At 72.8% G+C, this 56085-nt stretch carries 52 protein-coding genes (2 of these 52 running past the window's edge); 35 read left to right on the forward strand and 17 right to left on the reverse strand.

Annotation, left to right across the window (positions count from 1 at the left end):
- The 12 genes from kdpA to ACZ7G1_RS13250 all read left to right on the forward strand — a co-directional run.
- Positions 1–245, forward strand: partial view of a potassium-transporting ATPase subunit KdpA gene (gene kdpA, locus ACZ7G1_RS13195; RefSeq protein ID WP_470871437.1) — the 3' end only. Its footprint begins 1420 nt before the window's first position; only the last 245 of its 1665 coding nucleotides appear in the window; the start codon falls outside the window, past its left edge; its stop codon occupies positions 243–245.
- Entirely contained in the window at positions 242–2347 is a 2106-nt protein-coding gene (gene kdpB / locus ACZ7G1_RS13200) for a potassium-transporting ATPase subunit KdpB (RefSeq protein ID WP_470871435.1), read from the forward strand. Before kdpA ends, kdpB begins: the two co-directional genes overlap by 4 nt.
- Positions 2348–2353: 6 nt before the next feature.
- Complete coding sequence (locus ACZ7G1_RS13205; RefSeq protein WP_470871433.1) at positions 2354–3022, forward strand: potassium-transporting ATPase subunit C; 669 nt, start codon at positions 2354–2356, stop codon at positions 3020–3022.
- 16 nt (positions 3023–3038) lie between these two features.
- Positions 3039–3680 carry a LysE family translocator gene (locus ACZ7G1_RS13210; protein ID WP_470871431.1) on the forward strand — a complete coding sequence of 214 codons (642 nt, stop codon included), beginning with the start codon at positions 3039–3041 and terminating at the stop codon, positions 3678–3680.
- Between the two features lie 157 nt (positions 3681–3837).
- Complete coding sequence (locus ACZ7G1_RS13215; protein ID WP_470871429.1) at positions 3838–5895, forward strand: MMPL family transporter; 2058 nt, start codon at positions 3838–3840, stop codon at positions 5893–5895.
- A 74-nt stretch (positions 5896–5969) separates the two neighbouring features.
- Positions 5970–7142, forward strand: a complete 1173-nt coding sequence (locus tag ACZ7G1_RS13220; RefSeq protein WP_470871427.1) for a sensor histidine kinase — start codon at positions 5970–5972, stop codon at positions 7140–7142.
- 34 nt (positions 7143–7176) lie between these two features.
- Positions 7177–7854, forward strand: a complete 678-nt coding sequence (locus ACZ7G1_RS13225) for a response regulator (protein WP_470871425.1) — start codon at positions 7177–7179, stop codon at positions 7852–7854.
- 51 nt (positions 7855–7905) lie between these two features.
- Positions 7906–8265, forward strand: a complete 360-nt coding sequence (locus ACZ7G1_RS13230; RefSeq protein WP_470871424.1) for a zinc ribbon domain-containing protein YjdM — start codon at positions 7906–7908, stop codon at positions 8263–8265.
- A gap of 2 nt (positions 8266–8267) precedes the next feature.
- Positions 8268–8627 carry an ArsR/SmtB family transcription factor gene (locus ACZ7G1_RS13235; protein ID WP_470871422.1) on the forward strand — a complete coding sequence of 120 codons (360 nt, stop codon included), beginning with the start codon at positions 8268–8270 and terminating at the stop codon, positions 8625–8627.
- A 253-nt stretch (positions 8628–8880) separates the two neighbouring features.
- Positions 8881–10248, forward strand: coding sequence for a tetratricopeptide repeat protein (locus ACZ7G1_RS13240; RefSeq protein WP_470871420.1), 1368 nt, complete (start codon positions 8881–8883; stop codon positions 10246–10248).
- 66 nt (positions 10249–10314) lie between these two features.
- Entirely contained in the window at positions 10315–10986 is a 672-nt protein-coding gene (locus ACZ7G1_RS13245) for a helix-turn-helix transcriptional regulator (protein WP_470871418.1), read from the forward strand.
- 32 nt (positions 10987–11018) lie between these two features.
- On the forward strand, positions 11019–11498 hold the full coding sequence (locus tag ACZ7G1_RS13250; protein ID WP_470871417.1) for a DUF3291 domain-containing protein: 480 nt from the start codon (positions 11019–11021) through the stop codon (positions 11496–11498).
- Positions 11499–11510: 12 nt separating this feature from the next.
- Here ACZ7G1_RS13250 and ACZ7G1_RS13255 read toward each other — a convergent pair whose 3' ends face one another.
- From ACZ7G1_RS13255 to ACZ7G1_RS13265, 3 genes are all read right to left on the reverse strand, one after another.
- Positions 11511–12158 (reverse strand): CoA transferase subunit B, encoded by a 648-nt coding sequence (locus ACZ7G1_RS13255; protein ID WP_470871415.1) that lies wholly within the window; start codon positions 12156–12158, stop codon positions 11511–11513.
- 1 nt (position 12159) lies between these two features.
- Positions 12160–12939, reverse strand: a complete 780-nt coding sequence (locus tag ACZ7G1_RS13260) for a CoA transferase subunit A (RefSeq protein ID WP_470871413.1) — start codon at positions 12937–12939, stop codon at positions 12160–12162.
- Positions 12940–13120: 181 nt separating this feature from the next.
- Positions 13121–14614, reverse strand: coding sequence for an extracellular catalytic domain type 1 short-chain-length polyhydroxyalkanoate depolymerase (locus tag ACZ7G1_RS13265; protein WP_470871411.1), 1494 nt, complete (start codon positions 14612–14614; stop codon positions 13121–13123).
- A 313-nt stretch (positions 14615–14927) separates the two neighbouring features.
- On the opposite strand from ACZ7G1_RS13265, the gene ACZ7G1_RS13270 reads away from it, so the two are divergent.
- The 4 genes from ACZ7G1_RS13270 to ACZ7G1_RS13285 all read left to right on the forward strand — a co-directional run bounded on the left by ACZ7G1_RS13270 (position 14928) and on the right by ACZ7G1_RS13285 (position 20477).
- On the forward strand, positions 14928–15722 hold the full coding sequence (locus tag ACZ7G1_RS13270; protein WP_470871409.1) for a 3-hydroxybutyrate dehydrogenase: 795 nt from the start codon (positions 14928–14930) through the stop codon (positions 15720–15722).
- An 82-nt stretch (positions 15723–15804) separates the two neighbouring features.
- Complete coding sequence (locus tag ACZ7G1_RS13275) at positions 15805–17178, forward strand: MFS transporter (RefSeq protein WP_470871408.1); 1374 nt, start codon at positions 15805–15807, stop codon at positions 17176–17178.
- Positions 17179–17310: 132 nt separating this feature from the next.
- A complete protein-coding gene (locus ACZ7G1_RS13280) occupies positions 17311–19239 on the forward strand; it encodes a helix-turn-helix domain-containing protein (RefSeq protein ID WP_470871407.1) in 1929 nt (642 codons plus the stop codon).
- Positions 19240–19376: 137 nt separating this feature from the next.
- Positions 19377–20477, forward strand: coding sequence for a LacI family DNA-binding transcriptional regulator (locus ACZ7G1_RS13285; protein WP_470871406.1), 1101 nt, complete (start codon positions 19377–19379; stop codon positions 20475–20477).
- Between the two features lie 38 nt (positions 20478–20515).
- Here ACZ7G1_RS13285 and ACZ7G1_RS13290 read toward each other — a convergent pair whose 3' ends face one another.
- Positions 20516–21256 (reverse strand): class I SAM-dependent DNA methyltransferase, encoded by a 741-nt coding sequence (locus tag ACZ7G1_RS13290; RefSeq protein ID WP_470871405.1) that lies wholly within the window; start codon positions 21254–21256, stop codon positions 20516–20518.
- 189 nt (positions 21257–21445) lie between these two features.
- Here ACZ7G1_RS13290 and ACZ7G1_RS13295 point away from each other — a divergent pair, with 189 nt between their 5' ends.
- Positions 21446–23857 carry a polysaccharide lyase 8 family protein gene (locus ACZ7G1_RS13295; RefSeq protein ID WP_470871404.1) on the forward strand — a complete coding sequence of 804 codons (2412 nt, stop codon included), beginning with the start codon at positions 21446–21448 and terminating at the stop codon, positions 23855–23857.
- 19 nt (positions 23858–23876) lie between these two features.
- Here ACZ7G1_RS13295 and ACZ7G1_RS13300 read toward each other — a convergent pair whose 3' ends face one another.
- Positions 23877–24272, reverse strand: coding sequence for a hypothetical protein (locus tag ACZ7G1_RS13300; RefSeq protein ID WP_470871403.1), 396 nt, complete (start codon positions 24270–24272; stop codon positions 23877–23879).
- 273 nt (positions 24273–24545) lie between these two features.
- On the opposite strand from ACZ7G1_RS13300, the gene ACZ7G1_RS13305 reads away from it, so the two are divergent.
- Together ACZ7G1_RS13305 and ACZ7G1_RS13310 are read left to right on the forward strand one after the other, a co-directional pair.
- Entirely contained in the window at positions 24546–25340 is a 795-nt protein-coding gene (locus tag ACZ7G1_RS13305; RefSeq protein WP_470871402.1) for a polysaccharide deacetylase family protein, read from the forward strand.
- 145 nt (positions 25341–25485) lie between these two features.
- The gene (locus ACZ7G1_RS13310) at positions 25486–26901 is read left to right on the forward strand and encodes an amidase (protein ID WP_470871401.1); all 1416 of its coding nucleotides are present in this window, start codon (positions 25486–25488) and stop codon (positions 26899–26901) included.
- A 69-nt stretch (positions 26902–26970) separates the two neighbouring features.
- Here ACZ7G1_RS13310 and ACZ7G1_RS13315 read toward each other — a convergent pair whose 3' ends face one another.
- The 4 genes from ACZ7G1_RS13315 to ACZ7G1_RS13330 are packed head-to-tail and all read right to left on the reverse strand — an operon-like array spanning position 26971 to position 32423.
- Positions 26971–28245 (reverse strand): MFS transporter, encoded by a 1275-nt coding sequence (locus ACZ7G1_RS13315; RefSeq protein ID WP_470871400.1) that lies wholly within the window; start codon positions 28243–28245, stop codon positions 26971–26973.
- Position 28246: 1 nt separating this feature from the next.
- Entirely contained in the window at positions 28247–29977 is a 1731-nt protein-coding gene (locus tag ACZ7G1_RS13320; RefSeq protein ID WP_470871399.1) for a condensation domain-containing protein, read from the reverse strand.
- Positions 29974–31278 (reverse strand): DUF6271 family protein, encoded by a 1305-nt coding sequence (locus ACZ7G1_RS13325; RefSeq protein WP_470871398.1) that lies wholly within the window; start codon positions 31276–31278, stop codon positions 29974–29976. Before ACZ7G1_RS13325 ends, ACZ7G1_RS13320 begins: the two co-directional genes overlap by 4 nt.
- Positions 31260–32423: a phytanoyl-CoA dioxygenase family protein gene (locus ACZ7G1_RS13330; protein ID WP_470871396.1), complete on the reverse strand. Its 1164-nt coding sequence runs from the start codon at positions 32421–32423 to the stop codon at positions 31260–31262. Before ACZ7G1_RS13330 ends, ACZ7G1_RS13325 begins: the two co-directional genes overlap by 19 nt.
- Positions 32424–32764: 341 nt before the next feature.
- On the opposite strand from ACZ7G1_RS13330, the gene ACZ7G1_RS13335 reads away from it, so the two are divergent.
- From ACZ7G1_RS13335 to ACZ7G1_RS13350, 4 genes are all read left to right on the forward strand, one after another.
- Positions 32765–33625, forward strand: coding sequence for a class-II aminoacyl-tRNA synthetase family protein (locus ACZ7G1_RS13335; protein ID WP_470871395.1), 861 nt, complete (start codon positions 32765–32767; stop codon positions 33623–33625).
- Positions 33626–33708: 83 nt separating this feature from the next.
- Positions 33709–33954 carry an acyl carrier protein gene (locus tag ACZ7G1_RS13340; RefSeq protein WP_470871394.1) on the forward strand — a complete coding sequence of 82 codons (246 nt, stop codon included), beginning with the start codon at positions 33709–33711 and terminating at the stop codon, positions 33952–33954.
- Between the two features lie 10 nt (positions 33955–33964).
- Complete coding sequence (locus tag ACZ7G1_RS13345) at positions 33965–34624, forward strand: 4'-phosphopantetheinyl transferase family protein (protein WP_470871393.1); 660 nt, start codon at positions 33965–33967, stop codon at positions 34622–34624.
- 132 nt (positions 34625–34756) lie between these two features.
- Positions 34757–36406 (forward strand): glycosyl hydrolase family 8, encoded by a 1650-nt coding sequence (locus ACZ7G1_RS13350; RefSeq protein WP_470871392.1) that lies wholly within the window; start codon positions 34757–34759, stop codon positions 36404–36406.
- 14 nt (positions 36407–36420) lie between these two features.
- Here ACZ7G1_RS13350 and ACZ7G1_RS13355 read toward each other — a convergent pair whose 3' ends face one another.
- Positions 36421–38040, reverse strand: a complete 1620-nt coding sequence (locus ACZ7G1_RS13355) for an FAD-dependent monooxygenase (protein ID WP_470871390.1) — start codon at positions 38038–38040, stop codon at positions 36421–36423.
- Positions 38041–38162: 122 nt separating this feature from the next.
- Here ACZ7G1_RS13355 and ACZ7G1_RS13360 point away from each other — a divergent pair, with 122 nt between their 5' ends.
- From ACZ7G1_RS13360 to ACZ7G1_RS13375, 4 genes are all read left to right on the forward strand, one after another.
- The gene (locus ACZ7G1_RS13360; RefSeq protein WP_470871388.1) at positions 38163–38546 is read left to right on the forward strand and encodes a hypothetical protein; all 384 of its coding nucleotides are present in this window, start codon (positions 38163–38165) and stop codon (positions 38544–38546) included.
- Positions 38547–38663: 117 nt separating this feature from the next.
- The gene (locus ACZ7G1_RS13365; protein ID WP_470871386.1) at positions 38664–39155 is read left to right on the forward strand and encodes an SAM-dependent methyltransferase; all 492 of its coding nucleotides are present in this window, start codon (positions 38664–38666) and stop codon (positions 39153–39155) included.
- 61 nt (positions 39156–39216) lie between these two features.
- Complete coding sequence (locus ACZ7G1_RS13370; RefSeq protein WP_470871384.1) at positions 39217–39975, forward strand: response regulator transcription factor; 759 nt, start codon at positions 39217–39219, stop codon at positions 39973–39975.
- Positions 39972–41405, forward strand: a complete 1434-nt coding sequence (locus ACZ7G1_RS13375) for a sensor histidine kinase (RefSeq protein ID WP_470871383.1) — start codon at positions 39972–39974, stop codon at positions 41403–41405. The genes ACZ7G1_RS13370 and ACZ7G1_RS13375 overlap by 4 nt, the downstream gene beginning before the upstream one ends.
- Here the strand turns inward: ACZ7G1_RS13375 and ACZ7G1_RS13380 are convergent.
- The 6 genes from ACZ7G1_RS13380 to ACZ7G1_RS13405 all read right to left on the reverse strand — a co-directional run bounded on the left by ACZ7G1_RS13380 (position 41368) and on the right by ACZ7G1_RS13405 (position 46340).
- Entirely contained in the window at positions 41368–41886 is a 519-nt protein-coding gene (locus ACZ7G1_RS13380; protein ID WP_470871381.1) for an SgcJ/EcaC family oxidoreductase, read from the reverse strand. The genes ACZ7G1_RS13375 and ACZ7G1_RS13380 overlap by 38 nt on opposite strands.
- A gap of 129 nt (positions 41887–42015) precedes the next feature.
- The gene (locus ACZ7G1_RS13385) at positions 42016–42753 is read right to left on the reverse strand and encodes a nucleotidyltransferase domain-containing protein (protein WP_470871380.1); all 738 of its coding nucleotides are present in this window, start codon (positions 42751–42753) and stop codon (positions 42016–42018) included.
- An 87-nt stretch (positions 42754–42840) separates the two neighbouring features.
- Complete coding sequence (locus ACZ7G1_RS13390; RefSeq protein WP_470871378.1) at positions 42841–44178, reverse strand: carboxyl transferase domain-containing protein; 1338 nt, start codon at positions 44176–44178, stop codon at positions 42841–42843.
- Positions 44179–44348: 170 nt separating this feature from the next.
- A complete protein-coding gene (locus tag ACZ7G1_RS13395; RefSeq protein ID WP_470871376.1) occupies positions 44349–44795 on the reverse strand; it encodes a DUF6114 domain-containing protein in 447 nt (148 codons plus the stop codon).
- A gap of 2 nt (positions 44796–44797) precedes the next feature.
- Positions 44798–45469 (reverse strand): DUF6230 family protein, encoded by a 672-nt coding sequence (locus ACZ7G1_RS13400; RefSeq protein ID WP_470871374.1) that lies wholly within the window; start codon positions 45467–45469, stop codon positions 44798–44800.
- A gap of 196 nt (positions 45470–45665) precedes the next feature.
- Positions 45666–46340: a TetR/AcrR family transcriptional regulator gene (locus ACZ7G1_RS13405; RefSeq protein WP_470871372.1), complete on the reverse strand. Its 675-nt coding sequence runs from the start codon at positions 46338–46340 to the stop codon at positions 45666–45668.
- 473 nt (positions 46341–46813) lie between these two features.
- On the opposite strand from ACZ7G1_RS13405, the gene ACZ7G1_RS13410 reads away from it, so the two are divergent.
- Positions 46814–47482 carry a Tat pathway signal sequence domain protein gene (locus tag ACZ7G1_RS13410; RefSeq protein ID WP_470871370.1) on the forward strand — a complete coding sequence of 223 codons (669 nt, stop codon included), beginning with the start codon at positions 46814–46816 and terminating at the stop codon, positions 47480–47482.
- A 78-nt stretch (positions 47483–47560) separates the two neighbouring features.
- Here the strand turns inward: ACZ7G1_RS13410 and ACZ7G1_RS13415 are convergent, their stop codons facing one another.
- The gene (locus tag ACZ7G1_RS13415; protein ID WP_470871368.1) at positions 47561–48019 is read right to left on the reverse strand and encodes a Crp/Fnr family transcriptional regulator; all 459 of its coding nucleotides are present in this window, start codon (positions 48017–48019) and stop codon (positions 47561–47563) included.
- A 185-nt stretch (positions 48020–48204) separates the two neighbouring features.
- On the opposite strand from ACZ7G1_RS13415, the gene ACZ7G1_RS13420 reads away from it, so the two are divergent.
- From ACZ7G1_RS13420 to ACZ7G1_RS13450, 7 genes are all read left to right on the forward strand, one after another.
- On the forward strand, positions 48205–48900 hold the full coding sequence (locus tag ACZ7G1_RS13420; protein ID WP_470871366.1) for an alpha/beta hydrolase: 696 nt from the start codon (positions 48205–48207) through the stop codon (positions 48898–48900).
- Positions 48901–49067: 167 nt separating this feature from the next.
- Complete coding sequence (locus ACZ7G1_RS13425; RefSeq protein ID WP_470871365.1) at positions 49068–49823, forward strand: amino acid ABC transporter ATP-binding protein; 756 nt, start codon at positions 49068–49070, stop codon at positions 49821–49823.
- 43 nt (positions 49824–49866) lie between these two features.
- On the forward strand, positions 49867–50715 hold the full coding sequence (locus ACZ7G1_RS13430; RefSeq protein ID WP_470871363.1) for a glutamate ABC transporter substrate-binding protein: 849 nt from the start codon (positions 49867–49869) through the stop codon (positions 50713–50715).
- 10 nt (positions 50716–50725) lie between these two features.
- The gene (locus tag ACZ7G1_RS13435) at positions 50726–51391 is read left to right on the forward strand and encodes an amino acid ABC transporter permease (protein ID WP_470871361.1); all 666 of its coding nucleotides are present in this window, start codon (positions 50726–50728) and stop codon (positions 51389–51391) included.
- Complete coding sequence (locus ACZ7G1_RS13440) at positions 51388–52290, forward strand: amino acid ABC transporter permease (protein WP_470871359.1); 903 nt, start codon at positions 51388–51390, stop codon at positions 52288–52290. The genes ACZ7G1_RS13435 and ACZ7G1_RS13440 overlap by 4 nt, the downstream gene beginning before the upstream one ends.
- 94 nt (positions 52291–52384) lie before the next feature.
- Positions 52385–53974 (forward strand): molybdopterin-dependent oxidoreductase, encoded by a 1590-nt coding sequence (locus tag ACZ7G1_RS13445; RefSeq protein WP_470871357.1) that lies wholly within the window; start codon positions 52385–52387, stop codon positions 53972–53974.
- 51 nt (positions 53975–54025) lie between these two features.
- On the forward strand, positions 54026–56085 hold the 5' portion of the coding sequence (locus ACZ7G1_RS13450) for an ATP-binding protein (RefSeq protein ID WP_470871355.1). The gene runs 85 nt beyond the window's last position; only the first 2060 of its 2145 coding nucleotides appear in the window; it begins with the start codon at positions 54026–54028; the stop codon falls past the right edge of the window.

The following is a 56085-nucleotide window of genomic DNA, read 5'->3' on the forward strand; positions in this document are numbered from 1 at the left end:
CGCAGTGGTTCAACTCGACGATCGGCATCGCGATGCTGCTCGGCCGGTTCCTGCCCATGGTGTTCGTGCTCGCGCTGGCGGGTTCGCTGGCCGAGCAGACGCCGGTGCCGGAGACGGCGGGCACGCTGCGCACCGAGAAACCGCTGTTCACCGGCCTTCTCGTCGGCACGATCATGATCGTCGCCGGTCTCACCTACTTCCCGGCCCTCGCGCTGGGACCGCTCGCCGAAGGGCTCGCAGCATGAGCACCATGACTCCCACCCGGGCGCCCCACCCGAACGTACCCACGGGGCACCGGCCCGAGGCCGGGCGGGTCGGCGGCGGCCTGTTCGACCCGAAGCAGCTGATCGCCTCCTTCCCGGACGCGATCCGCAAACTCGACCCGCGCGTGATGGTCAAATCCCCGGTCATGTTCGTCGTCCTCGTCGGCTCGGTGGTCACCACCGTCCTGGCGGTCAAGAACCCCGGCGACTGGTTCGGCTGGGCGATCACCGCCTGGCTGTGGCTGACCACGGTCTTCGCCAACCTGGCGGAGGCCGTCGCCGAAGGCCGGGGCAAGGCCCAGGCCGACACCCTGCGCAAGGCCAAGACCGACACCGTCGCCCGCCGTCTCATCGGCAAGAACGAGGAGCGGGTTCCCGGAACCGAGCTGAAGATCGGTGACCTGGTGGTGTGCGAGGCCGGTGACGTGATCCCCGGCGACGGCGACGTCGTCGAGGGCGTCGCCTCGGTCGACGAGTCCGCGATCACCGGCGAGTCCGCTCCCGTGATCCGCGAGTCCGGCGGCGACCGGTGCGCCGTCACCGGCGGCACGAAGGTGCTGTCCGACCGGGTGGTCATCAAGATCACGACGAGGCCGGGCGAGACCTTCATCGACCGGATGATCAACCTGGTCGAGGGCGCCGCACGGCAGAAGACCCCCAACGAGATCGCGCTCAACATCCTCCTGGCCTCGCTGACGATCGTCTTCCTGCTCGCGGTCGTCACCCTGAAGCCCTTCGCGATCTACGCGGGCGCTGACAAGCAGACCTCCCTCATCGTCCTGACCGCGCTCCTCGTCTGCCTCATCCCGACGACGATCGGCGCGCTGCTCTCCGCGATCGGCATCGCGGGCATGGACCGGCTGGTCCAGCGCAACGTCCTCGCCATGTCCGGCCGGGCCGTCGAGGCCGCCGGAGACGTGTCCACACTGCTGCTCGACAAGACGGGCACGATCACCCTCGGCAACCGTCAGGCCGCCGAGTTCGTCCCGGTCAAGGGCACCACGGCGGCCGAGCTCGCCGACGCCGCCCAGCTCTCCTCGCTCGCCGACGAGACCCCCGAGGGCCGCTCCGTCGTGGTCCTCGCCAAGGAGAAGTACGGCCTGCGCGAACGCCACCAGGGCGAACTGGCGCACGCCAGCTGGATCGAGTTCACCGCCCAGACCCGCATGTCCGGCGTGGACGTGGACGGCAGGCAGACCCGCAAGGGCGCGGCCGGCTCGGTCATCAGCTGGGTACGGGAGCAGGGCGGCGCGATCGCCGAGGACGCCGACGCCCTGGCGAACACGATCTCGGCGGCCGGCGGTACGCCCCTGCTGGTGGCCGTCAAGGACGGGAAGGGCGCCCGGGTCCTGGGCGTCATCCACCTGAAGGACGTCGTCAAGGAGGGGATGCGGGAACGGTTCGACGAGCTCCGCCGCATGGGCATCAAGACCGTCATGATCACCGGCGACAACCCGCTGACCGCCAAGGCGATCGCCGAGGAGGCGGGAGTCGACGACTTCCTGGCCGAGGCCACGCCCGAGGACAAGATGGCCCTCATCAAGCGCGAACAGGCGGGCGGCAAGCTCGTCGCGATGACCGGCGACGGCACCAACGACGCCCCCGCGCTCGCGCAGGCCGACGTCGGCGTGGCGATGAACACCGGCACGTCGGCCGCGAAGGAGGCCGGCAACATGGTCGACCTCGACTCCAACCCCACCAAGCTCATCGAGATCGTCGAGATCGGCAAGCAACTCCTCATCACCCGAGGCGCGTTGACCACCTTCTCGATCGCCAACGACGTCGCCAAGTACTTCGCGATCATCCCCGCGATGTTCGCCGTGGCCTACCCGTCCCTCGACAAGCTCAACATCATGGGCCTGGCCTCGCCGGAGTCCGCGATCCTGTCGGCCGTCATCTTCAACGCGCTGATCATCATCGCCCTGGTCCCGCTCGCCCTCAAGGGCGTCCGCTACCGGCCGAGCAGCGCCGACTCGATGCTGCGCCGCAACCTCGGGATCTACGGACTCGGCGGCCTGATCGCCCCGTTCATCGGCATCAAGATCATCGACCTGCTCCTCTCCCTCATCCCCGGAATCGGCTGACGGATCATGAACAACTCTGTGGGAAACACGGGCCGCGTGGTCGCGGCCGGCCTGCGCGCCCTCCTCGTCCTGACCGTCCTGTGCGGCGTCCTCTACCCGCTCGCCGTCACCGGCATCGCCCAAGTGGCCTTCCCCGGCAAGGCGAACGGCTCCGAGGTGAAGGCGGACGGCAAGGTCGTCGGCTCGGCGCTCATCGGCCAGACCTACACCCTCCCCCTGAAGGACGGCGAGGAGACGGCCTCGCCCGACCTCAGGTGGTTCCAGCCGCGCCCGTCCAACGGCCTGGGCACCAACAGCGTCAACACCCGGTACAAGCTGATCCTCTCCGGCGCGACCAACCGCTCCGGCGACAACAAGGACCTCATCCAGTGGGTCCAGGACGCCAAGGCCGCCGTCATCAAGGACAACTCGGTCGGCGGCCACACCGTCAAGCCGTCAGACGTCCCCGCCGACGCCGTCACCTCCTCCGGCTCGGGCCTCGACCCCCACATCTCCCCGGAGTACGCCAGGCTCCAGATCCACCGGGTCGCCGAGAGGAACCACCTCACCGTCGAACAGGTCACCAGGCTGGTCGACCAGCACACCGACGGCCGCGTCCTCGGCTTCATCGGCGAGCCCCGCGTGAACGTCCTCGCACTCAACATCGCGCTCAAGGAACTGGCCGAAGGCCGATGACGTAGGCTGGCGGTCCATGGCAACGAGCACTTCGCTGTGGTCCTTCGCCCTCGTCGTAGGGCTTCTCACCCTCACCCCCGGGCTCGACACCGCGCTGATCCTGCGCACCTCGGCCCTCGGCCGGCGCAGGAGGGCCTGGGGCGTCGTCCTCGGCATCCAGACCGGCACCCTGCTGTGGGGCGCGCTCACCTCGCTCGGGGTGACCGCGCTCCTGACGGCCTCCCAGCTCGCCTACACCACCCTGCGCTGGGCGGGCGCCGCGTATCTGGTGTGGATGGGGGCCCGGATGCTGCGGGACACGTTCCGGGGCGTGCCCGCCGCCGAGGCGGGGGACGACGCCGCGCTGCTCGCCGCCGAGGACTCGGCCAAGGGCGGCTGGCGGCAGGGCACGCTCACCAATCTGCTCAACCCGAAGGTGGGCGCCTTCTACGTCGCCGTGCTGCCCCAGTTCATCCCCGAGGGCGCCGACCACCTGGCCATGGGGCTGCTGCTCGCCTCGGTGCACGTGGTCCTGGGTCTGGCCTGGTCGGCGGTGCTCATCGGCTTCGCGCGCGTGATGCACGGCTGGCTCCGCAAGCCGCGGGCCCGCCGGGTGCTCGACCGGGTCACCGGGACCGTCATCGCCGCCTTCGGTGTCCGGCTCGCGCTCGGCGACTGATGCGGGCGGAGGACTCTCCGTACTCCCCAGGGAGTAATCGGGGCCGGGTGCCGCCTGCGGGAGTAGTGCCCGGCTCGGTCTTCAGCGCGACGAATCCCCCTCCGTACGACGGGAGTCTGGGATCGAACCGATGGAGACCGATGGAGGGAGGCCCGCGATGGGGGGCCGTAGGAGACTGGTCGGCTGGGGGGTACTGGCGCTGTGGGTGATCGTGATCGCCCTGGCCGCGCCACTCGCCGGGAAGCTCGGCGACGTGCAGCGGGACCGGGCCGTCGACTATCTGCCGGCGAGCGCCGACTCGACGCAGGTCGCGAAGATCACCGAACGGTTGCCGGGCGGGGACTCGACGGACCTCGTCCTCGTCTACCACCGTGAGGGCGGGCTGACCGCGGCCGACCGGGAGACCGCGGCCCGGGAAGTGGCGAAGGTCGCCGCCGAACACCCGCTGACCTCGACCCCGAGGCCGGTGCCCGCCGAGGACGGCAGCACGCTCCTGTACGCCGTGTCGAGCAACGAGCCGGGCACGGACGAGAAGGCCAGGGACGCGTTCGTCCACGACGTCCGGGAGACCGTGAGCGGCGAGGTCGGCGGACCGGGGGCGCTCGCCACCGACGCGAGCGAGGTGTACCAGTCCCTCGACGGCCCGCTCCTCTACACGACCGTGGCCGTCGTCGCGATCCTCCTCATCGTCATCTACCGCAGCCCGTTCCTGTGGCTCGTCCCCCTGGCCGTCGCCGGCGTCGCCGACTACCTCTCCATGGCCGTGACGTACGCGCTCCACCAGGGCTTCGACATCAGCGTCTCCGGCCAGAGCACCGGCGTCATGACGATCCTGGTGTTCGGCGCGGGCACCGACTACGCGCTGCTGCTCGTCTCGCGCTACCGCGAGGAACTGCGCCGTGTCCCGCGCCCGTACGACGCCATGGCCGCCGCGCTGCGCGGCTGCGGCCCCGCCGTCCTCGCGTCCTCGGGGACCGTCGCCCTCGGCATGATGTGCCTGCTCACCGCCGACATGAACAGCAGCCGGGGCATGGGGCCGACGGCCGCCGTCGGGGTGCTGTGCGCGCTGGTCGCGATGACGACGCTGCTGCCCGCGCTGCTCGTCGTCCTCGGCCGGCGGGTGTTCTGGCCGCTGATCCCGGCGTACGGAAGCGAGGCCAGGGCCCCGCGCCGCTCGCTCTTCGCCGCCATGGGTTCCTCTGCGGGCCGGCGACCGCTCGCCGTCCTCCTCGCGGGCGCCGCCGCGCTGGCCGCGCTCGCCCTCGGCACGCTCAACCTGCCCGGGGCCCTCAAGCAGGAGGACTCCTTCAGCTCCACCCCGGAGGCGGTGGCCGCCATGAAGACCCTCGCGGCCGCGTACCCGGAGCTGGGCACCCAGCCGATCACCGTGGTCGCCCCGACGGCCGGCGCCCCCGGGGCCCTGGAGGTCCTGCGCGCGAACGACGGGGTCGCCAAGGCCGAGCGGGGCCGCAGCGGCGACGGCTGGACGGAGATCTCCGTGGTCGCCGCACATCCGCCGCAGTCCGCGGCCGAGACCGCGACCATCGAGGAACTGCGGTCCGCGCTCGGCGAGGGCGTGTACGTCGGCGGACCGAGCGCCGAACAGCTCGACATGGCCGACACGAGCGCCAGGGACCGGAACATCGTCGTGCCGCTCGTCCTGGTCGTCGTGACGATCGTGCTGATCGTGCTCCTGCGCAGCCTCGTCGCACCGCTCGTCCTCGTCGCCGCGGTCGTCGCCGTGTGGGGCGCGGCCCTCGGCATCGGCGGATTCGTCTTCGAGTCCCTCTTCGGCTTCGAGGGCACCGACCCCGGCCTCGGCCTGCTGTCCTTCGTCTTCCTCGTCGCCCTCGGGGTCGACTACGGGATCTTCCTGATGCACCGGATGCGCGAGGAGTGCCTGAAGGGGACGGAGCCGGGGGCCGCCGCGCTCACCGCGCTGCGCACCACCGGCGGGGTGATCGCCTCGGCGGGCCTCGTCCTCGCCGCCACCTTCGCGGTCCTCGTCAACATGCCCATGGTGCAACTGGCCGAGCTGGGCTTCGTGATCGCGGTCGGCGTGCTGCTCGACACCTTCCTGGTCCGCACGTACCTCGTCACCAGCGCGAGCGTGCTGCTCGGCCGGAAGGTGTGGTGGCCAGGACCGCTGGCCACGAGGCCCGCGACGGGCCCCGGTGCGGAGCCCGCCCCCGAACGGACGCCCGTAGGGGTCTGAGACGGCTCCGATCAGGGACGAGTGGGGGCTTCCGGGACTACCGGGAGCCCCCTCCCACGGGAAGGATGGACACCATGGACTTCGCAGCGGCCCTGACCCGCGACCCGCAGGCCGCGCCTCACCCGGTGCGGTCCGACGCGATGGCCGCGGTGGGCTGGGCGCTCGTCGCGGCCTTCCTCGCGCTGACCGTCGACGACGGCCGAAGGCCCGACGCCGTGGGCTGGGCACTACTGCTCGCCGCGCACGTCCCGCTGGCCTGGCGGCGCAAGGCACCCCTGCCGGTCCTGTGCGCGGTGGTCGCCTGTGTGGCGCCCTACCACGCGCTCGACTACATGCACCTGGCGCCGATACCGGCCTCGATGACCGCGCTGTACACGGTCGCGTCCACCGGCCGGCCCCAGCGCACGCTGATCGTGGGCCTCTCGGTCACCTCCATCACGCTCAGCATCCAGATCCTCGTCAACCCGCACGAGGTCGTGGAGCTGCTGAGGGTCTCCGGCTGGGTGATCGCCATGCTCGTCTTCGGCACCAGCATCCGGCTCTACCGCAAGCTCGTGGCGGGCATGCTGGAGCGGGCCGAGCGCGAGGGCGAGCGGAAGGCCACCGAGGAGCGGCTGCGCATCGCCAGAGACCTCCACGACCTCCTCGCGCACTCGATCACCCTCATCGGCGTCCAGACCTCGGTCGCCGCGCACATCCTCGTCGCCGACCCCGACCGGCTCGACCGCCAGGCCCTCGTCCGCGCCCTCGAAGGGATATCCGAGACCTGCCGGGACGCCAGGGCCGAGGTGCGCACCACTCTGGACGTCCTCAGAGCCGCCCCCGAAGGCCCGCTGCCCGACCTGGCGTCCCTGCCCGATCTCGTCAGACCCTCGGGCGCGGACCTGACCGTACGGACCGGCGCGGCGAAGGTCCCGGCGGCGGTCGGCGCGGCGGCGTACCGCATCGTGCAGGAGTCGCTGACCAACGCCGTGCGGCACGGAGGCCCGGACACGCGCGTGCGGGTCGACGTCGGTCTCGCGGACGAGACGCTGACGGTACGGGTCACCAACAGCGGTGCCGCCGGCGGGGCCGCTGTGGGTGTCGTCCCCGGCGCCGACGGGCCGCGCCCCGCCGGGTACGGGATCGTGGGGATGCGCGAGCGGGCCAGGAGCGTGGGCGGCACACTGAGCGCGGGCCCGCGCGACGGCGGGGGATTCGAGGTCACCGCGGCGCTGCCGCTCGTGGCGGGGGAGGTGCCGGCATGATCCGGGTGCTGTTCGTGGTGGGGAAGGTGCCGGCGTGATCCGGGTGCTGCTGGCGGACGACCAGATGCTCGTGCGGGCGTCGTTCGCGATGCTCGTCGACTCGGCGCCCGACATGGAGGTCGTCGGTCAGGCCGCCAACGGCAAGGAGGCGGTGGAGCTGGCCCGCTCCGCCCGGGCGGACCTGGTGGTGATGGACATACGGATGCCCGAGCTCGACGGGATCGGCGCCACGCGTCTCATCGCCGCCGACGAGGACCTGGCCGGGGTGAAGGTCCTCGTCCTCACCACCTACGACACCGACGAACACATCGTCGAGGCCCTGCGGGCCGGCGCCTCGGGCTTCGTCGTCAAGGACATCCGCCCGGCCGAACTCCTCGCCGCGATCCGCACCGTCGCGGCAGGGGAGGCCCTTCTCTCCCCAGGGCCGACCTCCCGGCTGATCGCCCGCGCCCTCGCCATCCCCGACGCGCCCACGGCAGGCGGCCCGGAAGGCCTGTCGGACCGGGAGCGCCAGGTCCTGGCGCTCGTGGCCCGCGGCCTCAACAACACGGAGATCGCCGAGGCCCTCGGCCTCTCACCCCTGACGGCCAAGACCCACGTCAGCCGCATCATGGGCAAGCTCGCGGTCCGCGACCGCGCCCAACTGGTCATCGTCGCCTACGAGTCGGGCCTGGTGACCCCGGGCGCGGCACCCGGGCAGGCGCCCGGCTAGACGAACAGTTGCCAATTTTCGCAATTGACGGATTCGATTTATAGTCGGCTGGTGAACGAGAACCTGCCTCCCTGCCCCCAGTGCTCCGGCGCCTACACCTACGAGATGGGCGCGCTGCTCGTCTGCCCCGAATGCGGCCACGAGTGGTCCCCGGCGGCCGGGACGGCCGACGGTGACGGGGGCGGCGGCGAGAAGGTGATCAAGGACTCGGTGGGCAACGTGCTCGCGGACGGCGACACGGTGACCGTCGTCAAGACGCTCAAGGTCAAGGGCAGCCCCGCCGGCATCAAGGCCGGCACCAAGGTCCGCAACATCCGGCTCGTGGACGGCGTCGACGGCCACGACATCGACTGCAAGGTCGACGGCTTCGGACCCATGCAGCTCAAGTCCAGCGTGGTCAAGAAGGCCTGACGGTGAGCCGGCCGCTCTACCAACTGAAGGCGGAGTTCTTCAAGACGCTCGGGCACCCCGTCCGCATCCGCGTCCTGGAGCTGCTGAGCGAGCGCGAGCACGCCGTCTCGGAGATGCTCGCCGAGGTCGGCGTCGAGGCCGCCCACCTCTCCCAGCAGCTCGCCGTGCTCCGCAGGGCGAACCTGGTCGTCGCGCGACGGGAGGGCTCCGGCGTCCACTACTCGCTGACCTCCCCCCAGGTCGCCGAGCTGCTCGCCGTGGCGAGGTCGATCCTCTCGGGCGTCCTCGCCGGTCAGGCGGAACTGCTCGCCGACCTCCGCGCCACCACGCCGGGGGCGGCGCCGGAGCCGCCGAGCCCCTGACGGTCACCGGGTTCGCCCCGGCACCGCGACATCCGGCTCTACCGGTACACCGAGCATTCGCCGGACGGCGCCCGCACCGTCCGGTCCGTGCTCGCACCGCGCCCGGTCCGTGCGCCGGGTGCGCCCCGGTGTGCCCTCGCGTCACCTGTTCGGGGACTGGGCGCGACGGGACTGAACTGGCTACATGGGGCTGGCGTTCCGTGTGCGGGACGCTGTTCGTGTTCTCCCGAGGCGTCGCGTGAGGTGATCTGGGATGGCGACCGACCGGTACGGCCACGTCCTGCACGAGGGGACGGAAGAAGGGGCGGCGCACCTGGACCGGGCGGTGGAGGCGCTGCTGTTCTTCCGGCCGGAGGTGGCCGGCGCCGTCGGCGACCTGCTCGCGGCCGACCCCGCCTCGCCCGTGGGGCAGGCCTTCGCGGCCTACCTGGGCGTGCTCGGCACCGAGCCCGCCGACGCCGTGGGAGCGCGCGACCGGTTCGCCGAGTACGCCAAGGACCTGGACCGTGCGGCGCTCCCGCCGCGCGAGCGCCTCCACACGGCCGCCGCCGAGAGCCTCCTCGCCGGTGACCTGAAGCGGGCGAGCGGCATCCTGGAGCGGCTCACCCTGACGTACCCCAGGGACGCGCTCGCCCTCTTCGTGGGGCACCAGCTCGACTTCCTCACCGGTGACGCCGTCCGCCTGCGCGACCGCGTCGGCGGCGCGCTGTCCGCCTGGGAAGCGGACGACCCCCACCGGGGGCCGCTGCTCGGCATGTACGCCTTCGGTCTTGAGGAGTCGGGTCATTACGACCGCGCCGAGGAGGTCGGCAGGGCCGCCGTGGAACGCAACCCGCGTGACGTGTGGGCCGTCCACGCCGTCGTCCACACCCACGAAATGCGCGGCCGGTACACCGACGGCATCGCCTACCTGGACGCGCGGACCCCCGACTGGTCGGACGGCAACTTCCTCGCCGTCCACAACTGGTGGCACTACGCCCTCTTCGCCCTGGAGGCGGGCGACACCGACACCGCGCTGCGCGTCTACGACACGACCCTCCACCACGAGGCGTCCGCCGGCCTCGCCATGGAACTCCTCGACGCGGCCGCCCTGTTGTGGCGGATCCAGCTGAACGGCGCCGACCAGGCCGCACGCTGGGAGGCGCTCGCCGACGCGTGGGCCGACCGGGCCGACCCGCCGTTCTACGCCTTCAACGACGTGCACGCCGTCATGTCCTACGTCGGAGCCGGCCGCCCGGCCGAGGCCGAGCGGCTCATCGCCGACCGGCGGCGATGGCTGGAGCGGGCGGACGCCGGCACGCTGACCAACGACGCCATGACCGCGGAGATCGGCCTCCCCGTCTGCCGGGCCCTGGTCGCGCACGCGCACGGCGACCACGGGGCCGCCGTGGACCTCCTGTGGCCGCTGCGCCGCCGCCTCCACGAGTTCGGCGGCAGCCACGCCCAGCGCGACGCCGTCCAGCGAACCCTGCTCGAATCCTCCCTGCGGGCCGGCCGGCACGACCAGGCCCGCGCCCTGATCAGCGAACGGACCGGACTGCGCCCGGACAGCCCGTACAACCGGCTCAGCCAGGCCCGCCTGGCCACGGCGGTCGGTGCGGGGCGGCCGGGCGGCAGCTGAGACCCGCCCGCGAGCAGGCACCGGGACGCTTCTATCTCCCATCCGCGTTGTTTCTAGACTGGGCGTGTGGAGGACATCGACGCGATCGCGGTGCTGCAGGATCCGGTACGCCGCCGCCTGTACGAGTACGTGGCGGCCCAAGGCCGGGAGGTCGGGCGCAACGAGGCCGCCGAGGCGGCCGGGGTGGCGCGGACGCTCGCCGCGCACCATCTGGAGAAGCTGACCGAGGCCGGTCTCCTGGAGAGCGGCAGCCGGCGGCTGACCGGCCGCTCGGGACCGGGCGCCGGGCGCCCCGCCAAGGTGTACACGCGGGCGCCGGGGGAGCGGTCGGTGTCGCTGCCCGCCCGTGACTACCGGACGGCCGCCGAACTCCTCGCCGAGGCCGCGGAGGAAGCGGGCCTCGACGCCGGTCTCTTCGCGGCCGCACGCCGCCGGGGCGAGGCGCTCCGGGGAGCGGCGCCGGCCTGCGCCGACCTGGACGAGGTCGTGGAGCTGCTGGCCGGGCGCGGCTACGAGCCGCGCGTCGAGGAGAACGAGAGCGCGGCCGGTCCGGTGGTCCGGATGCGCAACTGCCCCTTCCACACCGTCGCCGAACGCTTCCCGCCCCTCGTCTGTGGCATGAACCTCGCGCTGCTCGAAGGCCTGATCGGCGGGGAGGGGCCGCTCCGTGCGCGCATGGACGCCCGGCCGGGGGAGTGCTGTGTGGTGGTCGAGCCTTCTAAAAGCAACGATGATTGACATAGAAAAGCGCGGCGTGCTGGGATGAGGCCATGACCGCATCCGAGCACGCCGCCCACCTCGCCCAGCTGAACGTCGCCACACTCCGCTACCCGCTCGACGACCCCCGCGTGGCGCCCTTCGTCGAGATGCTCGACCCGGTCAACGCCGCCGCCGACAGTGCCCCCGGCTTCGTCTGGCGGCTCGTGGAGGACGGCGCCGCCGACGCGACCGCGCTCCGCCCCGCCGGCGAGAACGTGATCGTCAACCTGTCGGTGTGGGAGACGCAGGAGGCGCTGTGGGACTTCGCCTACCGCAGCGGGCACCTGGAGGTGATGCGGCGCCGCCGCGACTGGTTCGCCCGGCACGTCGAGGCGCACCTGGTGCTGTGGTGGGTCCCGGCCGGCCACCTCCCCACCGTCGACGAGGCCCTGGAACGGCTCGCGGAACTGCGGGCCGACGGACCATCCCCGCGCGCCTTCACCTTCGCCTCCTCCTACGGCCCGGCCGAGGCGGCGCCGCGGAGCGTGTAGGCCCGGCGGCCCTCAGGCTCCGATGTGGGCCGGGACCCTCAGCTCGGCGCCCGTGGCGGCGAGGACCTGGTCGAGGGTGACGCCCGGGGCGAGTTCGGCGAGGACGAAGCCGTCCTCGGTGACGTCGACGACGGCGAGGTCGGTGATGACCCGGTCGACGACGGACCGGCCGGTGAGCGGCAGGGCGCAGACGTCCACGAGCTTGGGGGTGCCGTCCTTCGCGGTGTGCTCCATGAGGACGATGACCCGGCCGGCGCCGTGGACGAGGTCCATCGCCCCGCCCATGCCCTTGACCATCTTGCCGGGGATCATCCAGTTGGCGAGGTCGCCCGAGGACGAGACCTGCATGGCCCCGAGGACGGCGGCGTCGATGTGGCCGCCGCGGATCATGCCGAAGGACAGGGCGGAGTCGAAGAACGAGGCGCCGGGCAGGGTGGTGACGGTCTCCTTGCCGGCGTTCACGAGGTCGGCGTCGAGTTCGTCCTCGGTGGGGTACGGGCCGACGCCCAGGATGCCGTTCTCGGACTGGAGGACCACCTCGATGCCGGCCGGCAGGTGGTTCGGGATCAGCGTCGGGAGGCCGATGCCGAGGTTGACGTAACTGCCGTCGGTGAGTTCACGGGCGGCGCGGGCCGCCATCTCGTCGCGGGTCAGGGCCATCTCAGGCACCGCCTTCCGGTCGAACGGTCCGGCGCTCGATGCGCCGCTCGGCCGCGGGGTCGCCGGGGGACACCCGGACCACGCGCTGGACGAAGATGCCGGGCAGATGGACCTCGTCGGGGTCGAGTTCGCCCGGCTCGACGAGGTGGTCGACCTCGGCGATGGTGATCCGGCCGGCCATGGCGGCGAGCGGGTTGAAGTTGCGGGCCGACGAGCGGAAGACGAGGTTGCCGTGCCGGTCGCCGATGGTCGCGCGGACCAGGGCGAAGTCGGTGGTGATGCCGTGTTCGAGCAGATACGGACGTCCGCCGAACTCCCTGGTCTCCTTGGCCGGTGAGGCGACGGCCACCGCGCCGCCCCCGGGGGCGTAACGCCAGGGCAGTCCGCCCTCGCCGACCTGGGTCCCGGTGCCCGCCGGGGTGTAGAAGGCGGGGATGCCGGTGCCGCCGGCCCGCAGGCGCTCGGCCAGGGTTCCCTGCGGTACGAGTTCCACTTCGAGCTCGCCGTTCAGGTACTGGCGGGCGAACTCCTTGTTCTCGCCCACGTACGAGCTCGTCATGCGGGAGATCCGGCCGGCGGCGAGCAGCAGCCCGAGGCCCCAGTCGTCGACGCCGCAGTTGTTGGAGACGATGTCGAGGCCGTTCACCTCGCGCTGCCACAGGGCGTCGATGAGCGTGCCGGGTATGCCGCAAAGCCCGAAGCCGCCCACCGCGAGGGAGGCGCCGTCGGGGATGTCGGCCACCGCCTCCGCCGCGCTCGCGACCGTCTTGTCCAGACCCATGAGGTCCCTTTCCCTTCGGGCAGCCGGTCGACCGCGCAGGTCAGAGCCGGTGCCGGTCCAACCGACTGGCTGCGAGCCTAGGCAGCGGGCAGAAGGGGCGACCATGTCTGTCATCCACATATCAACCCCGGTGGAGGTGGTGGTGACCACCTCCACCGGGGTCATCGGTGGACGGGCGTGATCAGGCCGAACAGCCGCTGTCCGCGAGGACGTAGTAGCCCGGCGCGGTCTGCTTGAGGGTGTGGGTGGTGAACGTGTTCCACAGCCCCATCGGCTGCTGCGAGCCGGTGGCGTAGGTGTATCCGCCGCTCTGGTAGGCCCGGCCCGCGACCGTGTGGTCGTAGTTGCTCGCCGTGTGGCACGTGGGCGTGTACCCGGTGGTGGTCGCGGTCACGGGCGACGAGGCCGCGCCCGCCGCCCCGGCCGCGTCGACGGCCGTCACCGTGTAGCCGTACGCCGTGCCGGTGGCCAGCCCGGTGTCCGTGTACGTCGTCGAGGTCGTCGTGCCCACCTTCGTACCGCCGCGGCGGATCTCGTACGAGGCCGCGCCGGGCACCGCGCTCCAGCCGAGGGACGCGGTGGTGTCGGTGGTGCCGGTGACCTTCAGGCCGGTGGGCGCGGGCAGCGAGCCGGGGCCGGGCTCCTGGCCGCCGCCGTCGAGGCCCCAGAAGCGGGCGGTGTGATAGCTGGAGCAGAGGGTGTCGAGGTAGTAGGTGCCGGTGGTGCCGCACTGGTCGGCGCCGCTGCCGGGGTCGACGGCGAGGCCGTGGGCCATGCCGGGGAGCGAGTAGACCTGGACGGCGGGCTTGCCGGTGGCGTCGTCGTAGACGCTGAGCGTGGTGCCGCCGCTCAGGCTCTCGGTGCGGGAGGGTGTCTGGCCGATGCCCCAGACGTCGGTCCACTGGTCGCGGAGCTCGGTGGCGTTGGCGGGCCGCACGGTGGTGTCGCCGGTGCCCTGCCAGATCGCCACCCGCGGCCAGGAGGCGGTGCCCGCGGGGGCGGCCGAGCGCACCAGGGCGCCCCACTGGGCGGGGGTCTTGTCCGGCGGGCTGTACATGCAGGTGTAGGCGGTGGACACGCTGTTCGCGCAGGAGGCGGGCAGCCCGGAGTCGACGGCGCCGCCCGCGAAGACGTCGGGGTAGGCGGCGAGCATGTTCGCCGTCATGCCGCCGCCGGCCGAAAGGCCGGTGATGTAGACGCGCCGCGCGTCGCCGCCGTAGCGCGCGAGGGCGCTGTCGACCATCTGCTTGATCGACAGGGCCTCGCCCTGCCCGCGCGCGATGTCGCCGGGCTCGAACCAGTTGAAGCAGGAGTTGCTGTTGTTCGCGCTGCTCGTCTGCGGGAAGACCAGCGCGAAGCCGTACGCGTCGGCGAACTTCGGCCAGCCGGAGTGGGCGTAGTAGTCGCTCGCGCTCTGCGTGCAGCCGTGCAGGGCGACCACGAGCGGGGCGCCGGCGGGCAGCGCGTCCGGCGCGTACGCGTACATGGACAGGTTGCCGGGGTTGGTACCGAAGCCCGTGACCTGGGTCAGGCCGGCGGCGGAGGCCTGCGGGCCGGCGGCGACGAGCCCCGCCGTGAGGGCCAGGGCGCCGGCGGCGGCGCCGGCCCAGCGGCGGACGGACCCGGCGAGACGGCGAGCCCGCCTGGCGCGGAAGGAAACGTGCGGCTCTGTCATGACCACTGCCTTCTGATGGGGGGAGAGCGCGTCCGGAGGTGACGAGGGGCGGAGCCCGGACGGCGCGGTGTGGCGTGAATCATCAAGGCGCGCCCATGCCCCCTGACATGGGCCGGACAGCCAGGCTTGCCGGAATCCCTGTGTGAGAGCCATCTATGGCCCGGCCGAGGACCCCGTGGCTATGGAGAGACTGCACGGGCAAGCCTTCTCCCAGCCAATCCCAACCTATGGCGACTGCCCCCACTGATCGAGGGCCTTTTATGGTGGCCACTCACATGGGACGGGGTCGAGGTGCTCCCTAATGTTTCCGGCCATGACGAACACATTTCCCGCCCCGGCGCCCCTGCCGCCGCCCACCGCCGCGGTCGACCTGAGCGGGCGCACGGCTCTGGTGACCGGCGGCGGAAGCGGCATCGGCCGGGCCTGTGTGCTCGCCCTGGCCAGGGCGGGGGCCCGCGTGTACGTGGTCGACCGCGACGCCGCCGCGGCCAAGGCCGTCGCCGAGATCGCCGGCGCGGAAGCGCTGGTCGCCGACCTCGCCGACCGGGGGGCCGTGGACCTCCTCCCGGCCGACGTCGACATCCTCGTCAACAACGCCGGCCTCCAGCACGTGGCCCCGCTCACCGAGTTCCCCCCGGAGCGCTTCGAGCTCATCCAGAAGGTCATGGTCACCGCGCCCTTCCTGCTGATGCGCCGCGTCCTGCCCCACATGTACGCCCGCGGCTGGGGCCGTGTCGTGAACGTCTCCAGCGTCCACGGACTCCGCGCCAGCGCCTACAAGTCCGCCTACGTCGCCGCCAAGCACGCCCTCGAAGGCCTCAGCAAGGTCGCCGCCATCGAAGGCGCCCCGCACGGCGTGACCAGCAACTGCGTCAACCCCGGCTACGTCCGCACCCCGCTCGTCGAAGGCCAGGTGCGCGACCAGGCCGCCGCCCACGGCATCAGTGAAGGCGACGTCCTCACCGACGTCCTCCTCGCCCGCTCCCCCGTCAAGCGCCTCCTCGAAGCCGAGGAGGTCGCCGCCGCCGTCCTGTGGCTCTGCGGACCGCACTCCGGCTACCTCACGGGCGTCTCCCTGCCCCTGGACGGCGGCTGGACCGCGGGCTGACCGGCCGCTCCCCCGTCACGCACCACCCCCGCACCACCCGCACCACCTCGTCCCGTCCCCCTTGCGAAAACCCGGTGAACCCATGTCTGACACCACCACGCCGAGAGGCGGCATCGGCCGCATCGTCGGTGCGAGCCTGATCGGCACGACCATCGAGTGGTACGACTTCTTCCTCTACGGCTCGGCCGCCGCCCTGGTGTTCAACACGCTGTTCTTCCCCACCGCCGACCCGCTCGTCGGCACGCTGATCGCGTTCATCACGTACGCGATCGGGTTCGCCGCCCGCCCCCTCGGCGGCATCGTCTTCGGCCACTTCGGTGACAAGATCGGCCGCAAGAAGCTCCTGGTCATCAGCCTGCTCATGATGGGCGGCGCGACCTTCGCCATGGGGCTGCTCCCCACCTACGACACCATCGGCGTCGGCGCGCCGATCCTGCTGACCGTGCTGCGCCTCGTCCAGGGCTTCGCGCTCGGCGGCGAGTGGGGCGGGGCCGTGCTCATCGTCTCGGAGCACGGCGGCGACAAGCACCGCGGATTCTGGGCGTCCTGGCCCCAGGCCGGCGCCCCCGGCGGCAACCTCCTCGCCACCGGCGTCCTCGCCCTGCTCGCCGCGGTCCAGTCGGAGGAGGCCTTCCAGTCCTGGGGCTGGCGCGTCCCCTTCCTGCTCTCCGGCGTCCTCGTCGCCATCGGTCTCTGGATCCGCGTCTCCGTCTCCGAGTCCCCGGTGTTCCTCGCCGCCCAGGCCAAGGCCGAAGCCGAGGCCGTCCCGGGCGTCAAGGAGAAGGCCCCCGTCGTCGAGGTCTTCCGCCGCAGCTGGCGCGAAGTCCTCTCGGCCATCGGCACCCGCTTCGGCGAGAACATCTCGTACTACGTCCTGACGTCCTTCCTCCTCGTGTACGTCACCGTCCACCTCGGCCTCGCCAAGAGCACCGCGCTCAACGCCGTCCTCATCGGCTCCGCCGTCCACTTCGTCACCATCCCGCTCTGGGGCGCCCTCTCCGACCGCGTCGGCCGCCGCCCCGTCACCCTCATCGGCTCCGTCGGCATGGCGCTCTGGGCCTTCGCCTTCTTCGGCCTCGTCGACTCCAAGTCCTTCACCGTCATCACCCTCGCCGTCACCGCCGGCCTCCTCCTGCACGGCGCCATGTACGGCCCCCAAGCCGCCTTCATCTCCGAGATGTTCGACACGAAGGTCCGCTACTCGGGCGCCTCCATGGGCTCCCAGCTCGCCTCGATCGTCGCCGGCGCCCTCGCCCCGATCATCGCCATCGAACTCCTCAAGGAGTACGGCTCCTCCACGCCCGTCAGCCTCTACCTGTGCGCCGCCGCCGTCATCACCACGATCACGGTGGCCGTCACCCGGGAGACCCGGGGCCGCGACCTCGCTCGCAACCGCGAGGAGCGCGCCGAGGACGCCGCGGCGGCCCCGGCCCGCGCGGAGGAGCGGGTCGGCTAGCCGAAACCCGCCCGGCCCGGCACGGCTGGGCCCTTGAACCGCCCGGTCCGTCGCCATCGTGGGGGTGCGCGACGGACCGGGTCCCGCATGGCACCGCACCCCACCCCGTACACGGCCCGTCGAGGAGGCCCCATGGCACCGGCACCCGGTGAGACCCCGCCGCGGCCGGCCGCGACGGCCGCCCGCAACCTCCTCGATCTGCTCGCCGCGGGCGCGCCCGCCGAGCGGCTGGCCGGGCAGCCGGCGCGTTCGCGGGCCGACGGGGCCGGTGGGGCGGAGGCGGTGTGGATCGAGGAGACGACCGAGGTCGCGCTGACCGTGCGGCGGGTGCTCGATCAGTACCGGCGCCGGGAGGCGGAGCTGGTCGCGCTGTTCGACACGGCGGGGGACCTGGCAGGGCTGAGGGACCTCGACGCGGTGCTGAGGGCCATCGTCCGGCGGGCGAGGACGCTGCTCGGGACCGACATCGCGTATCTGACGCTGAACGACCCGGTGGCGCGGGACACGTTCATGCGGGTGACCGACGGATCGGTGTCGGCGGCGTTCCAGCAGCTGCGGCTCGGGATGGGGGAGGGGCTCGGCGGGCTCGTCGCGCAGACGGCCCGGCCCTACGCGAGTACCGACTACCGCACCGACCGGCGTTTCCGGCACACCGGCGCGATCGACGACGGGGTGGCCGAGGAGGGGCTCGGGGGGATCCTCGGGGTTCCGTTGAGGGTGGGGCAGGAGATCATCGGGGTGCTGTTCGCGGCGGACCGGGGGCCGCGCGAGTTCACGCCCGAGGCGATCGCGCTGCTCGGCTCGCTGGCCGATCACGCGGCCGTGGCGATCGACGGCGCACGGCTCATGGAGGAGACCCGGTCCACCCTCAGCCGCCTCGAGGCGGCGAACGCGACCGCTCACGCGCACAGCGAGGCCCTGCACCGGGCCTCGGACGCGCACGACCGGCTGACCAAGCTGGTGCTGCGCGGGGCGGGGATCGATGACGTGGCCGCCGAGATCGGGGCGCTGCTCGGGGGCGGGGTGGCCGTGCACGACACCGACGGCAGCGAGCTGGCGAGGGCCGGTACCGGGCCCGTCGCGCCCTCGGCCGCGAGCCTGGCGGCCTCGCAGACCGACGGCCGCGCCGTGCACGCGGATTGCGTGTGGACCTGTGCCGTCCTGGCCGGGACCGAGGCCCTGGGCAGCATCGTGCTGACCGGCCGGGACGATCTGTCGGAGGCCGACCGGAGGCTGTTCGAGCGCGCGGCGCTGGTGACGGCGCTGCTCCTGCTGATGCGACGGTCGGTGGCCGAGACCGAGGACCGGGTGCGGGGGGAGCTGCTCGACGATCTGCTGGTGGACCCGGCGGGGTCGGCGCGGTGGGACGGCGTGAGCCTGACGCTGCGGGCCCGGCGGCTGGGCGTCGACCTCGCCCGGCCGCACTCCGTCGCCGTGCTGGACTGCGAGCCGGCCCTGCGGTCCCGGCTCTCGGACGAGACCGCCCGGAAGGCCCGCGGGCTCGGCGGTCTCGCGGGGACGCGGCACGGCCGTGTCGTGCTGCTCGCGCCGGGCGACCGCCCGGGGGCCCTCGCCCGTACGCTCGCCGCCGAACTCGCCCGTACGCTCGGCACCCCCGTCACCGTGGGCGCCGCCGGGCCCGGACACGGGCCCGAGGACCTCGCGGGGCTGCACGGCGAGGCCGTGCGCTGTCTGACGGCCCTGCACTCCCTCGACCGCACCGGAGAGGGCGCCGACATCGCCGAGCTGGGTTTCATCGGGGTCCTGCTGGGCGAGCGGTCGGACGTCGGCTCGTACGTGGAGCGGGTCCTCGGACCTGTCCTGGCGTACGACGCGGAGCGTGGCACCGAACTGGTGCGGACCCTGCGCGCGTACTACGACCACGGCGGCAGCCTCTCGCGCGCCAAGGACTCCCTGCACGTCCACGTCAACACCGTCGTGCAGCGGCTCGACCGCGTCGCCCAGCTCCTCGGTCCCGACTGGAACACGCCCGCGAGGGCCCTGGAGACCCACATGGCCCTCCGGCTCCACCAACTGTCGCGGGGTGCCGGAGGGGGCTGATCCCTGACGAGCGGGTGTCCCGGCCCCGGGAAGGCCCCACGAGGAGCGGCGCATTCGGTCATCGAACGGTCATTCGCCGGTCGGAGGGTGGGCTACGCTGCGGCCGCGACAGCGGACCGGAGCGAGGGGCGGCACCGATGCGGGAGAGCGTGGAGGAGCGGCACCGCCGGATTCTGCGGGTCGTGCGGGAGCGCGAGAGCGTACGGGTGAGCGAACTCGCCGTGGCGATCGGGGTGTCCGTGGAGACGGCGCGGCGGGACGTGGCCGCGCTGGCCGACGTGGGGCGGGTGCGGCGGTCGCACGGCGGCGTCAGCTGGCCGACCGCGCCGCTGGGGGCCCGGGACGCCCGGCTGGCCCGGCGGAGTGTGCCGGCGACGCCCAGCGGGCTGGTGCTCGGGATGGTCGTGCCCGTGTCCGACTACTACTTCCGGGCGGTCATCCAGGGCGCCCGGCAGGCCGCGGCCGACCTGGGGGCGCGGCTCCTGGTGGGCATCACCGACTACGCGGCCGACCGCGACCTCCAGCACGTCGCCACCCTGCTCGGCGCCGGTGTGGACGGCCTGTTGCTCGCGCCCAGCTGGACCGTCGGAGGGCCCACCGAGGAGGAGGCGGCCCGGTTCGCGGAGCCCGCCGTGCCCGCCGTGCTCGTCGAGCGCCGGATCCCCCTCGGGATGCCCGGCGCCCACCTCGACCGGGTGGTGTCGGACCACGCGGGCGGGGCGGCGCTCGCCGTACGGCACCTGGCGGCGCTGGGGCACCGGCGGGTGGCGCTGCTCGCCCGGCACACCCATACGCGGCCCGCCGTGCGGGCCGGCTACCACTCCGCGGTCAGGGCCCTCGGCCTGCCCGACGACGACCTGTCGCGGACGGCGAACGGGCCGTGGGGCCACCCGGACGACATCGACAGGGAGCGCCTCCTCGCGCTCATCGGGGCGGGTGAGGTGACCGCCGGGCTCGTCCACACCGACATCGACGCGATGAACCTGCTCCAGTGGCTGACGGCCCACGGGGTGCGCGTGCCCGGGGACTTCGCGCTCGTCTGCCACAACGACGAGATGGCCGCGCTCGCGGACGTGCCCCTGACCTCGGTCAGCCCGGCGACCTTCGCCGTCGGCGAGGCCGCGGTCCGCCTCCTGGTGCGCCGCCTCGAAGACCCCGGAGCGGCGCACTCCGCCTCGGAGTGGCTGCCGAGGCTGGTGGTACGGGAGTCCTGCGGCGGCGCGACGTCACCCGGCTGATTCCGCCGCTTCGGGGAGGCGGCGGCCCCGGGCCGGCCTCAGACGGGCTTGCGCCACACGGAGATGTGCTTCGTGGAGTCCTGGGTGAACGGCGTGCCCTCCCAGTCCGCGACCCGCCGTTCCGGTTCGAGTCCGGCGATCCGGGCCATCAGGTCGAGCTCGGCCGGCCAGGCGTAGCGGTGGCGGGAGTTCTCGCGGCGGTAGTGGCCGTCCTCGCCGTCGCGGGTGAAGTGGTGCGAGACGAGGATCTGTTCGACCAGGTCGAAGGTGTCGAAGCCGAGGTGCCCCTCGGAGACGTCGAACGGCACCGCGAGCTGCCCGGGCGGCAGGAAGCGGAGCGGCGGCACGCCCAGCTCGATGACGAAGCGGCCGCCGGGGGCCAGATGCCGTGCGGCGTTGCGGAAGCACTCCACCTGCTCGTCCTGGGTGAGCAGGTTCGTGATCGTGTTGTAGACGAGGTAGACCAGCGTGAACTCACCGGGCACGACGGTGGTGGCCATGTCCCCGATGACCACCGGGAGGGTGTCCTCGTCGACCTTGCGCCGCAGTACCGCCGCCATGTGCTCGGACAGTTCGATGCCCACGACCGGCACGCCGCGTTCCCGGAGCGGGACTCCGACGCGTCCGGTCCCGATGGCGAACTCCAGGGCCCGGCCTTCTCCGGCGAGCTCGGCGAGGAAGGCGAGGGTCGGCTTGAGGACGGCGGGCGAGGACGCCTCGGCCTCCTCCGCGTCGTAACGGTCGGCGGTGGCGCGGGTCCAGAGTTCACTGCTCGTCATGGAGGGGCACTCTGCCGGGTGCCCGGGGGTGCTGTCGAAGCATTTACGGCCTCCGGGGCGGGGTGCTTGCCTGCCCTGGCACTGACCGAAAACTGCCCGATTCACGGTCGTCCCTTGACGGGGAGAAAGCGCTTGCGGAGGCTGCCGTTCAGGCATCGCCCCCGACCCCTCCGCAAAGGCTGGTTCCCCATGGGCTCTTCCCTGCGTCGCCGCACCTTCCTCCAGGCGAGCGGAGGTACCGTGCTGACCATCGGACTCGCCGGTGTCGCCGCCGGCCCGGCCCACGCGGGGGAGGGGGACGTGCAGGAGTTCGCCGCGCTGCGGGCCACCTGGCGCGACCTCGTCCTCGGGACCGGGTTCAGCCCCACCGCCGAGCCGTTCAGGACGCTGCTCGCCGAACTCGGCAGGACCGCGCGGGCCCACCTGACCGCGATGGCGCCCACCGACGGCTCGCTGTGGCCGGACGCCGTGTGGCAGGACCCCGAGCCGGACACGGACGCGGAGTCGTACGGCTTCTCCGCGATGATGAACGAGAGCTACAACCGGCTCGCCACCCTCGCGCAGGCGTGGGCGCAGCCCGGCACCGGTCTCACCGGCGACCCGGCGGCACTCCAGGCCGTGCTCACCGGCCTCGACCACCTCCACGCGCGGGTCTACAACGACACCACGACCCGCTACGGCAACTGGTGGAACTGGCAGATCGGCGGCGCGCAGGCGCTGATGGACACCTGCGTGCTGGTCCACGAGCACCTGACGGCGGAGCGGATCGACGCGTACTGCCGGGCCGTCGACCACTTCGTGCCCGACTCCGTCTTCGACGCGTACACCGGCACCTCCACCGGGGCCAACCGCGTCGACCTCTGCCGCAGCGTCATCCTGCGCTCGATCGTCGGGGAGAACCCCGACCGGCTCGCGCGGGCCGTCGCCGCCCTCAACCCCGTCTTCCCCTACGTGACCTCGGGCGACGGCTTCTATGCCGACGGGTCCTTCATCCAGCACCGCAACGTCCCCTACATCGGCGGTTACGGCTCCGTCCTCCACGACGGCCTCGGACGGCTCATGGCCCTGCTGCGCGGGTCCCAGTGGCCGGTGAACTCGCCGGACGCGCAGCTCTTCCTGGACACCGTCGACAACGCCATCGCCCCGTTCGTCCACAACGGGCTGATCATGGACAACGTCTCCTCACGCGGCATCAGCAGGGCCGGGACCTCCGACCACACCCGGGCGCACGCGCTGCTCGCCACCATCGTGCTGCTCGGCCAGGGGGCGAGCGAGGCGGAGAACGCCCGCTGGCGTGCCATGGTCAAGGGCTGGATGCGGCGCGACACCTTCGCCCCGCCGCTGAAGAACCCGAAGCTCAGCCTGGTGCGCGCCGCGCTGCTGCAGTCCCTCGCCGACGACACCTCGGTCACGCCCGCGCCCGAACCGGTGGCGCACCGGCTGTTCCACCACATGGACCGGGCCACCCACCGCCGCCGCGACTGGTGCGCCTCGGTCTCGATGGCCTCGAAGCGGATCGCCCACTACGAGTTCGGCAACGGCGAGCACGCCCGCGGCTATCACACCGGCGCCGGCTGGCTCTCGTGGTGGGGCGACGACCACGGCCTCGATCAGTACGCGGACGCGTACTGGCCGACCGTCGACCCGTACCGCCTGCCCGGCATCACGGCCTCGCGCAAGCCGCTCGCGGACGGGGAGGGCGGCAACTGGGGTCAGCCCATGCCGAACGCCGCCTGGGTCGGCGGCACCACCGACGGCGAGTTCGGCGCCACCGGGCAGCACCTGATCGGCCTCTCCTCCACGATGAACGCCAGGAAGTCGTGGTTCTGGCTGGACGATTCCGTCGTGTGCCTGGGCGCGGGCATCACCTCCACCGACGGGTACGCCGTGGAGACCACCGTCGACAACCGCGCCCTCGGCACGGCGGGCGTACCGGCGCTCACCGTCGACGGGCGGCTCCAGCCCGACGCGCAGGGCACGGAGCGGACCTTCGAGGACGCCCGCTGGGCGCACCTGGCGGGTCACGCCGGCTATGTCTTCCCCGAGGGCATGAAGCTCACCGCCGTACGCGAGGAACGCACCGGATCCTGGCGTGACATCAACGCCGGCGGCCCCACCGCCCCGCTCACCCGCCGCTACCTGACCCTGTTCACCGACCACGGCACCGACCCGGCCGGCGGCGACTACGCCTACGTGCTGCTGCCCGGCGCCAGTGCCGCCACCACGGCTCAGCGGGCCGCCGACAAGGGCCGGCTGCGCGTCCTCGCCAACACCGCCGCCCAGCAGGGCGTACGCGTACCCCGGCTCGGCCTCACCGCGGTCAACTTCTGGGCCCCCGGCACCGTCGGCTCGGTCTCCGCCACCGCGCCCGCGTCCGTCCTGGTGCGCGAGCACCGCGACGGCACCGCCACCGTCGTCGTCTCCGACCCCGCCCGGCAGGCGGCCTCGCTCCAGGTCACCTGGTCCAAGCGGGTCTCGGCCATCCGCTCCAAGCCCCCCACCGTGACCAGCGCCACCGCGGGCCCCGCGCTGACCCTCACCTTCGGCGACCTCACCGGCCTCGGCGGCGCCCCGCAGAAGATCCGGGTCCGCCTCGGCTGACGCTTCCCGGCGCGCGGGATCAGGCGGGCGTGAACAGGGTCACGTCCGCCTCGTCGAGCACGAAGCCGTTGTCGAGGCGGACCCGGACCGTCACGCGCAGCCGCTGTTCCTCGTAGGCGAGCCAGTCGGCGCGCAGGGCCGCCACCTGCTCTTCGAGCTGCTGCCTGCTGCCCGGGGGCATCTGCGCGCCGAAGTCGTCGAGGAGCGACTTGAGCCGGAGGTACTCGCGGACCTCGTGGGTCTCCACCCTGTCGTGCTCGACGACCCGGTCGACGGTGCCCTCGGTGCCGGCGGCCAGGGACAGGGAGCCCGCGACGGTCTCCGCCGCGTCAGGGGAGGCGTCGGCCCGGGTGAGCGAGCCGGCGAACCTGACGTCTGCGACGAGCTTCACACGTCGGCCGTCGTGGAGTTCCATGGATCCTTCAGGGAGGGAGAGGGGACACGTGCGAGCGCCTGCGGCGAGGGCGGCCGTGGCGGCCAACCGGCGGGCGGGCGCGGCGCGTTGGGGGTGAGCCGGAAGGGTGGCGCCGTGCGGCGCGCGGGCTCGTGGACGGCGGTCACTCTATCAATGACGGTGTTTCGGACAGGCGGGCGCCGCACGAACGATCGGTCCTGAGTGAAACCTTCCGGGGGCTTGTACCGTCCTCTCACCTGGGAGACGGACGAGCGCACGGGGAGTGGGCATTTCATGGGGCAGCAGAGCGCGTACAGGACTCACATAGCCGTGGTGGCCTCGGCGGTCGGGATCAGTCTCGCGGTGTGGGGCGCCGCCGCGCTCACGGATTCCGAGGCCGCCGCGGAGGCGGGGGCCGCAGGCCGTACGCCGTCGGCCCGGACGGAGGCGCCGCCGGCCCGGATTCCCGCCCAGCGCGTGCCCGAGAGCATCGCCCACGCCGCGGAGGCGGGCGGAACGGCCGTGAACATCACCATCGACGACGGGCCCGACCCGCGCTGGACGCCCCAGGTGCTCGACCTCCTCAAGCAGAACGACGTCAAGGCCGTGTTCTGCATGATCGGGCCGCAGGCGAAGCAGCACCCCGACCTCGTCAAGAGGGTCGTCGCCGACGGCCACAAGCTGTGCGACCACACCATGACCCACGACACCTCGATGGACAAGAAGTCCGTGGCGTACCAGAAGCAGCAGATCCTGGACGCCAAGAAGATGATCGAGGACGCGGCCGGGGGAGCGAAGGTCGAGTACTACCGGGCGCCGGGCGGCGCGTTCACCCCGGACAGCCGGAAGATCGCGGCGGCGGCGGGGATGCGCCCGCTCGGCTGGAACGTCGACACGAAGGACTTCGAGCTCCCGGGCACCGCCTCGATCGTCAACACGGTCAAGAACCAGCTGTCCAACGGGCCGACGATCCTCTTCCACGACGGAGGCGGCGACCGCGGCCAGACCGTGGAGGCCCTGAAGCAGGTGCTGCCCTGGCTCAAGGAGCAGGGCCACGCCTTCAGCTTCCCGGTCCGCACGACTCCCTGACGGCCTGACGGCCTGAGTCTCTGACGGCCTGAAGGCCTGTCGGCCTGTCGGCCGAACCTCGGCTCCCGCCGACCCCTCGCGTGTTACTCGCGGGTACGCAATGATGGACGGGCGACCATCCATACGGCCGGGGGCTGAGGCAGCTGTGACGACTTTCGAGGAACGGACCGCGGTGCACGCGTTCCGAGACGACGCCCTGGGGGAGCACGACGCCGTGGGCCTCGCGGCGGCGATCAGGCGCGGCGAGGTCAGCGCCGCCGAAGCCGCCAGGGACGCCGCCGGGCGTGTGCGGGAGGTCGAGGCACGCCTGCACGCCGTCCAGGCGTACGTCGACTCCCCGGCCCCCGCCGCCGGGGCGCGCGGCCCCTTCGCCGGAGTGCCCACCTTCGTCAAGGACAACACCGACTACCAGGGCCTGCCCACCGGCCACGGCAGCGCCGCCTTCACCCCGAGGGCCGCCCGGCGGCACGCCCCCTTCACCCGGCAGTTCCTGAGCAGCGGCGTCACGGTCCTCGGCAAGACCCGGCTGCCCGAGTTCGGCTTCAGCCCGAGCACCGAGTACGAGCACGGGGAGCCGGTCCGCAACCCGTGGAACACCGGCCATTCGGCCGGAGGTTCGTCCGGCGGCAGCGCGGCGCTCGTCGCCGCCGGAGCGGTGCCCATCGCCCACGCCAACGACGGCGGCGGCTCGATCCGCATCCCCGCCGCCTGCTGCGGCCTCGTCGGCCTCAAGCCGACCCGCGGCCGCGTCGTGCCGAACGCGCAGAGCCGCATGCTGCCCCTCGACATCGTCAACGACGGCATCGTGAGCCGCTCCGTACGCGACACCGCCGCCTTCCTCGCCGCCGCCGAGACCTACCGGCGCAATCCGAAACTGCCGCCCGTCGGCCTCGTGGAAGGCCCCTCGGGACGCCGGCTGCGCATCGGGTTCATGCTCGACTCGCCGAACGGAGTCCGGTCCGACAGCGCCACCCGGGCGGCCGTCACCGACACCGTGGCCACGCTCGAACGGCTCGGCCACACCGTCGAACCGGTGGCACCCGCCATCGACACCCGCTTCACCGACGACTTCCTCACCTACTGGGGACTGCTCTCCTTCCTCATAGGAACCACCGGCCGGACCCTCGGCCCCGACTTCGACCGGCACCGCATGGACGGCCTCAGCCGGGGACTCCACGAGACGTACGCGAGGAACTGGCGGGACACTCCGAGCGTGCTGCGCCGCCTGAAGCGGACCAAGGAGGCCTACGCGGCGGCCTTCCGCGGCCACGACCTGCTGCTCTCGCCCGTACTGGCCCACACGGCACCGCCGATCGGCCGCCTCAGCCCCACCCTCCCGTACCAGGAGCTCGTCGACCGCATCCTGAACTACGTCGCCTTCACCCCGGTCGACAACATCGTCGGCACCCCGTCGCTCTCGCTGCCCTCCACGCACGCGACCGAGGAGGGGCTGCCCGTGGGCGTCATGTTCTCCGGCCGCCCCGGAAGCGAGCGCACCCTCCTCGACGTCGCCTTCACCCTGGAGGCGGACCAGCCCTTCCGGCGCATTCAGGACGTCTGACGGACGGGCGCGTCCGCGTGGGGGCGCGCCGGCTTGGGGGCGCGCCCGGCTTGGGGGCGCCCCCAGGCCTCACGCCCCTTCCGGATCCGCTGCCTTCTCGGCGGGCGCCCTGCCGAGGCCGCGGATCGCCGGTATGGCGAGCATGACGCAGAGGCAGAGGACGCCCATGACGGAGGAGAAGAGCAGGACGCGGTCGGCGCCGAAGGACTCGGCCGCCGGTCCTGCGAGCACCCGGCCGAGCGGGATGACCATGATGGAGCCGGCGATGTCGTAGGCGGAGACGCGGCTGAGGACGGCCAGCGGAATGTGGGACTGGACACTGGTCGCCCACATCACGCCCCAGAAGGCGAAGCCGCAGCCCGCGATCACGCCGGTGAGCGCGGTGACGGTGAACGACCAGCCGAGCGCGGGCGCCAGCGGGTTGAGGGTGAAGAAGAACATCGCGCAGGCTCCCGCGACGAGCGGCCGGGCGGGCCGGACCCGCATGCCGAGCAGTCCCCCGACGATGGTGCCCGCGCCGTCCGCCGACGCGATCCAGCCGTAGCCGCCGGCCCCGTGCTGCTCGGTGAGCAGGGCGGCGGTGAGCGGCACCGACGGGCCGAAGACGAACAGCCCGTAGACGGCCCAGACGACGATGACGCCCCAGAGCCAGGAGCGGGACCGGAACTCGTGCCAGCCGGTGGCGAGCCGCCGCAGCAGCGAGTCGTCGCTCTCGTCGCCGTCCTCCGGCGCGGCGCTCAGATGCCGCAGCGAAAGGAGCCCCAGCGCGCTGATCGCGTAGGCCGCCGCGATGACCAGGAACGAGCCGGCCACGTCCCAGTAGGCCGCGAGGAGCCCGGCGAGACCGGGACCGAGGAGAGTGCAGATCGCCTCGGAGATCCGCAGCAGCGCGTTGGCCCGCTGGATGTCCTCGGCGACCTGCGGGACCAGCGCCGCCAGGCCCGGCTGGAACATGGCGGTGGCGGCGCCGCTCACGGCCATCAGCGCCATCACGTGCCAGAGCCGTACCTCACCGCCCGCGAGGAGCGCGGCGAGCGTGAGCATGGTCGCCATCCGCACCGCGTCGGCGCCGACCATCATCACCTGCGGGGTGAACTTGTCGGCCAGCGCGCCGCCGAAGAGGATCAGCAGCACGATCGGGGCCATCCACGCCGCCAGCGTGTACCCCACGCCCCCGGCGCCGTACCCGGCGGCGAGGACGGTCGTCGTGATCGACACCATCAGCATGCCGTCGGCGAGCAGCGACGTGCTGCGGGCGGTGAAGAAGCGCCGGAACCGGCCGGAACGCCAGGGGCTGGGAAGGGCGTCCGGCTTGGGCCGGACGGTCAGGTCATCCATCGTCATGTCACATCCGCCGGTCGCGGCCGGTCCCTTCCGTCGATATCCGTTGCCGCAGCCACTCGCTGCTCGCTCCGCCGTCCGCCGGCGCGTCCTCGACGATCACGTACCGGCGCGGGGCCAGTACTCCGGGACGGCCGGCCAGGGTGTCCATCAGCGCCGCGTGCGCCTCCGCCGGTGTCAGCGGGGCGCCGCCGGCGGCGACGAACGCCGTGAGGTGCGGCCGCCCGCCCCCGTCCTCGTGCGACGCGTCCTCGGCGACGTGTACGGGCATCCCGCCGAGGGCCCCGCTCAAGGCCTCCGCCACGGCGGGGCGGGAGACCCAGGACCCGTCCACGAGGCTCCACTCCGCGCCGCGCTCGACCGGGTCGACGCCCGTCACCTCGGCGAGCGCGGCGAGCGGCACGTCCTTGTCGGCGGCCGCCTCCAGGAGGCGTACCAGACCGGTGAGGAAACCCTCCGCCGCGTCGCGCGGGAACAGCGCGGGGTCCGCCCACAGCGAGAGCCGCAGGAGGGAGTCCGTGCGGTGTACGAAGGTGAGGAGACGGGTCGGCAGGACCTGCTCCGGCCCCCAGCTCAGCTCAAAGTCCGGCCAGGAGTCCGCCGCCGGGTCCGCCGGGTCGGACGGTGTGTCCCCGCCGCTCGCGGGGAGCGTGCTCACGTCGTTGTAGACGACGTCGCGGGCGAACGCGCTGCCGCGCTCGAAGGTGGTGCGCCCGATCATGTCCCACAGCGCCACCGCGTCGAACTGGCTGTGCCGGTACGCGTTGAGCGCCGCCCCCCACGCCTTGGCGAGGAGCGCGTCGAAGGTCGGGACCCGCAGGTCGAGGCAGAGCAGCGCGTCCTGCGACAGGGTGTTCACCGAGCGGGCGAGCCGCGGGTGATACCGGTTCGACGTCGGCACCGCCGTCACGCAGGCGCTCTGCCCGGCCCGGTGGGCGACCAGCGCGCACCAGGCGGTCAGCAGGACCGTGGCGGGCATGGCGCCCGTGCGCTCCGCCACCCCGGCCAGCGCCCGCGCACCCCGCCGCGACCTCAAGGTCAGACTCGGCGCCGGTACGTCCGTCCCCTCGGCCCCCGGCTCGGCGAACATCGCCTGCGGCCCGGTCCGGATGATCCGCTCCCAATGGGCGAGCGACGCACCGGACTTGCGGCGGCCGCCCGGCGTCGCCTCCTCGGCGGCCAGGTCGAGCGGCGTGGCGGCGGTGACGTCCGGCAGGGCCTCGCCCGCGAGCAGCGCCAGCCACTCCTCCCTGAGGACGGACAGGGCGCCCACATCGGTCACGGCATGGCTCGCCGCCAGCGCGAGGAACACCGGCGCACCGGCCTCGGCCACCAAGGTCACCCGCAGCGGGAAGTCCCGGTCGAGGTGGAAGCGGTCGGAGCGCGCCGCACGGGCCAACGCGTCGGCGTAGGCGGCCGGTTCGGACGGCAGCTCCTCGTGGTCGAGGATCGTGACGTCGAACTCTCCTTCGTCAGTCACCACTTGCTCTCCCGTCACGCCCCCGTCGGGTGCGGCGGGAAAGGTGGTGCGCAGCGCCTCGTGCCGTACGACCAGGGCGCGCAGCGCGTCGATCGCCGTGTCCGTACGTGTCCCGGCGGGCACCGGCCACACGTCGTGGATGTTGATCTGCACCGGCTCGTCGCGCAGGATGCAGCGGATCATGTTGGCCTGGCCCATGGTGACCGGGCCCCGGCGCGCCTCGCCGCCCCGGTAGGGGACGGTGACGGTACTCATGCGATGCCTTTCGCGGAGTGCGCGGAGCGGACGAGGGGATCCCAGGCGTCGATGAGGAGGGCGAACTCCTCCATGTCCCGCCGGGCCTCGTCGAGGAGCCGGTCGGCGCGGGCGGCGAGGACGTCGGCGGCCTCGGAGTACCGGCCGCCGAGCTTGCGGTAGGAGCGGTCGAGCACGTCGAGCCGTTCGGTGTTCCCGGCGCGGTCGATCCGGGTGCTGTCGCGGACGAACGCGGCGACGGCGGCGGCGCGGACGTGTCCGCCGTCGTCGAGCAGGGTGTCGCCGGCCGCCGTCATCCGGGCGTGCACGTCGTTGAAGTACGCCGTCGACAGGAGGAACTTCGCGAAGCGCAGCTGGTAGGCGCGGAAGCCCTGGTCCGAACGCCGCTCTTCGGTGTGGTAGTTGACGATGTGCCGGTTGTGCAGCACGCCGGGCAGCCGGGCGTCGTGGACCAGGTGGATGAGGAAGTAGTCGCTGCCGATCGTGTCCGTCGCCGGAGGGAGCGGGACGCGGCCGTAGACCTCGCGGGCGAAGCCGATGTTGCACATGTCGACCCGGGTGGGGCTGACGTTGGTCAGCGTCGTCCGGTCGGCGGTGAACGCGGCCGTGCCGGCGCCCCGGAAGGACTCCTCGATCAGGTTGGCGCGCCAGATCTCCGGATAGCCGTCGGGGATCGAGAGGCCGATGACGTCGTGGTAGACGGCGGGTTCGAGCCGCCGGATCTCCTCGACGTCCACGGACATCTCGCCGACGAACGAACCGCCGACCATCGCCACCGGCCGTTCCGCACAGGCGGGGTCGAGCCGGCTTCGGGTCACGAGCCCCGTCACGTCGGCCGCCCGCCGCCCGAGCGAGGCGAGCTCGTGGTGGAGCGGGAAGACCGGCTTCCCCTCCAGCTGCTGATAGCGGCTGTCGGAGTCCCTGCGGTGCACCGAGGCGCACCCCAGGGCCTCCGCGATGAGGAACGCGCGGTTGGTGCAGGCGCCGTAGGACACGGCGTCCGGCAGCATCACATCCAGCACCCGATCGGGGTGCTCGACCCCTGAGGTGCCGATCAACTCCGCGAGGAATGAGCGCTGTTCGGCTTCGTCGAGGTGGTGGACGACGACGCCCGGGGCCGGCGGGAGTGCCCGTACCGCCGCGCGGTGTGCGGCGAGTACCGGAGCTTCGGAGGAGTCCAGGATCAGGAGCCGTACCTCGACGTCGAAGTGGGCGGCGCCGTAGGCGGCCTCCTCGGCGACGGCGGCGATGGTGTCCGCGCAGGCGCGGTTGGTGGGGAGGGTCAGGCAGACGCGGCGCACGCCGGCTCTCCGCTCTGCGCGGAGGCGGTGGAGGAGGTGGAGGTGGAGGTGGCGGAGGCGGTGGCGGCGGCGGCCGCGGGGGGTGCGGTGGTCGGGGTGGTCCCGTCGGCGTCCTTCCAGGAGGTGAGTCCGAGGAGCCGGCTGCCCAGGTCGGTCAGTTCGGCGGTGGGGTAGCGCTTGGACTCGTGGAGGACCGGGTCGCCGACGAGGGTGCGGTTCCAGCGCGGGGTGCGCAGATGGCGCCAGGAGTCGACGCGGGACTTCCGCAGCCGCTCGTGCTCTTCGAGCGCCGGCATCATCGACAGGTACTGGACGGCCCGTACGCCGTCGGCCGAGACGTTGCGGGCCACGCCGTGGGCGAGCAGACCGTTCCAGATCAGCAGGTCGCCGGGGTGCAACTCGGGCCGTACGACGGGGAACTCGGAGCGGTCGACGTCCGGGCGGAGGGGGTCGCGGTCGGCCGGCTGACCGGGCCTCCACTCCTCGAAGCGCCGGAACAGCTCCGGGTCGCACTGGAAGCCGCCGGTCTCGGGGCGGGTGTCGTTGAGCGCGATGATGCCCTGCACGCGCTGGGGCGGGACGCCGAGCGTGGTGTCGATGTCCCAGTGCAGCTCGATGTCGAAGCCGCGGTCACGCTTGTCGATCAGGGCGCGGTCGCGGTTGCGGACATTGGGCGGGTTGAGGTTCAGCCGGTCGAGGGTCACCCACAGTTCCTCGCAGTCCCAGACGTCGACGAAGGCGTCGTACACGCGCTGGGCCTGCCGGCTGTCCCACAGGAGCTGGTGGTGGTACGCCTCCACGAAGCCGTACACGTGGAGCTGCTCGTCGAGTTCGGAGCGGAACGGCCGGTCCGCGTACCAGCTCTCCGGGTCCTCGGGGTCGAGCCCCTGGAACTCCCAGGTGAAGTCGAGGAGCGCGCGCGCCGCCTCCGCCGGGATGGCCTCCCGGACGACGACGTATCCGTACGTCTGCCAGTGCGCGAAGTCCTGCTCCGACAGGACGCGGAGGGGTCGTGACTTCTCCAGCTCCCGCAGCGTCGTCTGCGCCAGGTAGGACTCGCCGTCGGCGCTGAAGTACGGGCGGTCGGATGCCGCGCGGTGGAGGTAAGGGCGGCGCGGGCGGCGGTCTGCGGCGGGTGTCGTCATGGGGTCCCTCCGGTCCTTGGGCCATGTCGTCCAGAAGAATTGGTGTAGACCATATGTCCTGTCAAGTGGGGTGTGGACATGCGGAGTTGTGTCGCATTCGTACGGGATAAAGGGGTCGTGAGGGAGCGTCGGGCCGGTTCTCGATGGGCCAACTTTGGTCTAGACAAGTCGCGAACGCCTGTCCTAGGGTCCTTGTGCGCGGCCCGGAAAGTGACGGGCCGTCAGGCGGCTCTGCCGTGACGCGCGCTTCGGCCGCCCCGCCGGCTCCGGCGGCCCGTCCGCCGTCCTTCCGGCCTCCCGAGCCCCCGACTGTTCGTCCACGCCCAGAGGGAGCGGTTTCCATGAGCACACCCGGCACCACGGCCTTGCCCGTGGGCGGCCTCAAGAACCCCGGTGCGGGCCTGATCACGCTCGACCCGGCCCACACGGCGCTGCTGCGCGGCCTGGACGAGCTCCTCACCGGTCTCGCCGGGCGGCTCTCCGCGCCGGAGGTGACGGGGCCGCCGCTGCTCTCCGTCGAGAGCCTCGCGCGCCTGGACTTCTTCCGTAACTTCCCCCACCTCGGCGTCTCCGCCGGCCGCTTCACCCCCGAGGCCCTCGACGGCCTCGCGGCCGGTGAACAGCCGGGCGGACTGCCGCTCACGCCCACCGGATACCTGCTGCCGTCCGCCACCTGCTACGGGCTGCTGCTCTCCCTGGAGGGCCGCGACGTCGGCGAAGACGGCCTGCGCCTCTCCGCCGCCGGCCGCTGCTTCCGCAACGAGACCCACTACGACGGCCTGCGCCGCCTGTGGGGCTTCCACATGCGCGAGGTCCTCTACCTCGGCACCAAGCAGGGCGCCGTCGAGCACCTCGAAGGCGGCGCCGAGTTCATCCAGGAGCTGGCCGGCCGCCTCGGCCTCGTCCTCACCCGCGCCACCGCCGACGACCCCTTCTACGACAAGGGCGGCTCGCGCGCCCGCCTCATGGCCCTCGACCCGGTGAAGCACGAGTTCAGCGCCCCCGACGGCACCGCCATCGCCTCCGTCAACCGCCACCGCAACTTCTTCGGCGAACGCCTCGACATCCGCGCCGGCTCCCACGGCCCCGCCTACAGCGCCTGCGTGGCCTTCGGTGTCGAACGCTGGGTCCACGCCATGCTCCTCGCCCACGGCACCCCGGAAGCCGCGCTCGCCCGCCTCCGCGACGCCGCCGCGCTCTGACCCGAGCCCGTCCCCCCGGCCCCGCACTCCGGGCCCCACCACCCCACCACCCCAGCGCCACCGAACAGGAGCGACCCCGCACCATGGAACGCATCACCGACTGGCTCCACGAGAAGAACCCCGGCCTCGACGGCCCGATCGACGCCGACGAGGACCTCATCGAAGCCCGGCTCATCGACTCCATGGACTTCCTGGAGTTCATCGACCTCCTTGAGGACATGTCCGGCGACTCCATCGACCTCCAGGAGGTCACCATCGACGACTTCCGCACCCTCAACCGCGTCAAGGCCCGCTTCCTGGACCCCGCCGCACCGGCCGCCGCCGGATGACCGAGCACCCGTGACGGGCGGCGACCCCGCGCCGCCCGGCCCGGACCGGCCCGCCCTCGCCGCCCTGGCCACCACGGCGGAAGTCCTGTCCCACCCCGAGCTCCACGAGGGGCTGCTCGCGCCGTGGGAGACACGGCGGCTGGCCCCGATCCGCCTGCCGTCCCGCCGCGACGACGTCCTCGCGGCCCGGCTCCTGCTGCGCCTCTGCGTCGCCGCGTTCACCGGCCGGCCCCTGCCCGCCGCCACGCCCGCCCAGTCCTGCCCCACCTGCGGCCAGGCCGGGCACGGCCGCCCCTACCTCCCGGGCCACCCCGAACTCGGCCTCAGCATGAGCCACGCGGACGGTCTCGTCGCCGCCGTCATCGGCCCGGGTCCCGTCGGCATCGACGTCGAACCCTCTTCGCGCCGCCCGGGCCCCCTCCCCGTCCTCCGCCGCCTCCTCCCCGAAGCCGCCCTCGACGCCGCCCTCGCGAGCCCCGCCCCCGACACCGCCCTCCTCCCCCTCTGGGTCCGCCACGAAGCCCTCTTCAAAGCCGGCGACCCCTCCCTCCCCGTCCGCGAATGGACCGACCCCCAACGCGCCGCCGTCACCGCCGTCGCGGGCGCCGCGCCGGTCACCGTTCTCGCCCCGATACCCGGCCTTGCGGGGGGCGCGCAGAGGCCGAGGTAGGGGAAGGCGCGCACAACATCCTTACGTGGTGGCTGTGTCAGGGGTCTTGCGCGGTCACTTGGGGCTCTCTAGTCTCCGCCAATGGTTAGGAACGCTTCCTATCCATTGGGCAGGGCGAGAAAGGGTGTTGTCATGCGGAGACGAAGTGCCTCGCTTCTCGGGCTCGCGGGGTTGTTGGCGGTGCCGCTTTCGGTGATGCCGCAGGCGGAGGCCGCGGATGGGCTGGTGTCCGGGGGGAAGGCGGTGACGGCGTCGTCGGTGGAGACGTCGGCGTTCGGGGCGGGCCTGGCCGTCGACGGGAACACGGCGACGCGGTGGGCGAGCGCGGAGGGTGTCGACCCGCAGTGGATCCGGGTGGACCTCGGGGCGAACCACACGATCTCGCGGGTGAAGCTCAACTGGGAGGCCGCGTACGGGAAGGCGTACCGGATCCAGACCTCGGCCGACGGGTCGAGCTGGAGCGATGTGTACGCGACCACGGCGGGCGACGGGGCGACCGACGACCTGACGGTCTCGGGCAGCGGCCGGTACGTGCGGATGTACGGGACCGGGCGGGGGACGCCGTACGGGTACTCGCTCTGGGAGTTCGAGGTGTACGGGGCGCCGTCCGGCGGGGGCGGGGGAGGCAGTGGGACGGCGGTGCCGTTCGGCAGCCACCTCAAGCCGTACGCGGCGGGCATGCTGAAGCCGTCCGGGTCGCAGGCGACGACCGACCAGAAGGTCGTCGAGTACTACAACAAGTGGAAGGCCGCGTTCGTCCGGCAGAACTGCGGCAACGGCTGGTACCAGATCATCTCGCCGGACGCCGACCACCCGTACGTCGCCGAGGCCCAGGGCTACGGCATGGTCGTGACCGCCACGATGGCGGGCGCCGACCCGGACGCGAAGAAGATCTTCGACGGTCTGGTGAAGTGGAAGATCGACCACCCGTCCTCCGTCAACCCGAACCTGCTCGCCGCCGAACAGGACGTCGCCTGCAAGAGCGTCAACGGCGGTGACGGCGCCACCGACGGCGACATGGACGTGGCCTACGGCCTGCTCCTCGCCGACAAGCAGTGGGGCAGCGCGGGCACGTACAACTACAAGGACCTCGCGCTCAAGCACATCGCCGCGATCAAGAAGGACGAACTCAACCCGACGACCAAGCTGTTGAAGCTCGGCGACTGGAGCAGCTCCGGCGACCAGTACTACTGGATCAGCCGGACGTCCGACTGGATGGTCGACCACTTCCGGGCCTTCCGCACGGCCTCCGGCGACACCACCTGGGACGGTGTGCGCAGCGCCCACCAGACCCAGATCTCCCGGCTCCAGTCCACCTACGCCCCGAACACCGGCCTGCTGCCCGACTTCGTCGTCGACACCAACACCACCCCCAAGCCGGCCCCCGGCCAGGTCCTTGAGGACCCCAACGACGGCGCGTACTGGTGGAACGCCTGTCGCACCCCGTGGCGCATCGCCGACGACGCCGTGACCAGCGGGGACTCCACCTCGCTCGCGGCCGCGCGGAAGCTCAACGGCTGGATCAAGTCGAAGACCGGCGGCGACCCCAACAAGATCGCCATCGGCTACAAGCTCAACGGCACCCAGATCTCCTCGGGCAGCGAGGCCGCCTACTTCGCTCCCTTCGCCGTGGCGGCGATGACGGACTCGGGCAGCCAGGCCTGGCTCGACGCCCTCTGGAACAAGATGCTGGCCACGCCGGTCGACACCAGCAGCTACTTCTCGGCGAGCATCCAGCTCCAGGTCATGATCACGGTCTCGGGCAACCACTGGGTCCCGTAGGCCAGTTCGCGACCTCAGGGGACGGACAGGCCCCTGAGGTACGCGGACAGCGCGGCCCCGGTGCCGTCGAGCGGGAACCGGGCGCCGAGCTGTCCGTCGGGCCGGACCACGAAGCCGGTCGCGCCGTCGGGGAGGTAGAGCCGTGCGAACTCCCCGGCGGCGTCGCGGTAGACGGCGCCCGGGGCCGCTCCGTCCGGAGCCTCCCGGGCGAGTACGGCGAGCGGCGGCAACAGGTCGCCCGAGGCCCGGGCGAGATCGGCCGCCCGGGCCAGTACGGCCGCTTCGGACCCGTACAGGAGCACCACGTGCCCGGTCCGGCCGCGCAGCACGTCGAGCAGGCGCAGCGGATACCCGGCGATCGGGGTCGTCAGGCCCGCGCAGTCCGGGGCGCGGTCGCCCGGCTGGGGTGCCTCGTCGGGGCCGTACGGGGTCCCGGAGAGCGGGCCGCCCCGGTAGCCGACGAGCAGCTGGGCCTCGCGGAGCATCCGCGTGTGCCGCAGGTCGGGGCCGGTCTCCATGCCCTGGGTGGCATGCCGGACGGTGCGGCCCACGACCTCCTCGCCGACCGGGCGGCGCTCGGCGTCGTAACTGGTCAGGAGGGCGGGCCCGGCCTCGCCGCGCAGGACGAGAGCGAGTTTCCAGGCGAGGTTTCCGGCGTCCTGGACGCCGGTGTTCATGCCCTGGGCGCCGACCGGCGGGTGGATGTGGGCCGCGTCGCCCGCGACGAACACCCGGCCCTCCCCGTAGCGGTCGACGATGCGGTGGCTGATGCGGAAGACCGACGACCAGCGCAGCGCCGACAGCCGCGCCGGGCGGGGCGCCAGACGGTCGACGACGTCCTGGAGCTCTGCCAGACCGGGGCCGTTGCCCTCCAGACCGTGCGCGACACCGTCCCCGGCGCCCTCCCGGGGGGCGGTGTCCGGCGGGGCCTTCATCGACATGCGGTAGCGCCCCGCCCCCGGCAGCGGGACGCACACCAGGAGGTCGTCGCCGTCGCCGTCCGGCGACGGGCGGCTGGAGCGTACGGCGTACCCGGGCGGCAGGTCCCAGTCGGCCTCGACGTCGCCGAGCATGTACGTCTCCGGGAACGCGGACCCCTCGTAGGACAGGCCCAGGGTCTTGCGGACCACGCTGTGGGCGCCGTCGCAGCCGATCAGATACCGGACCCGCAGCTCCTCCTCCGTGCCCGGGGCGGTGCGGAGCCGTGCGGTGACCCCGTCCTCGTCCTGGGTGAAGGACAGCAGTTCGGTGCCGCGTTCGACGCGCGTGCCGAGCCGGGCCACGTACGCCTCGAGGAGCCGCTCGGTCTCGTACTGCGGCAGCGCGGCGAAGCCGTACGGCACCTCGGGCGGGAGGGAGAGGTCGATCCTCGCCCGCTCCCGGCCGTCGACGTAGATCAGCTGCCCGCGCAGCGGAACGGCGGCTTCGAGGACGTCCCTGACCAGTCCCATCCGGTCCCAGAGTTCCAGCGTGCGCGGTTGGACCCCGACCGCCTTGGCGTACGGCAGCCGGGCCGGCAGCCGGTCCACGAGCCGGCAGCGCACGCCCCTGCGGCGCAGCTCGGCGGCGGCGCTCAGGCCGACCGGGCCCGCGCCCACGACCAGCACGTCGGTGGCGTCGGAGGAGTGGGCCATCGATGCCTCCCGGTGCTGCCCGGTCTCCGTTCGTGTCCCCGTACGTCCATCGTCACCCGCCCCCGCCCGTGCGGCGAGCGCGCGGCGGAACCGGGCGGGGCCGTCCGGCGTCCGTCACCGGCATGAGCGAGAACCCAGTACACGGGGAAGGGCACGACGGCGAGGAGCGGGGGAGCGACCGGGCGGAGAGCGCCGTCGGCTGCCTGCTCGCCGTCGCCGGGGTCGTGGTCGTGGGGGCGTTCGCGCTGAGCAGGGCCGCGTACACGATCGACGGCGGCTTCGAGGCGCACGCCAGGGACTGGGGCGTGATCCTCCTCGAACTGCCGCTCATCCTCTGCGGCGGTCTCGTCGTACCGCCGCTGACCTACGCGGCGGCCGGCCGATGGCTCCGGCCCTGGCAGGCCGCGCTCGTCTGCGTGGCGGTCGTCGCGCTCGGCCTTTGGGGGCTCGCGCTCGGCTGGAACCCGCCGCAGAAGCCCGATCCCGGGTACGGCCCCGGCATCTGACGGACTTTCGATGGGCCTGCGGCGGAGGAGGTACGGTGCCGGGGCGCGGCCGCACCCCGGGCCGGGCAGGCAGCCGGAACATCCCACGGGACCCGTGAGAGAGAAGCGAGGAAGTCCATGGCAGCGGCAGAGGAGCGGCGCACCCCGACGACGGTCGTGTCGTACCCGGTGGGGCATGTCGTCGGCGGACGGCAGGACGTACGGGACGACGAGTGGGGCGAAGTGGAGTCGATCGTCCGGCTCGACGCCGAGGTCTTCGGTCCCGAGGCGGTCGCGGGGCTCGACGACTTCTCCCACCTGGAGGTCGTCTACCACTTCGACCGGGTGCGGCCGGACGCCGTCCAGACCGGCGCGCGTCACCCGCGCGGCAACACGGACTGGCCGCTCGTCGGGATCTTCGCCCAGCGCGGCAAGAACCGCCCCAACCGCCTCGGCGTCTCGCGCTGCCGGCTGATCCGCACGGACGGCCTCGACCTCCATGTGCGGGGACTTGACGCGGTCGACGGCACACCGGTGCTCGACATCAAGCCGTACATGGCGGAGTTCGGCCCGCAGGGGGCGACCGGGCAGCCGGAGTGGGCCGACGAGATCATGCGCCGCTACTACTGAGCCCGAATCCGGGCCCGGACCGTGGTGAACTGACACGCGGAACTCGAACTAGGGTTTCCCCGTGCGTGTACTGCTGGTGGAAGACGACGAACCGGTCGCGGAGTCCCTGCGGCGCGGGCTTCTGCGCTACGGGTTCGAGGTGGAGTGGGTGACCACGGGGACGGCCGGCCTCGCCGTCACCACCCCCTACGACCTCGTGCTGCTCGATCTCGGGCTGCCCGACACCGACGGGCTCGACGTCTGCCGGGCGCTGCGGCGGCGCGGGGACGTGCCGATCATCGTGATCAGCGCCCGGAGCGACGAGACCGACCGGGTCGTCGGCCTGGAGATCGGCGCCGACGACTACGTCTCCAAGCCCTTCGGCGTCCGTGAGGTCATCGCCCGCATCCGCGCCGTGATGCGCAGGGTCCGCCCCGCCGAGCAGCCCTTGGGGCCGCAGCGGTACGGGACCAGGCTGACCGTCGACCGCAAGGCCGCCCGGGTCCACCTCGACGGCGCCGAAGTCGCGCTCACGCCCAAGGAGTACGACCTCCTGGCCTTCCTCAGCGAGGAACCAGGCGCGCTGATGTCCCGCGAACAGATCATGGAAGCCGTCTGGGACGCCAACTGGTTCGGCCCCACCAAGACCCTCGACGTGCACGTGGCCGCGCTCCGGCGCAAGCTCGCGGGCGCGGTGGTCGTCGAGGCGGTCCGGGGCGTGGGCTTCCGGCTGGTCGTGGTGACCGAGGAACCGTCGGGCGGACCCGAGGCCGGAGACGGGGCCGGACCCGGGGCCGTCGCGGAGGCCGGATCCGGCGGGACGCCGGCGGACCGCGCGTGATCAAGCGGCTGATCGTCAGCTACGTGGCCCTCGTCGCGGTCGCGCTCGCCGCCTTCACCGTGCCCGTCGCCTTCACGCTCACCGCCCAACTGCGCGGTGACACCGAGGAGTCCGTACGCCGCGAGGCCACCACGATGGCGCTGCTGCTCGGCGACGGCGACGAGCCCGCGCGGCAGGCGCTGGCCCGGATGGCGGGGGCGTACGCGGACGAGACGCCGGGGACCGTGGAGGTGGTGGCGGCCGACGGCAGGAGCGCGGTGCCGCCGCTTCCGCTGCCCGCCCACCCGGAGGACCCGGCCTTCGGCCGGGCGCTGACGGAGGGGCGGACCACCGTCGACTGGGGGTCGCGGCTGGTGTGGGGTCCCGAGCTGGTCGTCACCGTGCCGGTGTACGCGCGGAACGGGGCCGTGGGGGACCGGATCGTCGGCGCGGTCCGCATCCGGTACGAGACCGAGGACCTCACCGACCGACTGTGGAGCATCTGGGGCTTCCGCGCGATCCTCGCGGTCGGCGTGCTCGCCGTGGCCGCCGGGCTCGGCGCGATCGTGGCCCGGCTCCTCACCAAGCCGCTGCGCCAGCTCAACGACATGGCCAGCAAGTTCGGCGACGGCGACCTCACCGCCCGCTCGCCCGTCACCGGCCCCCAGGAGACCCGGACGCTCGCCCGCACCCTCAACCAGGGCGCGGAACGCCTGGACACCCTCGTCGCCTCGCAGCGCATCTTCGTCGCGGACGCCTCCCACCAGCTGCGCACCCCGCTCACCGCCCTGCGGCTCTCCCTCGACAACATCGCCGACGGCGTGGAGGACGAGTTCGTCCACGAGGACGTCGACCAGGCGACCGCCGAGGTCGTACGGATGAGCCGCCTGGTCAACGGCCTGCTGGTGCTCGCCAGGGCCGAGGCGAAGGTGTCCGCGCCCGAACCCCTGGCCCTGCGCGAGCTCGTCGAGGAACGCCTCAACGTGTGGCGCCCGGCCGCCGACGAGCGGGGTGTGACCCTAGCCCTCACCGGCGACGCCGACGACCGGGCCCGGGTCCTCGCGGGGCCGGGCAACCTCGACCAGGTCCTCGACAACGTGCTCTCGAACGCGCTGGAGGTCTCCCCGGACCGGGGCACGATCACCGTACGGGTGGAGACCGGCGGCCCCGAGGAGGCCGTCCTCGAGATCCTCGACCAGGGCCCCGGCATGTCCGCCGCCGAACAGGCCCGCGCCTTCGACCGCTTCTGGCGCGGTCAGGGCCTCACCGGCCGTACGGGCTCGGGCCTCGGCCTCGCCATCGTCAAGCAGCTGGTGACCGACGACGGCGGTCGGGTCGCCCTGCGGGACGCGCCCGGCGGCGGCCTGTGCGTCCGGATCGGACTGCGCACCGACGCCGACGCCCCGCGCCGGATCAGCCCTCGGCCGGCAGCACCGAGGAGTGGTGGTTGACGATCAGCCAGGTGCCGTCCCGCTTCTCGTACTGGTACGTGTAGCGCGCGTCGACCGCCTTGGTGACACCCGTCTTCGGGTCGGTGAGGTGGAAGCGGTAGAGACCGGCGTCGATGGCCGAGTTCCCGTCGAGCACGTGGATCACGGAGCGGACCTTCTCGCCCCGCGGCTTCTTCTGCAGGAAGTGCTCGAAGTAGTCCTCGATCTCCGCGTGGTCGGTACGGATGCGGGGCGAGGCGGTCGGCAGCAGCACGGCGTCCTCGGCGTACAGCGCGGTGACCCGCTCCGGGTCCCCGCTCCGCAGCGCCGCGTTCCACCGGTCGAACAGCCCGGCGATCTCCCGCTCGCTCACCCGCCCGGGCCGCTCGCCGCGGTCCTTCTCGCCCGCCTGGGCCACCCCGACCCCGGCGGCGAGGGTGCCGAGCGCGGCTATGGCGACACCGCCCGCGACGGCGGCGCGAATACGGGGCCTACGATTCATCGGAGCTCCTGCGATCAGTGACTTCCCCTGTACGCGGCCGCGTACGGGTCCCGTCACTCTCGCTGCGCCCCGGTTAAGCCCCGTACAGCGCACGTCAAGCGCCCGGCCAAGACTCGGGAAGGATCGCCGTCAGCGCGCGCCGACCGAGTCGATGACGCCCTTCCAGTCGCGCCGGTAGCCCTCGCGGAGCGGGCCGCCGACGAGATCGAGGACCCTGCCCGCCGCGTCGGAGAGCGGCGTGGGGTCGCCGGAGACGCAGAGCCGGAGGTGGCCGTCGAGGAGGGTGGCACCCAGCTCGGGATCCGCCGCGAGCAGCCGCCGCGGCAGCCACTTCCCGCTGCCGAGCCACCCGCGCCGGTGGTCGCACAGCAGGTCGGCGGCGGCGTCGAGGACGAACCCGGCCACCGCGATCCGCTCGAACCGGTCGTTCGTGTCCGCCAGGTCGTCCAGCGCGTCCGTCAGGCCGTACCGCTTCGTCTCGACGGTCTCCGGGGCCAGCGGGCGCGGTCCCTCGCGGAGGTCGGCCCCGGCGAGCGCGCGGGCCTCGCCGGCGGCGCCGTCCCGGTCGACGAGGACGAGCCCGTCGGCGTACATGCTCTGCAGCACCGCACGGCGGGCGGCGACGTCCGCGGCGAACAGTTCGCGGAGCCCGGTCCGGGTGTGGACGAAGAACTCGACGACCCTCCCCTCGAACCGGATCGTCTCGCGGTACGACTCGCCGTCGTCCGGCACCAGGACCGCGATGTCCAGGTCGCTGCCCGGGGTGGCCCGGCCGGCGGCCGTCGAACCGGCGAGGACCACGGCGAGGGCGTCGGGGAAACGGGCGTGCGCGAGACGTCGAGCCTGGTCGACGGGGTCGTGGGTCATGGCGGACAGGTTGCCAAACCCCGGCCGCGTTCGCGAACCGTTTCCCGCCTCTGACGTGCGACGAAGGGCCCGGCGCGGTCCCGCGACTCAGGGCCTCACGATGCCCCGGATCACCCCGAGGTCCAGGAGGTCCCTTGGGCGTACGCGGAGTTGGTCCGCCGTCGTGTCGGTCTCCTCCGGGGGGCGCTTCAGGATGGAGGCCGCCAGTTCGGGGGCGATCACCGAGAAGTAGCTGTCGGGCGTGGCCCAGAGGTTGTCGGGCGCGGCGAGGGCGAGGGCGCCGCCGGAGCCGCCCTCGCCGATGAGGAGGGAGGTGAGGGGGACGCGTGCGGTGGCGACGGCCGCGAACAGGTCGGCGATGGCCGGGCCGGCGCCGGCGTGTTCCGCCGCGGGGTCGTTGGCGGCGCCGGGGGTGTCGACGAGGGTGAGGACCGGGATGCCCAGACGGTCGGCGAGACGGACCAGACGCGCGGCGGTACGGAAGCCGGCGGGCCGGGTCGCGGTGCCGCACTGGGCGGCGAAGGCGACGGTGCGGCCGTCGGGGAGCCGGCCGAAGCCGCAGCGCATCCCCGGGTCGACGCCGCCGCAGCGGTCCCCGGAGATCTCCTCGCGCAGGGTGAAGTGGGCGTCCAGGTAGGCGGGGGCCCGGGGGCGGTCGGGGTGCCGGGCGTCCGCCACGGCCTGGCGGCCGGTCGCGGCGGGCTCGGCGCCCGGGGCGGAGAGCGCGTGCGGCGGCGGGACCGGGCCCTCGGCGGGCCGGGTCAGCAGGGCGAGCCAGCGCCCCAGGACCGCGCGCAGCTCGTCCGGCGGCACGATCGCGTCGACGTGGCCGTGCGCGAGCTGCGCCTCGGCGGTGTACGCGGCCGGGTCCGCGTCCAAGGGCCGTACCCGCGAGCCGGCGAAGCCCACCTGGGCCCCGGGCAGGGCGAGCACCACGTCGGACCCGGCGCCCAGGGTCGCCCAGCCGCCGCCCGTCGTCGGGTCCCGCAGGACCGCGATCTGCGGCAGCCCGGCCGCCCGCGTCAGCGCCGACTCCCGGGCGAGGTACTGGAGCTGGAGCAGCGCCCGCATGCCCTCGTGCATCCGGCTGCCGCCCGTCGCGGGCAGCACGACCACCGGCAGCCTGCGCGCGCGGGCCAGCTCGTGGGCGGCCGCGGCCCGCGCTCCCGTCCGCTCGCCGAGCGAACCGCCGAGGAACCGGAACTCGAAGGAGATCAGGACCACCCGGACCCCGCACACCCTGCCCGTGCCGCACACCACCGACTCGGTCTCCCCGGTGCGCTCCGCCGCGCGGGCGTGCGCGGCGGCGTAGCCGGGCCAGTCGATCGGCCCGTCGCCCGCCAAGGGCTTCTCCGGGTAGGGCAGTTCGGTGAAGTCGTCCGCCACGAGCGCGATCGCCTCGCGTGCGGTCCTCGGGTCGCTCATGGGGGCCTCGCCGCTCCTCGCCGGAGTGTGCGTACGGGTGGGTCCGGGGCCTGTGCGGGGGACCGGCCCGTTCGTGCGTTCCCACCGTACCGCCCGGCACGGCGAGGGCCGGGCCGGGCGGGCGTACGGCGTTCGAGTGCGGAGCCGGTGTCCTTCCCGGGCCGCGTGCCTCAGGCCGCCGTGGGCGTCTTCGTCGGGCTCGCGGCCGGCCCCGGCCCGCGGCGGCGCCGGAAGAGCCGGCGCTCGCGCGGCGGCCGGTCCGGGAGCCAGCCGAAGGCGAGGGAGCTGCCGATGAGTCCCAGCATCATCCCCACGAGGAACCCGCCGAGGTTGGAGGTGACCCAGCTCCCGAGGGAGGCGAGGACTCCGACGACCGAGTAGAACAGCCGCTGGCGGGGGTTGAGGACGACGAGCAGCCCGCAGATCACCATGAGCGCGGGCAGCACGTAGCCGACCAGGCTGTCGGCTCCGGCCGTGAGGATCACGGTGATGCTCGCCCGCTGGGTCAGCAGGATCTCGGCCCCGCCCAGGGCGAGCGTGACACCGGCGCCGAAGGGGCGGCGGTGCCGCCAGCGCCGGAAGGTCCGCCAGGGGTGCCGGGGACGGCCGCGCGCCATGCTCAGCAGCCCTTCGAGCTGAAGTTCATGTGCAGGTCGGGCAGGGTGAAGCGGACGGCGGTCGTGGCGTAGTTGGTCTGCCGGAGGTCCTTGATCGTGACGGTGTCGGCCTGCTGGCCGAAGGAGCCGAGCGGACCCTTCACCGGCGGCTTGTCGAAGGTGCTCGCGTCGCCGCCGATCTCGATGTTGTCGAAGTCGGCGAGCTTGCCGCTGATGTCGGTGGAGTCGGTGGTGAGGCCCGAGGCCTTGACCGGCGTGCCCTTGCCGCCGGCCGTGATGTGCAGGTAGGTGCCGCCGAGTTCGACGCTCTGACAGAGGTTGGTGAGCTTCGCCTCGCGGATGGCGGTGACGATGACCAGGACCTGGCCGCCGGTGTCGCCGGCGTTGGGGCTGCCCTCCGCCATGTTGTCGAGGGCGCCGAACTGGCCGAAGCCGGTGCCCTCCATGGAGTCGGCGGTGACGGTGAACGGCATGCCGGAGATGGCGAACTGGGCGGCGAGCGCCCCTTGCGCGGTGAGGACGACGAGGGTGGCGGCGATCGCCAGGGCGGGGCCGCCCATCATCGCGGCGCGGCGGTAGCGGACCCGGCCGCGTCTGCCGGAACCCTCTTCCGGCGCGGGGGAGTCGGGGTGCCCGTCAGGGGTGCTTTCGGGGGTGCCTTTGGACAGGGCCATGCGGTGCTCCTGACATGAGTGAGGAAACAGACCTGCGCGGCGACGTCCTGGCGCGGACCGTCCCCCAACCCGCCCGGGTCTTCCTCGCGTGGTGCGGAGGCAGACGTGCCGCAGGGGACCGTTCGGACCGTAAGGCTTGGTGTTACCCGGGGTCAACTCCCTTGCATTCACGGCCTGTTGGGTGGCAGACGATCGATCATTCGGAGGTGAAGGGCGCCACCACGACATGCACCAGACTGTCGAGGAGCAGGGGAAGATCGGCGAACCTCCCCTCGTCGACGGCCCGGTGGACCGCCGCGTGCACGGCACCCACCACGATGTCCACCAGCTCGCCCCGGGGCACCCACGAGGGACCCGGCGGGGCGTCGGTGAAGAACCAGCGAAAACTGGCCAGAAGTTCGGCCCGGGCCCGGCGCCCCGCGGGGCCCAGGGACTCGATCTCGACCACCATCGTGGCGAACGCCGGCGTCTGGGTCATCAGCGTCAGGAGCACCCGCAGCCCGGCCCGTACCGCGACTGGCCACACCGCCGCGCCGCCGGCCTCCTCGTACGCCTGCCGCATGGCCCGCACCACCTGCTGCGTGCCGCCCCGGTAGGCCGCGATGACGGCGTCCTCCTTGCCGGAGAACAGCTCGTAGAAGACCGGGCGGGTCACTCCGGCGGCCCGGCAGATGTCACTGATGCGCGCGCCCGCGTAGCCGTTCGCCGCGACCGTCCTCGCCACTCCGTCGAGGAGCCGCTCCCGCTGCCGCGAGGCCACCTGTTCCGGCGTCAGGCGGCGCGGTCCGGGGCGGAGCGAGCGCTCGGGTTCGCGCCCCGAACGGGCACCCGGCAGGACGAGATCATCCTCGGTTCCGCGAGCACTCGTCATCGGCCACATCCTCCCGGGGTTGTTGACGTCACATACTCGACAGGATTACAACCCTGATGGGTTTTCCTCTCGGCGTACCGGGCGGTGGAGCCGCTCCCCGTGGGACGGGACGCCCCCACCGCGCACCGCACCGAGTATCACGCTCTCGCACCTCTCGCGACACCGCTGCCGGACATCCGTGGCGCCGGATCGTCCCGGCGGCGGCCGCACACCACCCCGCGGAGCGGCACACCGTTCCGTACCGCCGCGCACGCACTCGCACAGCGGCCACACCGTTCCCCGAGCCGCGCACCACCTCGTCAGGCCGAGGGCCCTCGCCGCCCCGGCTCTCCTTCACGGGCATTCCCCAGTGCGGCGCCCGGCACCACCCCCCGTGCCGGTCCCCGCTGCCCCAGAACTCCCCGCGTACCCACGCGCACCGCCGAGCACAGCCGAGTTCCGCACCCCCACTCCGTACGGAAGGAAGCACCTCCATGCGCAAGCGCGCTCTCCTCGTGTCCATCGGGCTCGCCGTCACCGCCACCCTGGCGGCGACCGCCCAGGCAGGCGCCTCGGGCGCCGCGGCCGGGAACGTCCTCACCACCGGCGGCGCGGGCGGCACCGCCGTCGCCGTCGGCGACGTCCTCTCCGCCTCGCTCGCCACCGGGACCCAGGCCCGGATCGCCACCACGGCCGGCGGCAGCACCGGCATCACCTGCAACACCTCGGCCTTCACCGCCGCCGTCACCGGCAACCCCGCCGCGCCCGGCACCGCCACCGAGTCGGTCACCGGTCACACCCTGAGCAGCTGCACCACCAACATCGTCGGTGCGACCGGCGTCCAGAGCATCACCGTCAACAACCTGCCCTTCGACGCCGCCGTCACCTCCGGCGGGGCGCTCACCGTCACCGCGGGCGCGGCGGGCCCGATTCAGACCACCCTGAAGATCAACACCATCCTGGGCCTGACGACCTGCGTCTACCGGGCCACGAGCCTCACCGCCACGCCCTCCAACACCGACAACTCGCTCACCTTCACCAACCAGCTGTTCAGCAAGACGAGCGGACCGGGCACCTGTCCGGCCAGCGGCTACTTCTCCGCGAAGTACGGCCCCGTGAAGGACACCAGCCAGGCCGGCAGCCCCGCCGTCTTCGTGAACTGACCACTGACACCACCCGCGTGAACCGAGGAATCGGTCACACACCCCGCCCCCTTCCCGGTACGCGGAAGGGGGCGGGGCTCACGCGAGGATGCCGCTCCCGTGCGGGGCGTACAGGTCCAGGAGCCGGACCCGGGTCACATGGAGGCGATGGGCCAGGATCGAGCCCACCCAGTACGTCACCGACGCGCCGAACTCCGTGTCCGAGCGGCACATCGAGCGGACGGCCGGGGCGTCGAACTCGTACGCCCGCACCGGCGTCATCGCCTCGGCCCCCGACTGGCACAGATACGGCGGGAACAGCCAGGACAGACCGACGAGCTCCCCGTGGCGCAGGGTCTCGATCACGGGCGCACCACGCCCCGGCACCTTCGCGTCGAGCGTCACGGCGCCCGTCTTCACGATCCAGAACCGGTCGGCGTGCTGCTGCTCCTCGAAGAGCCGGTGACCGGAATCGAAGTACACGTCCTCGGCGAAGGCCATCAGCCGCTCCCGGTGCTCCGGCGGCAACGTGCTGACCTTGGGTGCGGCACTGCTCATGGCGGACCCTCCTCGCGCACTCGGCTCCCCTCCCCAGTGTCCGCCAGGCCGCCGGGGCGCGCAGGCTCCGCCGCGAGGACGCGCCGGAGGTGCGGGCCTGCCGCCCCGCCCGTAGCGTGGCCGCGGGGGTCACGGGGCGGGAGCAGGGGCGGGATCCATCCCTCGCGCAGATCGGTACGGAACCCATGGCAGACAAGCCCACGATCGTCCTGGTGCACGGCTTCTGGGGCGGCGCCGCCCACTGGGCCAAGGTCATCGTCGAGCTGAAGAGACGCGGATACGACCGGCTGCACGCCGTCGAGAACCCGCTCACCTCCCTCGCCGACGACGCCGAACGGACCCGGAAGATGATCCGGCAGGTCGACGGCCCCGTCGTCCTCGTCGGCCACTCCTACGGCGGCGCCGTGATCACCGAGGCGGGCGACCTGCCCAACGTCACGGCCCTGGTCTACATCGCGGCCTTCGCCCCCGACGCGGGCGAGAGCCCCGGCGGGATCTCCCAGGAGCACCCGCCGGCCGCCTTCGAGAACATCGCGCCCGACTCCGACGGCTACCTCTGGGTCAAGCAGGACAAGTTCCACGAGAGCTTCGCGCAGGACCTCACCGAGGACGAGGCCCTCGTCATGGCCGTCACGCAGAAGGCCCCGCTCGCCTCCACCTTCGGCGACACGGTCACCGCGCCCGCCTGGCGGGTCAAACCGTGCTGGTACCAGGTCTCCACCCAGGACCGGATGATCCACCCGGACAACGAGCGCCGCATGGCCCAGCGCATGAACCCCCGGGCGACCGTCGAGCTCGACGCGAGCCACGCCTCGCTGGCCTCCCGGCCCGCCGAGGTGTGCGACCTGATCGAGAAGGCGGTGCACGAGACCACCGGCTGACCCCTGCCGTGCCCCACGCGCGCGCGTGAACCCCTACGGGGCGTCACGCGCGCGTACCCGTGCTCACGCTCCGTACACCCCCTCCGGCGTGCGCGGGCGGGGTGGAGGGCGGAGCATGAACGTGAGAGGGAGACGGCAGAACGGGGGGCGTGACCCAGGAGGGTGCCATGCCCGTCCCGGACGGTGGTGACGCGCTGGTCGTGCTGCGCGGCGTCGACAAGCACTTCGGCACCCTGCACGTCCTCCAGTCCATCGACCTCACCATCCACCGCGGCGAGGTGGTCGTCGTCATCGGGCCCTCGGGCTCGGGGAAGTCCACGCTCTGCCGGGCCATCAACCGACTGGAGACCGTCGACGCGGGCGAGATCGTCGTCGACGGACGTCCACTGCCCGCCGAGGGGCGCGAACTCGCGGCCCTGCGGGCCGATGTGGGCATGGTCTTCCAGTCGTTCAACCTCTTCGCGCACAAGACCGTCCTCGACAACGTCACCCTGGGGCAGATCAAGGTCCGCAAGAAGGACCGGAAGGCCGCCGAGCAGCGGGCCCGCGCCCTCCTGGACCGGGTCGGTGTCGCCAGCCAGGCGGACAAGTACCCGGCGCAGCTCTCCGGGGGCCAGCAGCAGCGCGTGGCGATCGCCCGCGCCCTCGCGATGGATCCGAAGGTGATGCTCTTCGACGAGCCGACCTCCGCGCTCGACCCCGAGATGATCAACGAGGTCCTGGAGGTCATGCAGCAACTGGCCAGGGACGGCATGACGATGGTGGTCGTGACCCACGAGATGGGTTTCGCCCGCTCCGCCGCCAACCGGGTCGTGTTCATGGCCGACGGGAAGATCGTCGAGGAGACGACCCCGGACGAGTTCTTCAGCAATCCGCGCAGCGACCGCGCCAAGGACTTCCTGTCCAAGATCCTCCACCACTGAGCCCGCGGACGCCGCCGACCAGCAGCCCCCAGGGGTGATCCACATGAACGCGCTCAGGACCAGCAGGGCCACCGTGGCCGTCGCCGCGGCCGTCGTGCTCTCCTTCACCTCCGCCGGATTCGCCCACGGCGCCGCGGGCGGTGCGCCCCGCGACCACGGCGGCGACAAGATCACCATCGGCATCAAGTACGACCAGCCCGGCATCGGCCTCAAGACCCCCGACGGCACCTACACCGGCTTCGACGTCGACGTGGCGACGTACATCGCCAAGCAGCTGGGCCACGACCCCTCGGACATCGTGTGGAAGGAGGCCAAGAGCGCCGACCGCGAGACGCTGCTCCAGCGCGGCGACGTGGACTTCATCGCGGCCTCGTACTCGATCAACGACAAGCGGGCCGAGAAGGTCGACTTCGCGGGCCCGTACCTCCTCGCCCACCAGGACGTGCTGATCCGGGCCGATGACGACTCGATCAAGAAGCCGTCCGACCTGAACAACAAGAAGCTCTGCTCGGTCACCGGCTCGACCTCCGCGCAGAACGTCAAGGACAAGATCGCCCCCGACGCCCAGCTCCAGGAGTACGGCGGCTACTCCGAGTGCCTGACCGGCCTGGAGAACGGTGTCATCGACGCCGTCACCACCGACGACTCGATCCTCGCCGGATACGCCTCGCAGCCCGAGTTCAAGGGCAAGTTCAAGCTCGGCGGCTTCAAGATGAGCAACGAGAACTACGGCATCGGCGTCCAGAAGGGCAGCGACCTCAAGGCGAAGATCAACACCGCCCTGGAGAAGATGGTCGCCGACGGCTCCTGGGAGGCCGCGGTCAAGAAGAACTTCGGGCCCGCCGGCTACCAGAACGAGCCGGCCCCGAAGATCGGCGTCATCGTCAAGTGAGCAGCCGGCCGTGTTCGACTTCCTCGAAGGCTACGACCTGCTGGGAGCCTTCTGGACCACCGTCCAGCTGACCGTCTACTCCGCGATCGGCTCCCTCGTCTGGGGGACGCTGCTGGCCGCCATGCGCGTCAGCCCCGTCCCCCTCATGCGGGGCTTCGGCACCGTCTACGTGAACATCGTCCGCAACATCCCCCTCACCGTCATCATCGTCTTCACCTCACTCGGCCTCTTCCAGACCCTCGGCGTCAGCCTGGGCGCCGAGCGGTTCACCACCATCAACTTCCGCCTCGCCGTCCTCGGCCTCACCGCCTACACCAGCGCCTTCGTCTGCGAGGCCCTGCGCTCCGGCATCAACACCGTCCCCCTCGGCCAGGTCGAGGCGGCCCGCGCCATCGGCCTCAGCTTCCCCCAGGTCCTGCGCATCATCGTGCTCCCCCAGGCCTTCCGGTCCGTCGTCGGACCACTCGCCAACGTCCTCATCGCGCTCACCAAGAACACCACCGTCGCCGCGGCCATCGGCGTCGCCGAAGCCGCCCTGCTGATGCGCGAGATGATCGAGAACGAGGCCCAGCTCATCCTCATCTCCGTGATCTTCGCCGTCGGCTTCCTCTGCCTCACCCTGCCCACCGGACTGCTGCTCGGCTGGATCGCCAAGAAGGTGGCGGTGAAACGGTGAAGACCACCCCGACCGTCCTCTACGACGTCCCCGGACCGCGCGCCCGGCGCCGCAACCTGCTGTGGACCCTGCTCTTCGTCCTCGGCTTCGCCGCCGTGATCTGGTGGGTCGTCGCGAGCCTCGCCGCCAAGAACCAGCTCGAATGGTCCAAGTGGGCACCCTTCTTCACCGACGCCCGCGTGTGGGAGACCTACATCCTGCCCGCCCTGAAGAACACCGTGATCGCCGCCGCGCTCGCCATGGTCATCGCGCTCCCCATGGGCGCCCTCCTCGGCATCTCCCGGCTCTCCGACCACCGCACGGTCCGGCTCGCGGCCGGCACCGTCGTCGAGTTCTTCCGGGCCATCCCCGTCCTGATCCTCATGCTCTTCGCCAACGCCGCGTACGCCGAGTTCACCGACATCAGCCCCGACACCCGCCCCCTGTACGCGGTCGTCACCGGCCTCGTCCTCTACAACGCCTCCGTGCTCGCCGAGGTCGTCCGCGCCGGCATCCTCGCCCTCCCCGCCGGCCAGACCGACGCCGCCAAGGCCATCGGCATGCGCAAGGGCCAGACCATGACGTACGTCCTGCTCCCGCAGTCCGTCACCGCCATGCTCCCCGCCCTCGTCAGCCAGCTCGTCGTCATCGTCAAGGACACCGCCCTCGGCGGCGCCATGCTCGGCTTCTCCGAACTCCTGGCCTCCGTCCGCCCCATGAGCGCCAACTACGGCGCCAACACCATCGCCTGCTTCACCGTCGTCGCCGTCATCTTCGTCGCCCTCAACCTCGCCCTCACCACCTTCGCCTCCTGGCTCGAATCCCGGCTCCGCCGCGCCAAGAAGTCCACCGGCGCCGTCGTCACCACCGACGCCGTCCAGGACCTCGCCACCCCCGGCGACCACCCGGACAAGCCCTGACGGACGCGACGGACCCGGGGGGCCGCTGCGCCGCGCGGGTGAACGGGCGCGTCCGGGGCAGGGTCGGAGGATGGGGGATGCCGAAGCAGTGAGCATGGACGAGAAGAGGGACGGGCGTGGGGCCGGGATCGAGCCCACGCGGACCGACCGGCTGCTGGCCGGCATCGGGGGCCCGGCGTGCGCGTACGTGGCGCTGGCCGTCGCCGAGGCGGTGGCGTCGCGGGTGCGGCCGGAGGCGGGACCGGTGGCGGCCGTCGGGGGAGCGGTGGTGGACGCGACGCCGGCGGGGGTGAAGGAGTGGGCGATCCGGGCCTTCGGCGAGAGCGACAAGGCCGTGCTGCAGGGCGGCATCCTCCTGATCGTGGGGGTGCTCGCCCTGGCGGTGGGGGTGTTCGCGCTGCGGCACCGCCTGGCGGGCGCCCTCGCCTTCGGGGCCTTCGGGATCCTCGGGGCGGTCGCCGCCGTGACCCGGCCCGATTCGGAGTCCGCCATGGACGCCGTGCCCTCGCTCCTCGGCAGCGCGGCCGGCGCGCTGCTGCTCTTCCTGCTGATCGGGCGGCTGCTCACCCCGAGGCCGGGAGCCGAGCGGGCGGACCGGCGGGGCTTCCTGATCGTCGCCGGATCGGCCGGCCTCGCCGCGACCGGGGCCGCCGCGCTCGCGAGGGCGGTCGGCACCCCCGTACAGGAGCACGCGGCGGCCTCACGGGCGGCGCTGCGCCTGCCGAGGGCGGACTCGCCCGCGCCGGCCGTGCCCGCCGGGGCGCGGCTACGGGTGCCGGGCATCAGCCCGTTCGTGACGCCCAACCGGGACTTCTACCGCGTCGACACCGCGCTCGTGGTGCCGAAGATCGACGCCGACCGCTGGCGGCTGCGGCTGTACGGGAAAGGGATGCGGGAGGAACGCACCCTCACCCTCAAGGAGTTGACGGCACGCACGGTCGTGGAGCGGGACATCACGCTGGCCTGCGTGTCGAACGAGGTCGGCGGCCCGTACGTCGGCAACGCCCGCTGGCTCGGCGTACGGCTCGCCGATCTCCTGCGCGAGGCCGGAGTGCGGCCGCCGTCCGAGGGAGGACCCGCCGACCAGCTCGTCGCCCGGTCCGTCGACGGCATGACCATCGGAACCCCCGTCGAAGCGGTCATGGACGGCCGCGACGCCCTCCTGGCCTTCGGGATGAACGGCGAACCGCTGCCCTTCTCCCACGGCTTCCCCGTCCGCATGGTCGTCCCCGGGCTCTACGGCTACGTCTCCGCCTGCAAGTGGATCAAGTCCATCGAACTCACCACCTTCGACGCCTACGACGCCTACTGGGTCCCCCGCGGCTGGGCCGCCCAGGCCCCGATCAAGACCCAGTCCCGCATCGACACCCCCCGCGGGTCCGCCCGCGTCACCGCCGGCACCGTCATGGTCGCCGGCGTCGCCTGGGCCCAGCACCGGGGCATCAGCCGCGTCGAGGTACGGGTCGACGACGGGCCCTGGCACGAGGCCACCCTCGCCGCCGAGGACAGCCGGGACACCTGGCGGCAATGGGCGTACCCGTGGCCCGCGACCCCCGGCCGCCACACCCTCACCGTCCGCGCCACCGACGGCACCGGCGCCACCCAGCCCGAGGAAGGCGCTCCGCCGCCACCGGACGGGGCACAGGGGTGGCATTCGGTGGGCGTCAGGGTCGAGGGTGGGTAACGAACGGCCGCCGGAACCCCGTTGGCGGCGTTCGTGAGGGAGACTGCTCGCGTGCGTGGACATCTGCCGGACGAGAACCCAGGTTTCGTGGGGCGCCGCACGGAACTGGAGCGAATATCCGTCGCCTTGACGGAGCACCGCCTCGTCACCGTGACCGGCGTCGGGGGCGTGGGGAAGACCCGGCTCGCGCTGCGCGCCGCACACCGCGCCGCCGGGGAATACCCCGACGGCGCCTGGTGGACCGACCTGACACAACTCGACGGCGACCGCCTGCTCGTCGCCCTCGTCGCCGACTCCGTCGACCTCGCCGACCACACACCCGGCATGGCCACCACCGGACTCTGCCGGCGGCTCGCCGACGACCGACTGCTGCTCGTCCTCGACAACTGCGAACACCTCGCCGGCCCCTGCGCGCGGCTCGTCGCCGAACTCCTCGCCGCCGCGCCCGGACTCACCGTCCTCACCACCAGCCGGCGCCCCCTCGGAGTGGACGGCGAGCACGTCATCTCCCTCGACCCGCTGCCGCCCGCCGGCCAGGACGCCCTCGAACTGCTCCGCACCGCGGCCGGCGAGGACTTCCCCGCCGTGGGGCCGGCCGGCGAGATCTGCGTACGCCTCGAAGGCATCCCCCTCGCGCTCGAACTGGCCGCCGCCCAGATCCGCCTCCAGGGCGCCGAGGCCGTCCGGGACCAGCTCGGCAGCCGCTTCGACGCCCCGCCGAGCCGGCGCTTCGAGCTGCTGGCCCACACGGAACGGGTGTGGCCCGCCCGCCACCAGACCCTGCGCGCCGCGATCGGCTGGAGCCACGAGCTCAGCGCACCCCTCGAACGGCTCCTCTGGGCCCGGCTCTCCGTCTTCCGCGGCCCCTTCGACCTCGCGTCGGCGACCGCCGTCTGCGTCGGCGGCCCCCTGAACCGCGCCACCCTGCCCGGCGCCCTCGCCGGGCTCGTCCGCGCCTCCGTCGTCCGCCCGGCCGACGCGGCCGGACGCCACCGGATGCTCGACACCATCCGCGAGTACGGGGCGACCTGGCTCGACCGCACCGGCGAGACCGGCGCCGTCGCCGAGCGGCACGCCGCCCACTTCCGCGGCCTGGCCCGCCGCGCGGAGACCGAGTGGCACGGCCCCCGCCAGCTCCGCTGGTACCGCACCGTCGACGCCCACCACACCGACCTCCGCACCGCCCTCGACCGGCTGCTGCGCACCGACCCCGACGCCGCCCTCGACCTCATCGGCTCCGTCGCCTTCGCCTGGTCCTGCCGCGGCCGCCTCCGCGAGGCCCGCGACGGCCTCGAACAGGCCCTCCTCCTCAGCGACGCCCGCGGCCGGGTCCGCGCCCGCGCCCTGTGGTCCCTCGGCGTCACCCTCGTCCTCCAGGGCGAGTTCACCCCCGCCCAGGACGTCAGCGAACGCTGCGCCCGCGAGGCCCGCCACGCGGAATCCGAAGCCGGGTACGGCGAGGGGACCGTGCCCCGACCGCGCACCGGACCCGAAGGACCCGCGCGGTACGAACGGACCCGCGGGCCCGAGCACGGACGGGCCCGGCCCGGGGACCTCACCCTCGACGCGGCCGCGCTCGCCGGGCTCCTCGCGCTGACCACCGGACGCCCCATGGCCGCGTACGTCGTGGTGGGCCACGTCCTCGACGCGGCCCGCGGCGGCCCCGCGGACTCCGCCGCCCACCTCCGCTGCCACCTCGTGCGGGTCTTCGCCCTCACCGGACTCGGCCGGCTCGGCGAGGCCAAGGAACGGGCGCTCGCCCTGCGGGCCCGCTGCCTGGAGCTCGACGAGCACTGGACCCGCACGGCCCTCGAATACCAGCTCGCCCTCACCGGTCTCCTGGAGGGCGACCCGGCCGCCGCCTCCGGCCACGCCCGCGCCATGCTCGAAGGCACCCGGAGCCTCGGCGCGAGCCTCGGCGTCGCCCTCGGCCTCGACGTCCTCGCCACCGCCCTCGCGGCGGCCGGCGACGGCGAGCGCGCGGCCGACGTCTCCGGCACCGGCGAGGCCTACTGGCGCTCCACCGGCCAGCCCCGGCGCGGCCTGCCCGGCCTGCGGGCGCTGCACGAGAAGTACACCGACACCGTCCGCGCCTCCATCGGCGAACCCGC

Source organism: Streptomyces sp. NPDC037273, from assembly GCF_055603625.1.

Excerpts from the sequence above, each read along its gene's own strand:
- kdpB (WP_470871435.1), top strand. The coding sequence starts at position 242 with ATGAGCACCATGACTCCCACCCGGGCGCCCCACCCGAACGTACCCACG.
- ACZ7G1_RS13205 (WP_470871433.1), top strand. The coding sequence starts at position 2,354 with ATGAACAACTCTGTGGGAAACACGGGCCGCGTGGTCGCGGCCGGCCTG.
- ACZ7G1_RS13210 (WP_470871431.1), top strand. The coding sequence starts at position 3,039 with ATGGCAACGAGCACTTCGCTGTGGTCCTTCGCCCTCGTCGTAGGGCTT.
- ACZ7G1_RS13215 (WP_470871429.1), top strand. The coding sequence starts at position 3,838 with ATGGGGGGCCGTAGGAGACTGGTCGGCTGGGGGGTACTGGCGCTGTGG.
- ACZ7G1_RS13220 (WP_470871427.1), top strand. The coding sequence starts at position 5,970 with ATGGACTTCGCAGCGGCCCTGACCCGCGACCCGCAGGCCGCGCCTCAC.
- ACZ7G1_RS13240 (WP_470871420.1), top strand. The coding sequence starts at position 8,881 with ATGGCGACCGACCGGTACGGCCACGTCCTGCACGAGGGGACGGAAGAA.
- ACZ7G1_RS13250 (WP_470871417.1), top strand. The coding sequence starts at position 11,019 with ATGACCGCATCCGAGCACGCCGCCCACCTCGCCCAGCTGAACGTCGCC.
- ACZ7G1_RS13255 (WP_470871415.1), bottom strand. The coding sequence starts at position 12,158 with ATGGCCCTGACCCGCGACGAGATGGCGGCCCGCGCCGCCCGTGAACTC.
- ACZ7G1_RS13260 (WP_470871413.1), bottom strand. The coding sequence starts at position 12,939 with ATGGGTCTGGACAAGACGGTCGCGAGCGCGGCGGAGGCGGTGGCCGAC.
- ACZ7G1_RS13265 (WP_470871411.1), bottom strand. The coding sequence starts at position 14,614 with ATGACAGAGCCGCACGTTTCCTTCCGCGCCAGGCGGGCTCGCCGTCTC.
- ACZ7G1_RS13270 (WP_470871409.1), top strand. The coding sequence starts at position 14,928 with ATGACGAACACATTTCCCGCCCCGGCGCCCCTGCCGCCGCCCACCGCC.
- ACZ7G1_RS13275 (WP_470871408.1), top strand. The coding sequence starts at position 15,805 with ATGTCTGACACCACCACGCCGAGAGGCGGCATCGGCCGCATCGTCGGT.
- ACZ7G1_RS13280 (WP_470871407.1), top strand. The coding sequence starts at position 17,311 with ATGGCACCGGCACCCGGTGAGACCCCGCCGCGGCCGGCCGCGACGGCC.
- ACZ7G1_RS13285 (WP_470871406.1), top strand. The coding sequence starts at position 19,377 with ATGCGGGAGAGCGTGGAGGAGCGGCACCGCCGGATTCTGCGGGTCGTG.
- ACZ7G1_RS13290 (WP_470871405.1), bottom strand. The coding sequence starts at position 21,256 with ATGACGAGCAGTGAACTCTGGACCCGCGCCACCGCCGACCGTTACGAC.
- ACZ7G1_RS13295 (WP_470871404.1), top strand. The coding sequence starts at position 21,446 with ATGGGCTCTTCCCTGCGTCGCCGCACCTTCCTCCAGGCGAGCGGAGGT.
- ACZ7G1_RS13300 (WP_470871403.1), bottom strand. The coding sequence starts at position 24,272 with ATGGAACTCCACGACGGCCGACGTGTGAAGCTCGTCGCAGACGTCAGG.
- ACZ7G1_RS13305 (WP_470871402.1), top strand. The coding sequence starts at position 24,546 with ATGGGGCAGCAGAGCGCGTACAGGACTCACATAGCCGTGGTGGCCTCG.
- ACZ7G1_RS13315 (WP_470871400.1), bottom strand. The coding sequence starts at position 28,245 with ATGACGATGGATGACCTGACCGTCCGGCCCAAGCCGGACGCCCTTCCC.
- ACZ7G1_RS13320 (WP_470871399.1), bottom strand. The coding sequence starts at position 29,977 with ATGAGTACCGTCACCGTCCCCTACCGGGGCGGCGAGGCGCGCCGGGGC.
- ACZ7G1_RS13330 (WP_470871396.1), bottom strand. The coding sequence starts at position 32,423 with ATGACGACACCCGCCGCAGACCGCCGCCCGCGCCGCCCTTACCTCCAC.
- ACZ7G1_RS13335 (WP_470871395.1), top strand. The coding sequence starts at position 32,765 with ATGAGCACACCCGGCACCACGGCCTTGCCCGTGGGCGGCCTCAAGAAC.
- ACZ7G1_RS13340 (WP_470871394.1), top strand. The coding sequence starts at position 33,709 with ATGGAACGCATCACCGACTGGCTCCACGAGAAGAACCCCGGCCTCGAC.
- ACZ7G1_RS13350 (WP_470871392.1), top strand. The coding sequence starts at position 34,757 with ATGCGGAGACGAAGTGCCTCGCTTCTCGGGCTCGCGGGGTTGTTGGCG.
- ACZ7G1_RS13355 (WP_470871390.1), bottom strand. The coding sequence starts at position 38,040 with ATGGCCCACTCCTCCGACGCCACCGACGTGCTGGTCGTGGGCGCGGGC.
- ACZ7G1_RS13360 (WP_470871388.1), top strand. The coding sequence starts at position 38,163 with ATGAGCGAGAACCCAGTACACGGGGAAGGGCACGACGGCGAGGAGCGG.
- ACZ7G1_RS13365 (WP_470871386.1), top strand. The coding sequence starts at position 38,664 with ATGGCAGCGGCAGAGGAGCGGCGCACCCCGACGACGGTCGTGTCGTAC.
- ACZ7G1_RS13380 (WP_470871381.1), bottom strand. The coding sequence starts at position 41,886 with ATGAATCGTAGGCCCCGTATTCGCGCCGCCGTCGCGGGCGGTGTCGCC.
- ACZ7G1_RS13385 (WP_470871380.1), bottom strand. The coding sequence starts at position 42,753 with ATGACCCACGACCCCGTCGACCAGGCTCGACGTCTCGCGCACGCCCGT.
- ACZ7G1_RS13390 (WP_470871378.1), bottom strand. The coding sequence starts at position 44,178 with ATGAGCGACCCGAGGACCGCACGCGAGGCGATCGCGCTCGTGGCGGAC.
- ACZ7G1_RS13395 (WP_470871376.1), bottom strand. The coding sequence starts at position 44,795 with ATGGCGCGCGGCCGTCCCCGGCACCCCTGGCGGACCTTCCGGCGCTGG.
- ACZ7G1_RS13400 (WP_470871374.1), bottom strand. The coding sequence starts at position 45,469 with ATGGCCCTGTCCAAAGGCACCCCCGAAAGCACCCCTGACGGGCACCCC.
- ACZ7G1_RS13405 (WP_470871372.1), bottom strand. The coding sequence starts at position 46,340 with ATGACGAGTGCTCGCGGAACCGAGGATGATCTCGTCCTGCCGGGTGCC.
- ACZ7G1_RS13410 (WP_470871370.1), top strand. The coding sequence starts at position 46,814 with ATGCGCAAGCGCGCTCTCCTCGTGTCCATCGGGCTCGCCGTCACCGCC.
- ACZ7G1_RS13415 (WP_470871368.1), bottom strand. The coding sequence starts at position 48,019 with ATGAGCAGTGCCGCACCCAAGGTCAGCACGTTGCCGCCGGAGCACCGG.
- ACZ7G1_RS13420 (WP_470871366.1), top strand. The coding sequence starts at position 48,205 with ATGGCAGACAAGCCCACGATCGTCCTGGTGCACGGCTTCTGGGGCGGC.
- ACZ7G1_RS13425 (WP_470871365.1), top strand. The coding sequence starts at position 49,068 with ATGCCCGTCCCGGACGGTGGTGACGCGCTGGTCGTGCTGCGCGGCGTC.
- ACZ7G1_RS13430 (WP_470871363.1), top strand. The coding sequence starts at position 49,867 with ATGAACGCGCTCAGGACCAGCAGGGCCACCGTGGCCGTCGCCGCGGCC.
- ACZ7G1_RS13445 (WP_470871357.1), top strand. The coding sequence starts at position 52,385 with ATGGACGAGAAGAGGGACGGGCGTGGGGCCGGGATCGAGCCCACGCGG.